Annotated in this window: 45 protein-coding genes, 4 tRNA genes and 1 pseudogene; 14 read left to right on the top strand and 36 right to left on the bottom strand. The window is 67.3% G+C overall.

The genetic code is table 11. From position 1 onward, the window contains the following. Window positions 1–216, bottom strand: a pseudogene (locus BM388_RS04185) (hypothetical protein); the annotation flags it as partial. A gap of 262 nt (window positions 217–478) precedes the next feature. Here BM388_RS04185 and BM388_RS04180 point away from each other — a divergent pair. Further along, window positions 479–898, top strand: a complete 420-nt coding sequence (locus BM388_RS04180) for an OsmC family protein (RefSeq protein WP_089847523.1) — start codon at window positions 479–481, stop codon at window positions 896–898. Between the two features lie 164 nt (window positions 899–1,062). On the opposite strand, the gene coq7 is transcribed toward BM388_RS04180, so the two are convergent. The 6 genes from coq7 to phaR all read right to left on the bottom strand — a co-directional run bounded on the left by coq7 (window position 1,063) and on the right by phaR (window position 5,333). Beyond that, window positions 1,063–1,707: a 2-polyprenyl-3-methyl-6-methoxy-1,4-benzoquinone monooxygenase gene (gene coq7, locus BM388_RS04175; protein WP_089847521.1), complete on the bottom strand. Its 645-nt coding sequence runs from the start codon at window positions 1,705–1,707 to the stop codon at window positions 1,063–1,065. Window positions 1,708–1,780: 73 nt separating this feature from the next. After that, window positions 1,781–2,125: a histidine triad nucleotide-binding protein gene (locus BM388_RS04170; protein WP_089847519.1), complete on the bottom strand. Its 345-nt coding sequence runs from the start codon at window positions 2,123–2,125 to the stop codon at window positions 1,781–1,783. Window positions 2,126–2,160: 35 nt separating this feature from the next. Continuing rightward, window positions 2,161–3,033 carry a phosphoribulokinase gene (locus BM388_RS04165; RefSeq protein ID WP_089847517.1) on the bottom strand — a complete coding sequence of 291 codons (873 nt, stop codon included), beginning with the start codon at window positions 3,031–3,033 and terminating at the stop codon, window positions 2,161–2,163. Beyond that, entirely contained in the window at window positions 3,033–3,467 is a 435-nt protein-coding gene (locus BM388_RS04160) for an acyl-CoA thioesterase (protein WP_089847515.1), read from the bottom strand. The genes BM388_RS04165 and BM388_RS04160 overlap by 1 nt, the downstream gene beginning before the upstream one ends. A gap of 38 nt (window positions 3,468–3,505) precedes the next feature. Continuing rightward, a complete protein-coding gene (gene purD / locus BM388_RS04155; RefSeq protein ID WP_089847513.1) occupies window positions 3,506–4,798 on the bottom strand; it encodes a phosphoribosylamine--glycine ligase in 1,293 nt (430 codons plus the stop codon). Between the two features lie 70 nt (window positions 4,799–4,868). Further along, window positions 4,869–5,333, bottom strand: a complete 465-nt coding sequence (phaR, locus tag BM388_RS04150) for a polyhydroxyalkanoate synthesis repressor PhaR (RefSeq protein WP_089847511.1) — start codon at window positions 5,331–5,333, stop codon at window positions 4,869–4,871. Window positions 5,334–5,445: 112 nt separating this feature from the next. Here phaR and BM388_RS04145 point away from each other — a divergent pair, with 112 nt between their 5' ends. Further along, complete coding sequence (locus BM388_RS04145; protein WP_089847509.1) at window positions 5,446–6,159, top strand: 16S rRNA (uracil(1498)-N(3))-methyltransferase; 714 nt, start codon at window positions 5,446–5,448, stop codon at window positions 6,157–6,159. 59 nt (window positions 6,160–6,218) lie between these two features. Here the strand turns inward: BM388_RS04145 and rloA3 are convergent, their stop codons facing one another. From rloA3 to BM388_RS04085, 12 genes are all read right to left on the bottom strand, one after another. Continuing rightward, window positions 6,219–6,773: a retropepsin-like aspartic peptidase RloA3 gene (gene rloA3 / locus BM388_RS04140; protein ID WP_089847507.1), complete on the bottom strand. Its 555-nt coding sequence runs from the start codon at window positions 6,771–6,773 to the stop codon at window positions 6,219–6,221. Window positions 6,774–6,793: 20 nt separating this feature from the next. Continuing rightward, a complete protein-coding gene (locus BM388_RS04135) occupies window positions 6,794–8,056 on the bottom strand; it encodes a lytic murein transglycosylase (RefSeq protein WP_425431903.1) in 1,263 nt (420 codons plus the stop codon). Window positions 8,057–8,137: 81 nt separating this feature from the next. Next, a complete protein-coding gene (locus tag BM388_RS04130; protein ID WP_089847503.1) occupies window positions 8,138–8,593 on the bottom strand; it encodes a DUF3429 domain-containing protein in 456 nt (151 codons plus the stop codon). 70 nt (window positions 8,594–8,663) lie between these two features. Beyond that, window positions 8,664–10,064, bottom strand: coding sequence for a DASH family cryptochrome (locus BM388_RS04125; RefSeq protein ID WP_089847501.1), 1,401 nt, complete (start codon window positions 10,062–10,064; stop codon window positions 8,664–8,666). Further along, the gene (locus BM388_RS04120) at window positions 10,061–10,213 is read right to left on the bottom strand and encodes a DUF2256 domain-containing protein (protein WP_089847499.1); all 153 of its coding nucleotides are present in this window, start codon (window positions 10,211–10,213) and stop codon (window positions 10,061–10,063) included. Before BM388_RS04120 ends, BM388_RS04125 begins: the two co-directional genes overlap by 4 nt. 209 nt (window positions 10,214–10,422) lie before the next feature. Continuing rightward, window positions 10,423–10,827, bottom strand: coding sequence for a monovalent cation/H(+) antiporter subunit G (gene mnhG / locus BM388_RS04115; protein WP_089847497.1), 405 nt, complete (start codon window positions 10,825–10,827; stop codon window positions 10,423–10,425). Beyond that, window positions 10,820–11,089, bottom strand: coding sequence for a monovalent cation/H+ antiporter complex subunit F (locus BM388_RS04110; protein ID WP_089847496.1), 270 nt, complete (start codon window positions 11,087–11,089; stop codon window positions 10,820–10,822). The genes mnhG and BM388_RS04110 overlap by 8 nt, the downstream gene beginning before the upstream one ends. A gap of 37 nt (window positions 11,090–11,126) precedes the next feature. Beyond that, entirely contained in the window at window positions 11,127–11,600 is a 474-nt protein-coding gene (locus tag BM388_RS04105) for a Na+/H+ antiporter subunit E (RefSeq protein WP_089847495.1), read from the bottom strand. After that, a complete protein-coding gene (locus BM388_RS04100) occupies window positions 11,597–13,129 on the bottom strand; it encodes a Na+/H+ antiporter subunit D (protein WP_089847493.1) in 1,533 nt (510 codons plus the stop codon). Before BM388_RS04100 ends, BM388_RS04105 begins: the two co-directional genes overlap by 4 nt. Beyond that, a complete protein-coding gene (locus BM388_RS04095; protein WP_089847490.1) occupies window positions 13,126–13,473 on the bottom strand; it encodes a Na+/H+ antiporter subunit C in 348 nt (115 codons plus the stop codon). The genes BM388_RS04100 and BM388_RS04095 overlap by 4 nt, the downstream gene beginning before the upstream one ends. A 9-nt stretch (window positions 13,474–13,482) precedes the next feature. Then, window positions 13,483–13,917, bottom strand: coding sequence for a Na+/H+ antiporter subunit B (locus tag BM388_RS04090; protein ID WP_089847488.1), 435 nt, complete (start codon window positions 13,915–13,917; stop codon window positions 13,483–13,485). Continuing rightward, complete coding sequence (locus BM388_RS04085; RefSeq protein WP_089847486.1) at window positions 13,910–16,240, bottom strand: putative monovalent cation/H+ antiporter subunit A; 2,331 nt, start codon at window positions 16,238–16,240, stop codon at window positions 13,910–13,912. Before BM388_RS04085 ends, BM388_RS04090 begins: the two co-directional genes overlap by 8 nt. 260 nt (window positions 16,241–16,500) lie before the next feature. Here BM388_RS04085 and BM388_RS04080 point away from each other — a divergent pair, with 260 nt between their 5' ends. From BM388_RS04080 to BM388_RS04055, 6 genes are read left to right on the top strand one after another with little or no spacing between them, the layout of a single operon-like run. After that, window positions 16,501–19,329 carry a monovalent cation/H+ antiporter subunit A gene (locus tag BM388_RS04080; protein WP_089847484.1) on the top strand — a complete coding sequence of 943 codons (2,829 nt, stop codon included), beginning with the start codon at window positions 16,501–16,503 and terminating at the stop codon, window positions 19,327–19,329. Next, window positions 19,329–19,667 carry a Na+/H+ antiporter subunit C gene (locus tag BM388_RS04075; protein WP_089847482.1) on the top strand — a complete coding sequence of 113 codons (339 nt, stop codon included), beginning with the start codon at window positions 19,329–19,331 and terminating at the stop codon, window positions 19,665–19,667. Before BM388_RS04080 ends, BM388_RS04075 begins: the two co-directional genes overlap by 1 nt. Next, a complete protein-coding gene (locus BM388_RS04070) occupies window positions 19,664–21,175 on the top strand; it encodes a monovalent cation/H+ antiporter subunit D (RefSeq protein WP_089847480.1) in 1,512 nt (503 codons plus the stop codon). Before BM388_RS04075 ends, BM388_RS04070 begins: the two co-directional genes overlap by 4 nt. Then, window positions 21,172–21,669, top strand: a complete 498-nt coding sequence (locus BM388_RS04065; RefSeq protein ID WP_089847478.1) for a Na+/H+ antiporter subunit E — start codon at window positions 21,172–21,174, stop codon at window positions 21,667–21,669. Before BM388_RS04070 ends, BM388_RS04065 begins: the two co-directional genes overlap by 4 nt. Beyond that, the gene (locus BM388_RS04060) at window positions 21,663–21,932 is read left to right on the top strand and encodes a K+/H+ antiporter subunit F (RefSeq protein WP_089847477.1); all 270 of its coding nucleotides are present in this window, start codon (window positions 21,663–21,665) and stop codon (window positions 21,930–21,932) included. The genes BM388_RS04065 and BM388_RS04060 overlap by 7 nt, the downstream gene beginning before the upstream one ends. A 21-nt stretch (window positions 21,933–21,953) precedes the next feature. Beyond that, entirely contained in the window at window positions 21,954–22,337 is a 384-nt protein-coding gene (locus BM388_RS04055) for a Na+/H+ antiporter subunit G (protein ID WP_089847475.1), read from the top strand. Between the two features lie 25 nt (window positions 22,338–22,362). Here BM388_RS04055 and hemH read toward each other — a convergent pair whose 3' ends face one another. Further along, the gene (gene hemH, locus BM388_RS04050; protein ID WP_089847473.1) at window positions 22,363–23,451 is read right to left on the bottom strand and encodes a ferrochelatase; all 1,089 of its coding nucleotides are present in this window, start codon (window positions 23,449–23,451) and stop codon (window positions 22,363–22,365) included. A gap of 144 nt (window positions 23,452–23,595) precedes the next feature. Here hemH and BM388_RS04045 point away from each other — a divergent pair, with 144 nt between their 5' ends. Beyond that, window positions 23,596–25,212, top strand: a complete 1,617-nt coding sequence (locus BM388_RS04045) for a cryptochrome/photolyase family protein (RefSeq protein ID WP_089847471.1) — start codon at window positions 23,596–23,598, stop codon at window positions 25,210–25,212. After that, a complete protein-coding gene (locus BM388_RS04040) occupies window positions 25,209–25,616 on the top strand; it encodes a thiol-disulfide oxidoreductase DCC family protein (protein WP_089847468.1) in 408 nt (135 codons plus the stop codon). The genes BM388_RS04045 and BM388_RS04040 overlap by 4 nt, the downstream gene beginning before the upstream one ends. 41 nt (window positions 25,617–25,657) lie before the next feature. On the opposite strand, the gene BM388_RS04035 is transcribed toward BM388_RS04040, so the two are convergent. The 9 genes from BM388_RS04035 to rnr form a co-directional block, all read right to left on the bottom strand. Next, window positions 25,658–25,960 (bottom strand): DUF6482 family protein, encoded by a 303-nt coding sequence (locus BM388_RS04035; RefSeq protein ID WP_089847466.1) that lies wholly within the window; start codon window positions 25,958–25,960, stop codon window positions 25,658–25,660. A 132-nt stretch (window positions 25,961–26,092) separates the two neighbouring features. After that, window positions 26,093–26,386 (bottom strand): hypothetical protein, encoded by a 294-nt coding sequence (locus BM388_RS04030; RefSeq protein WP_089847464.1) that lies wholly within the window; start codon window positions 26,384–26,386, stop codon window positions 26,093–26,095. Window positions 26,387–26,456: 70 nt separating this feature from the next. After that, window positions 26,457–27,845, bottom strand: a complete 1,389-nt coding sequence (gene dnaB, locus BM388_RS04025) for a replicative DNA helicase (RefSeq protein WP_089847462.1) — start codon at window positions 27,843–27,845, stop codon at window positions 26,457–26,459. 213 nt (window positions 27,846–28,058) lie between these two features. Further along, window positions 28,059–28,505 carry a 50S ribosomal protein L9 gene (gene rplI, locus BM388_RS04020; protein ID WP_089847460.1) on the bottom strand — a complete coding sequence of 149 codons (447 nt, stop codon included), beginning with the start codon at window positions 28,503–28,505 and terminating at the stop codon, window positions 28,059–28,061. Between the two features lie 16 nt (window positions 28,506–28,521). After that, window positions 28,522–29,373 carry a YybS family protein gene (locus tag BM388_RS04015; protein ID WP_089847458.1) on the bottom strand — a complete coding sequence of 284 codons (852 nt, stop codon included), beginning with the start codon at window positions 29,371–29,373 and terminating at the stop codon, window positions 28,522–28,524. 12 nt (window positions 29,374–29,385) lie between these two features. Beyond that, entirely contained in the window at window positions 29,386–29,613 is a 228-nt protein-coding gene (gene rpsR / locus BM388_RS04010; RefSeq protein WP_016853668.1) for a 30S ribosomal protein S18, read from the bottom strand. Window positions 29,614–29,646: 33 nt separating this feature from the next. Further along, complete coding sequence (gene rpsF, locus BM388_RS04005) at window positions 29,647–30,018, bottom strand: 30S ribosomal protein S6 (RefSeq protein WP_089847456.1); 372 nt, start codon at window positions 30,016–30,018, stop codon at window positions 29,647–29,649. A gap of 171 nt (window positions 30,019–30,189) precedes the next feature. Next, window positions 30,190–31,008: a 23S rRNA (guanosine(2251)-2'-O)-methyltransferase RlmB gene (rlmB, locus tag BM388_RS04000; RefSeq protein ID WP_089847454.1), complete on the bottom strand. Its 819-nt coding sequence runs from the start codon at window positions 31,006–31,008 to the stop codon at window positions 30,190–30,192. Next, window positions 31,008–33,392: a ribonuclease R gene (rnr, locus tag BM388_RS03995; RefSeq protein ID WP_089847452.1), complete on the bottom strand. Its 2,385-nt coding sequence runs from the start codon at window positions 33,390–33,392 to the stop codon at window positions 31,008–31,010. Before rnr ends, rlmB begins: the two co-directional genes overlap by 1 nt. A 236-nt stretch (window positions 33,393–33,628) precedes the next feature. Here rnr and BM388_RS03990 point away from each other — a divergent pair. From BM388_RS03990 to BM388_RS03980, 3 genes are all read left to right on the top strand, one after another. Further along, window positions 33,629–33,715, top strand: a tRNA-Leu gene (locus tag BM388_RS03990). Window positions 33,716–33,793: 78 nt separating this feature from the next. After that, window positions 33,794–33,880: transfer RNA gene (locus BM388_RS03985), tRNA-Leu, on the top strand. A 42-nt stretch (window positions 33,881–33,922) separates the two neighbouring features. Beyond that, window positions 33,923–34,009 (top strand) — tRNA-Leu (locus tag BM388_RS03980). 168 nt (window positions 34,010–34,177) lie between these two features. On the opposite strand, the gene BM388_RS03975 is transcribed toward BM388_RS03980, so the two are convergent. Both BM388_RS03975 and BM388_RS03970 read right to left on the bottom strand, forming a co-directional pair. After that, complete coding sequence (locus BM388_RS03975) at window positions 34,178–35,044, bottom strand: DNA/RNA non-specific endonuclease (RefSeq protein WP_089847450.1); 867 nt, start codon at window positions 35,042–35,044, stop codon at window positions 34,178–34,180. A gap of 54 nt (window positions 35,045–35,098) precedes the next feature. Beyond that, complete coding sequence (locus tag BM388_RS03970) at window positions 35,099–35,374, bottom strand: Lrp/AsnC family transcriptional regulator (RefSeq protein WP_089847448.1); 276 nt, start codon at window positions 35,372–35,374, stop codon at window positions 35,099–35,101. Window positions 35,375–35,814: 440 nt separating this feature from the next. Here BM388_RS03970 and BM388_RS03965 point away from each other — a divergent pair, with 440 nt between their 5' ends. Then, a complete protein-coding gene (locus BM388_RS03965; protein ID WP_089847446.1) occupies window positions 35,815–36,129 on the top strand; it encodes a high-potential iron-sulfur protein in 315 nt (104 codons plus the stop codon). Window positions 36,130–36,279: 150 nt separating this feature from the next. Here BM388_RS03965 and BM388_RS03960 read toward each other — a convergent pair whose 3' ends face one another. From BM388_RS03960 to BM388_RS03940, 5 genes are all read right to left on the bottom strand, one after another. After that, a complete protein-coding gene (locus tag BM388_RS03960) occupies window positions 36,280–37,830 on the bottom strand; it encodes a SpoVR family protein (RefSeq protein WP_089847444.1) in 1,551 nt (516 codons plus the stop codon). Window positions 37,831–37,849: 19 nt separating this feature from the next. Then, complete coding sequence (locus tag BM388_RS03955; RefSeq protein ID WP_089847442.1) at window positions 37,850–39,133, bottom strand: YeaH/YhbH family protein; 1,284 nt, start codon at window positions 39,131–39,133, stop codon at window positions 37,850–37,852. A gap of 15 nt (window positions 39,134–39,148) precedes the next feature. Further along, window positions 39,149–41,071, bottom strand: coding sequence for a PrkA family serine protein kinase (locus BM388_RS03950; protein ID WP_089847440.1), 1,923 nt, complete (start codon window positions 41,069–41,071; stop codon window positions 39,149–39,151). 323 nt (window positions 41,072–41,394) lie between these two features. Further along, the gene (locus BM388_RS03945) at window positions 41,395–43,407 is read right to left on the bottom strand and encodes an NADPH-dependent 2,4-dienoyl-CoA reductase (protein WP_089847438.1); all 2,013 of its coding nucleotides are present in this window, start codon (window positions 43,405–43,407) and stop codon (window positions 41,395–41,397) included. Between the two features lie 203 nt (window positions 43,408–43,610). Beyond that, window positions 43,611–43,687, bottom strand: a tRNA-Asp gene (locus BM388_RS03940). Window positions 43,688–43,689: the final 2 nt, after the last annotated feature.

Below are 43,689 nucleotides of genomic sequence, written 5' to 3'. Positions count from 1 at the left end.
CAGCTGGCGGATCAGCGTGTCGATGGCCGTGGGCTCATTGGCGATCTCACCACGAAACTCCGGCTCATGCCGTCCCGCCTCGGCGATGGATACCGCAATGCTGGCCTTATGCACATCCAGCCCGATATAGGCGGCATGGACGTCGCTGGCGGCGCTGAGCCGCTCGGCGGCAGTGCGCTCCACAACGACCTGCTGAGTTGCGTTAGACTGTGTCATGACCTGCCTCCCTCAATAGTGGCTCTGTGTTGTTGCCCAACCTCAACGTAACCCACGACGTTGAGGAGGGGCAGGTCAATCCATCATGTCTACGCCAAGGAAGGCGTCGGTAGCGCCCAGGGACGGGTTTACAGCGCCCCCTCGACGGTCCGGCGCTCCGGGGCCTGTCGCCGGAACCCGCGAACGAGGCTGAGCCGCCGCTCGTCAGCTGCTATGCTGCCGAGCCTGCAGTCACCGAACTCAACCGAAGGATGCCGACCCGATGAAAGCCAGCGTGAAATGGACCGATGGACGCCAATTCGTTGCCGAGAGCGGCAGCGGCCACAGCGTAGTCATCGACGGCCCGCCCGACCACGGCGGCCGCAACACCGGCGCGCGCCCCATGGAGATGCTGCTGATGGGCATGGGCGCCTGCACCTCCTTCGACGTCCTCAACATCCTCGAGAAGGCCCGGGCCGACGTGACCGACTGTGTGGCGAGCCTCGAGGCCGAACGCGCCGACGCCACGCCCAGCGTGTTCACGTCGATCCACGTGCACTTCACCGTCAGCGGCCGCGGCCTGAAGGAGAAGCAGGTGGCCCGCGCCGTGGAGCTCTCCGCCGAGAAGTACTGCAGCGCCTCCATCATGCTGGTCAAGGGCGGCGTGGAGATCACCCACTCCTTCACCATCGTCGAGGAGTAGGCGCTTACTGGAGCCTTTCGCCTCCGCGGCTATTCTGGCGACAGGTCTACGAGGGGGCGCTGTGAACTCTTCCTTGGGCGCTACCGATGCCATCCCTGGCATCGGACCCCCTCTACGACCTGTCCCCAGCGCCGCTTCCGTCGATATCCACTGATCAGGCTGGTTTAGACGCGATAGACGCTGGTGGTCATCACCTTGGACATCAGCTTCATGCCGAGCTTGACCGGTGCGGGGAAGCGGCTGCCTCCCGCCTCCAGGGCCAGCTGGGCGTGGTGTGCCTCGTCGATGGCCATCTGGCGCAGCACGGCGCGGGAGCGATGATCGCTCGCCGGCAGCTTGACCAGGTGCTCCTCCAGGTGATGACCGACCTGCTCCTCGGTGGCGGCCACGAAGCCCAGGCTCACCTGGTCACCGATGGCGCCCGCCGCGGCGCCCAGGCCGAAGGAGGCCGCGTAGAACAGCGGATTGAGCAGGCTCGGGCGGGCGTCGAGCTCCTGGAGCCGCTCGTCGCACCAGGCCAGGTGGTCGATCTCCTCCTGGGCGGCCTGCTCCATCTGGCCGCGAACCTCGGGCAACTTGGCGGTCATCCCCTGGCCCTGGTAGAGCGCCTGGGCGCACACCTCGCCGGTGTGGTTGATGCGCATCAGCCCCGCGGCGTGACGCTCCTCCTCCATGTTCATCGGCTCGTCGTGCACCGCCGGGGTCGCCGGCGAGACGCGCGAGGGAGTCGCCGCGTGGGGCACCAGGGTCCTCAGCACGGTATCGAACTGGTGGATCAGGTTGTCGGCACGGGATAGGGAGCGGGTCATGACGAAATCTCTCGAGAATGCACCTGATGCGTCGTACGCCGGGTCGCGCGCGGCCTCGGCCGCAGGGCGCCGGCTAGCCAGCCGGCCAGGTAAAGCGACGACCGCCCATCAGGTGCATGTGGATATGATAGACGGTCTGGCCGCCATGATCGTTGCAGTTCATCACCACCCGATAGCCGTCTTCGGCGAAGCCCTGCTCGGCCGCCAGTTTCGCGGCGGTGAACTGCAGACGCCCCACCAGCGCCAGGTCGCCCTCCTCCTCGATGTCGTTGAGGGTGGCGATGTGGCGCTTGGGCACGATCAGCATGTGGGTCGGCGCCTGGGGATTGATGTCGTTGAAGGCGAGCACGTGATCGTCTTCGTAGACGATATCGGCGGGAATCTCGCGCTCGATGATCTTGCAGAACAGGCAATCCATGGGCGGTTCTCCTTGCGTGAGGGTCGGTGTCGGCGTCAGCGAAAGCGCCGCTGGGCCAGCAGGTGGCGCACCAATGGGCCGAGGATCAGCTCCATGGCCAGCGACAGCCGCGAGCCCGGCACCACCAGGGTGTGCGGGCGGCTCATGAAGGCATCCTGGATCATCGCCAGCAGGTAGGGGAAGTCCACCGTCGCGGGATCGCGGAAGCGGATGACCACGAAGGACTCGGCGTCGGTGGGGATGTCCTGGACCTCGAAGGGGTTGGAGGTATCCACCGTGGGCACCCGCTGGAAGTTGATATGGGTGCGCGAGAACTGCGGCTGGATGTAGCGCACGTAGTCGTCCATGCGTCCCAGGATGGTGTCGATCACCGCCTCCTGGGAGTAGCCGCGGTGGCGCATGTCGCGATCGATCTTCTGGATCCACTCCAGGTTCATCGTCGGCGCGACCCCCACCAGCAGGTCGACGTGGCGGGCGATGTCAAGCTCGGCGGTCACGAGCCCCCCGTGCAGCCCCTCGTAGAACAGCAGGTCGGTGCCGCAGGGCAGCGACTGCCACTCGGTGAAGGTGCCGACCTGATAGCCGGCCTCGATCATCTGCTTGTCTTCGGCATGGATATAGTGGCGGAAGGAGCCGTTGCCGTGCTGGCCATACTCCCGGAACAGCGCCTCGAGCCGGTCGAGCAGGTTGGCCTCCACCGCGAAGTGGGAGAGCTCGTCCTTGCGATCGGGCTCGTCGAGAAGTATCTGCGCCAGCTCCTGGCGGGTATAGCGGTGAAAGGCATCGCCGTCGACGTAGGCGGCGTGCACGGCCTCCCGGGCGAACATCCGCTCGAAGGTGCGCTTCACCGTCGTAGTGCCGGCCCCGGAGGAGCCGGTGAGGGCGATGATCGGATACTCCCGCGACATCAGCGCGCTCCCGCCAGGGTATCGCGCAGGGCCCCGGGGATCGCCACCGGGCGGCCGGTGGCGGGGTCGATCAGCATCAGATTGATCCGGGCGGTGGCGACCGTGACGTCGTCGGCCTCGCGCAGGATGCGATGGTAGACGCCGATCGCCTTGCGCGCCGGCGCCGGGATGGCGGTCTCCACCGCCAGCGCATCGGGCCAGCGTGTCTCGGCCTGATACTGCACGGCGAGATCGGCCGCCACGCAGGGGAAGCCGCCGAGGTCCCACTCGTGGAGCCCTCGTGAGGCCAGCGCGGCGACGCGCGCCTCGTGCAGCAGCGAGATCAGCGCATCGTGGCCCAGGTGGCGACCGTAGTTCATGTCGGTGATGCGTACCGTCAGCGGATGACGGTGCATGACCTCATCGACGGGAAAGCTCAGTCGGACACGCTCCATGCTCGCTCCTGCATCGTGTTGTAGGGGATCGCTCGGGCTCAGGCGTCACCACGTTCACGGGCGATGGCCCGGTGGGCGATGTCGCGGCGGTAGAGCACCTCGGGCCAGCGGATCTCGGCGACGCCCCGGTAGGCCAGGTCACGCGCCGCCGCCACGTCGTCGCCCAGCGCCGTGACGCAGAGCACCCGGCCGCCGGCGGTGACCACCTGGCCGTCCCGCTCGGCCGTGCCGGCGTGGAAGACCTTGCAGCCGGTGGCCTCGGCGGCGCCGAGCCCCTCGATGGCATCGCCCTTGCGGTAGCTGCCCGGGTAGCCGCCGGCGGCCAGCACCACGCCCACCGCGGGGCGCGGTTCCCAATCGCAGGAAAGTCCCGCCAGCTCGCCGCGCGCGCCGGCCAGGCACAGCTCGGCCAGGTCGGAGCGCAGCCGCAGCATGATCGGCTGGGTCTCCGGGTCGCCGAAGCGGCAGTTGTACTCGATCACCTTGGGGTTGCCCTCGGCGTCGATCATCAGGCCGGCGTAGAGGAAGCCGGTGTAGGCGTGGCCTTCCTCGGCCATGCCCCGCACCGTGGGGCGGATCACCCGCGCCATGATGCGCTCGAAAACGCTGTCGGTGACCACCGGCGCCGGGGAGTAGGCGCCCATGCCGCCGGTGTTGGGGCCGGCATCGCCATCGAAGGCGCGCTTGTGGTCCTGACTGGTCGCCATGGGCAGGATGGTCTCGCCGTCGACCATGACGATGAAGCTCGCCTCCTCGCCCTGCAGGAACTCCTCGATCACCACCCGGGCACCGGCATCGCCGAAGGCGTTGGCCTCGAGCATGTCGCGCACCGCCGCCTCGGCCTCGGCGAGGGTCATCGCCACGATCACGCCCTTGCCGGCCGCCAGGCCGTCGGCCTTGATGACGATGGGCGCGCCCTTCTCGGCCAGGTACTCGAGGGCCGGCGCCACCGCGGTGAAGGTGCGATAGTCGGCGGAGGGGATGGCGTGACGGGCCAGGAAGTCCTTGGTGAACGCCTTGGAGCCCTCGAGCTGGGCCGCGCCGGCCGTGGGGCCGAAGATCGCCAGGCCCGCCTCGCGGAAGCGGTCGACCACGCCCTCGACCAGCGGCGCCTCGGGGCCGACGATGGTCAGCTCGACACCCTCCTCCCGGGCGAAGGCCACCAGGCCCGCCAGGTCGTCGACGCCGATCGCGACGTTGGTGAGCCCCGGCTCCAGGGCCGTGCCGGCATTGCCGGGGGCCACGAAGACCGTCTCCACTCGGGGTGACTGGGCGACCTTCCAGGCCAGGGCGTGTTCGCGGCCACCGCCGCCGATGATCAGGACCTTCATCCGCTTGACTACCTCAGAACCGTGCAAGAAACGTCGCGGCATTATGTCAGAAACCGACGCGCGGCGCCGCCTACGGCTTGCCCTTGCCCGAGTCGTCGTCGCTCGGGGTGCCGGCCTGGTTAATGGTCTTCTGCCAGAACTTCATGTTCTCCTCGGCCATCTCGCGCATCAGCTCCATGGGCGAGTGGCGCATGGCCTGCTGCCACTGATCCTGCATGCGGTGCTGCTGCTCGAGCATCAGTTTGGTGCCCTGCTCCAGATAGCGTGACAGGGGCAACGGCTGGGCCATGTCGTAGACCCGGATGAACTGCGCCAGCAGGTCGTTGGAGAACACCTGGGCGTCGCCGTCGGCCTGCTCCTGCTCGATGATGATCGACAGCAGGATGGTGCGGGTCAGGTCCTCGCCGCTCTTGGCATCCTCGACCCTGAAGGGCACCTCGTCGATGATCAGGCCGCGCAGATCCTCGAGGGTCACGTAGCGGCTCTGTTCGGTATCATAGAGCCTGCGGTTGGCATACTTGCGAATCACGCGCACGGCGCTGCTCCTTGTCCGATGAGGGCGGTTGCCCCCCGTAACGCTATTGTGCACCGCGACACCATCCATGCAAGGCATAGCCCCTATTCAGTCTCAAACACGGCGAGGCGCCATGAACCTGATCCTGCTCTCCCCCGAGGACGTCGAGAACCATCGCCTGGCCCGGGTTCGCGACCCGCGCCGCCTGGCGCACCTGCGCGAGGTCCATCGTGCTCACCCCGGGGACACCCTGACGCTGGGCATCGCGGGAGGGGCGCTGGGGCGCGGCGAGCTGCTGAGCCTCGACGACCACGAGGCGTGCTTCGATGTCTCCGCGCTGGATCAGCCGGCGCCGCCTTCGCTGCCGGTCCACCTGGTGCTCGCCCTGCCGCGTCCGCGAATGCTGGCGCGCAGCCTGGAGCACGTCACCGCCCTGGGCGTAAAGCAGATCACCCTGCTCAATACCCGTCGCGTGGAGAAGAGCTACTGGCAGTCGCCGGAGCTCGACGACGAGAAGATCCACCGCCACCTGGTGCTGGGCCTGGAGCAGGCCCGCGACACCCGGCTGCCCGAGGTGACACTGGCCAAGGGCTTTCGCCCCTTCGTCGAGGACAGGCTGCCGGGGCTGCTCGCGGGGCGGCGCGGCCTGGTGGCGCACCCGGGCATGCCCGACGACTGCCCCCGCGGGCTCGACGAGCCGGCGGTGCTGCTGGTGGGGCCGGAGGGCGGCTTCATTCCCTGGGAGGTGGAGCGACTGCTCGAGGCCGGCTGCCAGGGCATTCACCTGGGGCCGCGCATCCTGCGGGTGGAGACCGCGGTCACCGCGCTGCTCGCCCGGCTCTTCTGAGTCGAGTGTTGACGCGGCCGAGCCCGTCCGGGCCCGGCCGCGAGGGGGTAACAGCGGCGCTACTCTGCCTCGTCGGGATCGTGGGGCACGAAGGGGGCGTCGTCGTCGCAGTCGGGCTCGGTGAGGAAGGTCTCGCGCACGTCGAGCAGGCCGAGGTGGCCGATGGAGCGGCGCCCGAGCAGCAGCGGGTAGTTCATCTCCTCGCGATCACGCAGGCTGAACTGCTCCTCGTAGACGGTATCGCCCAGGCAGACGTTCATCAGCACCACCGGCCGCTCGTCCACGCCGCCGGCGCCACGCACCCGTAGGTCGCGGTAGAGCGGCAGCTCCATGCGCTCGGTGAAGGTCTCACCGCTGGCCTCGTCCTCGAGTTTCAGGCGAAAGCGCACCCAGTCGTCGCCCTCCTTCTCGAAGGTCTCGATATTGCGGGCGTCCAGCGACGAGGTCAGGGCGCCGCTGTCGAGCTTGGCCTTCACCTCGACGCCCCAGGGTTCCAGCGTCGCCTTCTCCACCCAGCCAAAGACACGATCGACATCGTCGTCGGCGAGCACCGCCGGCGCCGCGCTCGAGAGCAGGGCGGCCAGCAGCAGCGGGCGGTAACGGGTCGGGATCATGATCACCTCCGAAACGGTGCTCAGCGCCGCAGGCGCTGGAGCAGGGTGAGGGTCGCGAAGCCATCCGGCGTGACGCCGATGGCGCCCTGAAAGGCGCGCAGACCGCGCCGGGTATTGGGGCCCATGATGCCATCCGGCGCGCCCACCTCGAAGCCGCGCTCGTTGAGCAGGCGCTGCATCTCGCGCACCTGGCCGCGGCTCAGCGGCTGCTGCTCCCGGGGCCAGGCCTGCACCACGCCCTCGCGGCCGGCGATCTCGTCGGAGAGCACACCCACCGCCAGGGCATAGCTGGTGGCGTTGTTGTAGCGCAGGATCGCCCGGAAGTTGCGCCCCACCAGGAAGGCCGGGCCCTCGGCGCCGGCGGGCACGATCACCGAGGCGGCGCCGAACTCGGGCAGCGGCTCGCCGCTCAGGGTGCGCACGCCCTGCTCGGCCCACTCGGCGCTCGAGAGGCGATGAGAGAGCTCGGTACGGGCGTAGTCGAACCCCTCGGGGAGACGGACCTCGACGCCCCAGGGCTCACCCGCCTGCCAGCCGGCGCGGTCGAGATAGTGGGCGGTGGAGGCCATCACGTCGGGGATGCTGCCCCAGATATCGCGACGCCCGTCGCCATCGCCGTCCACGGCGTAGGCCACGAAGCTCGAGGGGATGAACTGGGTGTGCCCCATGGCGCCGGCCCAGGAGCCGATCATGCGCTCGGGCGAGATATCCCCCGCCTCGAGGATGCGCAGCGCCGCGAGCAGCTCGGTGCGGGCGAAGTCGCTCCGGCGGCCCTCGAAGGCCAGGGTGGCCAGCGCCTCGAGGGTCGAGAAGTCGCCGAAGTTGCCGCCGTAGTTGCTCTCGATGCCCCAGATGGCGACGATCACCTCGGCCGGCACCCCGTAGCGACGCTCCATCTCACGGGCCGTGTCGCGGTGCTCGGCCAGACGCGCCTGCCCGTTGCTGACCCGGGTCGACGACACGGCGCTGTCCAGGTACTGCCAGATCGGCCGCACGAACTCGGGCTGAGAACGGTCGAGTTCGATCACCCGCGGGCGGTAGCGCAGGCCGTCCAGCGCCTGCGCCAGGGTCGCCTCGGCGATACCCTCGGCCCTCGCCTCGCGCCGAAAGCGGGATAGCCAGCCCTGAAAGTTCGCCACCGCGGCCGGCGCCGTGTCCGCCGGCTGGGCGGTCTCGGCGACGGCCGCCGTGGTCGCCCCGTCAGGCGTCTGTGCCTGGGCCTCGCTGGGCGGGGCCGCCTGACAGCCGGCCAGCAGGGCCAATAGCAGAGGGGGGGTCAGCATCCGTTTCATCGTCGCTCCTGCAGGGCATTGTCCATTTAACCGGGCGATCATCGCCCAGAAGCGCCCGTCAGGAAAGCCCCTTCAGGCGCCGGTGAGCCGCCAGATCACCAGACCATGACAGGCCAGTACCACCAGGGTCAGGAGCGTACGCAGGGATTGATACCAGTCGGGCAGCTGCGCCCGACCGTCCCGGGAGCGCTCGTGGAAGCGCACCAGCAGAAAGCCCGCGACCAGCACCCAGGCGCCGGTGAGCGGATGCAGCAGCAGCGCCGGCCAGGCCAGCAGGCTCGGCACCATGGCAAGCAGCATGCGTGCGCGAAACGGCGCCTCGCCGGGACGCTCCCGGCACATGGCCACGCCCCACTGCACCCCGCCCAGGAAGGAGAGAATTACCGCGGCATAGGCGAGGAAGGCGCGGATGGCGACGACCTGCCAGGCGATTGGCGCAAGCCAGGTCGCCGCCGCCGTCGCGACGAACGGAAGCAGGCCGGCCAGGCCCAGCAGCCGGGGCAAGGTGGGCGTGGCGATACGGTTCATGGCGGCTCCTTATCCAGGAAGAGAGGGAATGGAAGCGGCGGCGGTGCTGGGGATCGGGCACACCCTCGGGCTAGTCATCCCGGGTCTCCTGGGGCAGCAGCCAATCGCGCCAGCCCGCCGCCTCCACCACGGGCGAGGCGAAGCGCCTGGGCGCCACCCGCCAGGGCTGATGCCGGGCCTGGCCGGGCGGCAGTTCGGCGAGCTCGGGCTGCCAGTGGGCGACGTAGTTGCCCGCGGGATCGTAGTCGCGCGCCTGCTTGAGCACGTTGAACCAGCGATCACGGGTGTCGCGCCCCACCCCGGCCACATAGCGCCAGTTGCCCCAGTTGCTGGCCACATCGTAATCGACCAGGCAGGCCTCGAACCAGGCCGCCCCCAGCCGCCAGTCGCCTTCCAGCTCGTTGATCAGGAAGCTCGCCACGTTCTGACGCGCGCGGTTGGAAAGCCAGCCGGTGGCAGAGAGCTCGCGCATCGCCGCATCCACGAAGGGCACCCCGGTACGCCCCTCGCACCAGGTGCGAAAGCCGTCGCCCGGCGCTGGCAGCCGACGGTCGCCATAAAGCGCCGAGCCCTCCTGACGCGCCGCCCAGTGGAAGTACTCGCGCCACAAGAGTTCGAACACGACCCAGTAGCTCGACTCGCTGGCCCCGTGCCGGGCCTCCCAGGCGCACACCGCATCGCGTACCTGACGCGCCGACAGGCAGCCGTGGGCGAGCCACGGCGAGAGCCGGGTGGAAAAATCAGCACCCACCAGGCCGTTGCGGGTCTGCTTGTAGCGGGCGATGGCCCCGCTCTGCCAGAGGTAGTGATCGAGGCGCGCCAGGCCCGCCGCCTCGCCGCCGGCAAAGGCGAACTCGCCGCGGGCGTCCGGCGCCCAGCCGGCCGCCTGGGCGCACACCTGACCCAGCGGCGGAAAGCCGCGCGGCGCGCCCTCGGGCCAGCCGGGCAGGGTCACCGGCGCCGGGGCGGCATCGGGAATCGCCCAGGCGCGCTCGACCCGGCGGCGAAATGCGGAAAAGCTCCCCGGCAGCTCGTCGAGCGCCGTGGGCAGCGAGGCCTCATCGAGCAGCATGCCGGTGTCATGACAGCTCAGCGCCACCCCCTCGCCCAGCCGCGTGGCCAGCTGCGCCACGGCCTGCTGCTCCTCCCAGCCGGGGTCGGCACGCACCCTCACCTCGTCGAGGGCGTACTCGTCGATCAGTCCCGCCATCACCTGGACGGGGTCTCCGATGCGCACCAGCAGGTCGCTGCCGCGCTTGAGCAGCTCGCCGCGCAGCTCGATCAGGCTCTCCCACAAAAAGCGCAGGCGAGCAGGCCCGATGCGCGGCGTCTCTAACCCGGGCGGCGGCTCGAGCCAGGCCTCATCCAGCGCAAACACACAGATCAGCGCCTCCGGGGGCGTGGCGAAGAAAAACAGCGAATTATCGGCCAGGCGCAGGTCGCCGCGCAGCCATATCAGGGTCCGGTTCATAGCACTCGCTCCTGGCGTCGAGCCTCGCGGCGACAGCGCCCGCTGCAGTGGCGAACCTCCTCCCAGCAGCGTGACCACTTGCGTCGCCAGGCGAAGGAGCGCGCACAGTGGGCGCAGACCTTGTGCGGGAGATGCGGCTTGCGATGCATGAGGCAGCCTCAAAGGTGGACATGACGCTTTAATAGTATAGCATTTGTACAAATAAAAACTCCGGCGGCCACCAGGACGGCGACGAGTCATTCAACGCGGCCGCTGCTCACGACCACTCCTCCAGGGGCCAACCCTCATGACCCAACGAGAAGGGGCCGCCCTAAGGCGGCCCCATCGGCGGTCGTTGCGCATGGGAGGAGCGCGAATGTCAGGAGGCGTCCGGCTCGTCGGGGGGGCGACGCTCGTGCTCTTCGGCCGGCGCGCCGCTCTTCAAGTCGCGGGTCAGGGGGTCGAAGTGGGGCTTGAGCTCGTCCTTGACGGTGCCCGCCCACAGCCGGGCACCGACGATATAGCCCGCCCGACCGATCACGTGGGCCGCCACCGGGGCGGTCATCATGATGAAGAGGATCACCCCGAAGGCGCGCGCCACCACCGCCACCTCGGCGAAGTGCAGCGCCACCGCCAGCATGATCAGGGCGGTGCCCAGGGTCGCCGCCTTGGTGGTGGCGTGCATGCGGGTGAGCAGGTCGGGCATGCGCAGCACCCCCAACGCCGCCAGGAACATGAAGAGCGCGCCGGCAAGGATCAGGCCGCCCTCGAGGGTCTCAATCATCGCGGGGTCCTCCGCGCTCCAGGAAACGGGCGAAGCCGATGGCGGCCATGAAGGCCATCAGCGCCATGACGATGGCCACGTCCAACAGGCTCGGCACGTCGGTGGCGATGGCGATCACCCCGATGATGCCGACGAGGATCGACGAGAAGAGCTCCAGGGCCACCACTCGATCCGGCAGGGTGGGGCCGCGGAACAGGCGAACGAAGGCCAGGCACAGCGCCAGGACCATCACCGCCAGGCTCACAAGGATCACGGGGGACACCGGATCACCTCCTATGTCGAATGGAAAAGGCTCGGCTCTAGTGGAACAGGGCCAGCGCCCGGCGCTCGAGCTCGGCCAGGCTGCGCCGCAGCGCCGGTTCGTCGTCCAGGAACATGGCATGGATGTAGAGCACGCGGCGGTCGTCGGAGACGTCGAGGCTCAGGGTGCCCGGCGTCAGCGAAATCAAGTTGGCGACCAGGGCGATCTCGAATTCGGTGGTGGCCCGCAGCGGCATGGCGATCACCCCCGGCTTCATGTACCAGGTCGGAGTGATGATATCGAAGGCGACCTTGAGGTTGGCCATCACCAGCTCCTTGAGGAAGAAACCGATGAAGCGGATCAGTCGCGGCAGGCGCTGGGCATTCCCGGTCAGCGCCGGCACCTGGGGCTGGATGAGCGCCAGCACCAGGTAGCCGAAGAGCAGCCCGGCCAGCAGGTTGCGGCCACTGAAATCGCCGGTGAGCACGATCCAGGCGAAGCCGAGCATCAGGTTCCAGGCGGCTCCGATCATGGCGTGCCCTCCCCCGCTGTGCCCGGCTCTATTCCTGATCCAAGAACCGCCTCGATGTAGCGCTCGGGCGCCAGCAGTTGGCCGGCCGAGGCCTCGGCCAGGGCGTAGATCGGTCCGGCGTTGAGTCCGATGAACAGGGTACACAGCGCCAGGCCCGCTACCGTCGCCGACATCAGCCACATCGCCCGCGGCTCGACCGCCGGCACGGCCTCGAGCTCCTCTTCCGGCGCCGCCTTCCAGAACACCTCGGCCCAGATCTTGATCATCGAATAGAGGGTGAGCAGCCCCACCAGCAGGGCGATGAAGGTCACCCCGTAGGCCTCGGCCTCGATGCCGGCGCGTATCACGATGAACTTGGCGAAGAAGCCCGACAGCGGTGGCATGCCGGCAAGCGACAGCGCCGGGATCAAAAACAGCACGGCAAGCCAGGGGTGGCTACGATAGAAGCCGCCCAGCGAAGCGAGCTGGTAGGTGCCGCGCAGCCGGTGGACGATGCCGCTGACCAGGAAGAGATTCGTCTTCACGATGATGTGATGAATGATGTAGAAGACCCCGCCGATGATCGCCAGCGGCGTGAACAGCGCCAGGCCCAGGATCATATAGCCGATCTGGCTGACGATGTGAAACGACAAAATGCGGCGGAACTCGAACTGCGCCGCCGCCCCGAGCACGCCGGAGAGCATGGTGAGGCCTGCGCCCCACAGCAGGATCTCATGGGTGTAGCCGGGGCTGTGGTGGAAGATCAGCGTGAACACCCGGTAGAGCGCATAGACCCCGACCTTGGTCAGCAGGCCGGCGAACAGCGCCGAGACTGCCACCGGCGGGGTGTGGTAGGAGGCCGGCAGCCAGAAGAACAGCGGGAAGGCCGCCGCCTTGATGCCGAAGGCCACCATGAACATCATCGCCAGGACATCGACCATGCCGTCGTCCTCGAGGGTCGCCAGGCGACGGGCGATGTCGGCCATGTTGAGCGTGCCGACCATGCCGTAGAGCAGCCCCACGGCGACCAGGAAGGTCACCGAGGAGACCAGGTTGAGGGTGACGTACTTGATCGCCCCCTCCATCTGCGCCTTCTCGCTACCCAGGATCAGCAGCGCGAAAGAGGCCACCAGCATCACCTCGAACCAGACGTAGAGGTTGAAGATATCGCCGGTGAGAAAAGCCCCGGCGACGCCGGCCAGCAGCAGGTGCATCAGCGGAAAATAGCCGTAGGCCTCGTGGCCGCGGCCTACCGTGGCCAGCGAGAAGAGCGCCACGGCGAGGCCGATGATGCCGGTGAGCACCACCATGATCGCGCCCAGCAGGTCGGCCACCAGGCTGATGCCGAAGGGTGCCGTCCAGCTCCCCATGTGCATCACCTGGATTCCGTCGCGCTGGACCGTGGCCAAGAGCCACAGGCCGGTCAGCAGCAGACCCGCGGTGCCGGCCACGGCGATGAAGCGCTGCATGCTCCGGGAACGCCAGAACAGCAACGACAAGGTGCCCGACAGCAGCGGGATGAGGATGGGCAGCGCGATCTGAGGCGTCACGTGTCGGTATCCCTCATCTTGTCCAGGTCATCGGCGCCCACGATCTCCCAGGCGCGGCGCACCAGCACCACGGCGAACGACAGCACCCCGAAGGCGATGACGATGGCCGTGAGCACCAGCGCCTGGGGCAGCGGGTCGGCCACCGGGCCCACCGGCGCCGAGAGGCCCTCGGGCACCAGCGGTGGGGCGCCGCGCACCATGCCCGCCGTGGCGAAGATCAGCAGGTTGGCGGCGTTGGAGATCAGCATCAGCCCGATCACCAGCTTGACGATGGAGCGGCGCAGCATCATGTAGACGGCGGCGGCGAAGAGAATGCCGATCGCGACGGCTATCAGGGGTTCCATGGCGCCTCCTCAGCGTTCGTCTTCATGCTGGTCGGTCTTGACCAGGGCGGTGATGGCCGTGAGCACCGAGCCCACGACCACCAGGTAGACCCCGACATCGAAGATCAGCACCGTCGAGGCCTTGAAGTCGATGATCGGGATGGTCCACCACTGGGCCGTGAAGAAGGGCTCGCCGACCCACCATGCGGGCAGCGTCGAGCCCACCCCGAGCAGCAGTCCCATGGCGACCAGGTCGCGGGGCGACACCGCAAGCATTCGGCTCAGGGGGCGACGCCCGAAGGCGAAGAGATAGAGCGCGAAGGCCGCCGCCGCCACCAGCCCGGCGATGAAGCCCCCGCCCGGCTCGTCGTGGCCGCGCAGCAGCAGGAACAGCGAAAAGAGCAGCTGCAGCGGCAGCAGTAGCCGCGCCGCGGCGTTGAGGATCAAGGTGCCCGATTTAGCCATCGTCGCTCTCCCTCGGCGGCGCGGGACGCGCGGTAGCGTGGTCCCGGGCATGAAAGCGCAGCATGGCATAGACGCCGGTGGCCGCCAGCGCCAGCACGAACATCTCGCCCAGGGTATCCAGCGCCCGGAAGTCGACCAGGATGACGTTGACGATGTTGTGGCCGTGACCGAGCGGCTGGCTGTTGGCGACCATGTAGTCTGAGATGCGCGGCAGGCGCTCCCCGGAGAGCACCGAGAGCATCAGCAGGGTGATCAGCCCGCCGGTGAGAGCGGCGACGGCGAGATCGCGCAGCCGCTCAAGCGGAGTGGAGAGGGTCGCGAATCGCGGCAGGCGAAACAGCACCAGCACCAGCAGGATGACCGTCAGGGTCTCCACCAGCAGCTGGGTGATCGCCAGATCCGGAGCGCTGAACAGCACGAAGGTCAAGGCGATCGAGAAGCCCATGGTGCCCAGCGCCGCCACCGCCGCCAGGCGCGAGCGCATCACGCAGGCGGCCACGGCCCCGGCGACCATCAGGCCGGCGACCACGGCCTCGTGGAGGTAGACATCCAGGTCGACGTCGAGCGTGAAGGTGTGGCGAAAGAACAGCGCATGGCCGACCAGGCCGACCAGCACCAGCAGGGTCATGGCCAGGTAGTTGCGAATGTGTCCGTTCTGCAGCAGCCGCGTCTGCCAGCCGGCAAAGGCCACCATGCCGGCCATCAGCGCCTCATAGCCGGCCTCGGGGCCGCGCGCCATGAGCGGCGCGAGGCACGCCAGCCGCGCCCGCAGGCGATCCCAGTAGCGGTAGGTCAGAAGGCCCAGCGCCAGGCTCAACAGCGACAGCGCCAGCGGCAGGTTGAGCCCGTGCCACAGCGCCAGGTGCACGCCGGACGCGGGCGCGCCGATGCCGGCCAGGGTGGCAGCCACCAGCGGGTCGAGCAGGCCCGGCGCCAGGCCGAAGACGAGCGACAGCGCGGCCAGCAGCGCGGGCCCCGCGAGCATCGCCGACGGCGCCTCGTGGGGCGAGGTCGGGGTCTCGCGCGGGGCGCCGAAGAAGGGACGCAGGGCGACGATGGCGGCGACGGCCAGGGTCAGGAAGGCGGCCGTGAAGGCGAGCAGCAGGATCAGCGGCCGCCAGGCCTCGGCGGCCAGCACCGAGGCGAGCATCGCCTCCTTGCCGACGAAGCCCAGCAGCGGCGGCAGCCCGGCCAGCGAGAGGGCCGCGGCACCCGCCACGGCGGCGGTGCGCGGCATCGCCCGACGCAGACCACCCATGGCGGTGACGTCCTTGGTGCCGGTCTCATGGTCGAGGATGCCGGCCACCATGAACAGCGCCCCCTTGTAGAGCGAGTGGGCCAGCAGGAAGACCACGAAGGCGGTGAGCGCCTGGGGGGTGCCGAGGCCGAGCAGCATGGTCAGGGTGCCCAGCGCCATCACCGTGGAGTAAGCCAGCAGCGTCTTGATGTTGGTGTGCCGGATCGCCAGAAAGGCGCCGGTGGCCATGGTCAGCGCGCCGACCAGCGACAGGGTGGTCACCCAGAGCTCGGTGCCGCCCAGCGCCGGATGAAGCCGCGCCAGCAGGTAGATGCCCGCCTTGACCATGGTCGCCGAGTGCAGGTAGGCCGAGACCGGCGTGGGGGCAGCCATGGCGTTGGGCAACCAGAAGTGGAAGGGGAACTGCGCCGACTTGGTGAAGGCGCCGATCAGCACGCAGAGCAGCAGCGGCGTGTAGAGCGCATGGTCGCGCAACGTCTCGCCGCGCTGCACGAGTTCGGCAAGCGACCAGCTGTCGCCGGCCACGGCGAGCATGACGAAGCCGGCAAGCAGCGCCAGCCCGCCGCCCACGGTGACGAAGAGCCCCTGCAGGGCCGCCTTGCGGGCCGCGGGATCGGTGTGATTGAAACCGATCAGCAGATAGGAGGTGATGCTGGTGAGCTCCCAGAACACGAACAGCGTGACCAGGTTGTCGGCGAGCACCAGGCCGAGCATCGACATCATGAAGGCGGTGATCACTACCAGGAAACGCGGCAGGTCGCGATGGCCGTGCAGGTACTCTCCGGAGTAGACCAGCACCAGGGCGCCGATGACCGTGATCAGCAGGGCAAATAGCCAAGATAGGCCGTCGATCAGGAAGGTCAGGGTGATATCGAGCCCCGGCACCCAAGCCCACTCCAGCAGCAGGACCTCGCCGGCGGCTATTACCGGCCACTGGCCGAGCAGCCAGGCGGCGATCGCGGCGGGCAGCAGGGCCATGACCCGCGGCGTCTGAGCCCCGAACCACTGGTGCAGCAGCGGAGCCAGGCTCGCCATCGCGAAGCCTCCCAGCACGGCAAGTTGCATCGGCCACCCTCCCTGTGACGAGGGAGCACGCGACGGCGGCGCCCCCTCGATGAGGTTCCCTACTCTAGAGAGACAAAGTGTTGAAAGGCAAGGAGGCAGCGGGAGAATTCGCTTTGCGTTAAAGTGGCAGGGAGCCAAACCATGGGGGGCCTTGACCCAGGGACGGGGGTGCGATCGAGCGTCGCTTGCCTCATCCTGTTCCCCGGGCGCGTGATTCAGACGCCCTCCCCGTTTCCGAACCCGCGCAGGATGACCGATCGATGACACTGCTGTGGATAGCCCTGCTGCCCCTGCTGGGGGTTCTGGTGCCCGCGTTCACCGCGCAACGCGGGCGACGCTTCTGCTCCCTGGCCACCGCTGCGCTGCCCGCGCTGGCGCTTGCGATGACCCTTGGCCAGCTGCCGACCCTGGCGGCCGGCGAGACGCTTCGCGTCGCCGTTGACTGGGTCCCCACCCTCGGCCTCGAGCTCGCCTTCCGGCTGGACGGCCTGTCGGTGCTGTTCAACCTGCTGATCATGGGCATCGGCCTGCTGATCCTGCTCTACGCGCACTACTACCTGTCGCCGGAGGAGCCCTTCGGTCGCTTCTACGCCTACCTGATCCTGTTCATGGCCTCCATGGTCGGCATCGTGATGGCCGACAACCTGCTGCTGCTGTGGCTTTTCTGGGAGCTGACCAGCCTCTCCTCCTTCCTGCTGATCGGCTTCTGGTCGCACCGGAGCGATGCCCGCAAGGGCGCGCGCATGGCGCTGACCGTGACCGGCGCCGGCGGCCTGGCACTGCTCGCCGGCCTGCTGCTGCTGGGCGACATGGTCGGCAGCTACGACATGCAGGTGGTACTCGAGAGCGGCAGCATGATCCTCGCCGACCCGCGCTACCCCTGGATGCTGGGGCTGGTGCTGCTCGGCGCCTTCACCAAGTCGGCGCAGTTTCCCTTCCAGTTCTGGCTGCCTCACGCCATGGCCGCCCCCACCCCGGTCTCGGCCTATCTGCACTCGGCGACCATGGTCAAGGCGGGCATCTTCCTGATGGCGCGCCTGCACCCGGCCATTGCCGGCAGTGAGCTGTGGACGGTGGTCGTCTCGCTCATCGGCATGGCGACGCTGCTCTACGGCGCCTGGTTCGCGCTGATGAAGACCGACCTCAAGGGCATCCTGGCCTTCTCCACGGTGAGCCACCTCGGCCTGATCACCGTGCTGCTGGGGATCGGCAGCCCCATGGCGGTGCTCGCCGCGCTCTTCCATATCCTCAACCACGCCACCTTCAAGGCGGCACTGTTCATGTGCGCGGGGATCATCGACCACGAGACCGGCACTCGCGAGCTCAAGCGGCTGGGCGGGCTCCGGCGCGCCATGCCGGTCACCGCCCTGCTGACCACCCTGGCCGGCGCCGCCATGGCCGGGGTGCCGCTGTTCAATGGTTTCCTCTCCAAGGAGATGTTCTTCACCGAGACCCTGGAAAGCCCGGTGCTCGGCGGGCTGAGCTGGCTGCTGCCGGTGCTCGCCACCCTGGGCGGCATCCTCTCGGTGGCCTACTCGCTGCGCCTGGTGCATGCGGTGTTCTTCAAGCCGGCCCGTGAGGCGCCGCCCAAGTCGCCCCACGAGCCGCCCTGGCTGATGCGCGCCCCGGTGGCGCTGCTGGTAATACTCTGCGTGCTCGTGGGGCTCGCCCCGGTGCTGGCCGAGGGCCTGCTGGGCCTGGCGCTCGCGCCGGTGCTCGGCGAGGCGATGAGCTTTCACCTGGCGATCTGGCACGGGTTCAACCTGCCGCTCGCCATGAGCGGGGTGGCGCTGGTCGCCGGCGTAGCGATGTACGCCCGACACTCCGACCTGCAGCGCTTCCTCAAGGGCTTTCGCCCGGTGGACGCGCGCCTGGTGTTCGAGGGCGCCGTGCAGCGGCTCACCGTCTGGTCCGAGACAACGCTGCGCGGCATCGACAACGGCTCCCAGCAGCGCTACGTGGGCCTGCTGCTACTGGCCTCCCTGGTGGTGGCGGGGTTCGGCCTCGCCGGCATGCCGCTGCTCACCGGCAGCCAGGGCAACCAGCCCGTCGACGGCGTACTGCTGGTGGGGGCCGGCCTGCTGATCTTCGGCGGCATCGCCACCGCTGCCACCCACCGCTACCGACTGATCTCGCTGCTGATGCTCTCGGTAGTGGGGCTGGTGGTGGCGCTGACCTTCGCGCGCTTCTCGGCGCCCGACCTGGCACTGACTCAGCTGTCGGTGGAGGTGGTGACCATGATCCTGCTGATGCTGGCGCTCTATTTCCTGCCCCAGCGCACCTCCCGGGAGACCTCGGCGGCGCGCAACGTCCGCGACATCGTGCTGGCCGGCACCCTGGGCATGGCGGTGGCCAGCCTCAACTACGCGGTGCTGACCCGCGACACCACCAGTATCTCGAGCTTCTTCCTGGAGAACAGCGTGTCGGGCGGCGGGGGCCACAACGTGGTCAACGTCATCCTCGTCGACTTCCGCGGCTTCGATACCCTGGGCGAGATCACCGTGCTGGCCCTGGCGGGGCTGGCCATCTTCAAGCTGCTGCGGCGCCTGCGCCTGTTCATGCCCCACAGCGATACCGAGGGCCGCCTGTGGTCGCCGGACCGCTACCCCTCGATCCTCACCTCGATCTCCATGGCCCTGCTGCCGCTGGCCCTGCTGGTCTCTGCGTTCATCTTCCTGCGCGGCCACAACATGCCCGGCGGCGGCTTTATCGCCGGGCTGGTCACCGCCGTGGCCATGATCCTGCTCTACATGGCCCGCGGCGTGGAGTGGGCCCAGGAGCGACTGCAGTTCGAATATCAGCCGGTGGCCATCGCCGGCGTCGGCATCGCAACCCTGACGGGGCTCGGCAGCTGGCTGTTCGGCGAGCCGTTCCTGACCTCGGCCTTCGGGCACTTCCACCTGCCGCTGATCGGCGACTTCGAGCTGGCCACCGCCATGCTCTTCGACCTGGGCGTCTACCTGGCGGTGGTCGGCGCCACCCTGATGATCCTGGCCAACCTGGGCAAGGTCACCACGCCTCACAGCCCGGCCAAGGGCGCCCCGGCCACCGACGAGAACCTGTCTCGTTCCAGCAAGGAGAAACACTGATGGAAAGCCTCTACGCCATCACCACCGGCGTACTGACCGCCTGCGGGCTCTACCTGACGCTGCGCGGCCGGACCTTCCCGGTCGTCGTCGGGCTGACCCTGCTCTCCTATGCGGTGAACCTCTTCCTGTTCTCCATGGGCGGGCTGACGACCGGCGGCGCGGCGATCATCGATGGCCAGTCCCATTTCGCCGACCCCCTGCCCCAGGCACTGGTGCTGACCGCCATCGTGATCGGCTTCGCCATGACGGCCTTCGTGGTCATCCTGGCCATGCGCGCCCGCAGCGAGCTGGGCAATGACCACGTCGACGGTCGCAAGCGAGAGGAGCCTCACCGGTGATGCAGCACCTGATCGTTCTTCCAGTCGTCCTGCCGCTGGTGGTGGGTCTGATCCTGCTGCGCACCCGACACGGCGCCATGCGCACCCACCGTACGGTGGGCGTCGCGGCCACCGCCCTGCTGGTCGTGGTGGCGATGGTCATGCTGGCCCGAGCCGCCGGCGGCGAGGTCACCTACTACGCGCTGGGCGGCTGGCAGCCGCCCTTCGGCATCGTGCTGGTGCTCGACCGCCTCTCGGCCCTGATGATCATGGTCACCTCGGTGCTGGCGCTGGGCTGCGTGATCTTCGCCTGCGCCGGCGACGACGAGCGCGGCAGCAACTTCCACGGCCTCTTCCAGCTGCAGCTAGTGGGCATCAACGGCGCCTTCCTGACCGGCGACCTGTTCAACCTCTTCGTGTTCTTCGAGGTGCTGCTGCTGGCCTCCTACGCGCTGCTGATCCACGGCGGCGGCAAGTCGCGGATCCAGTCGGCGGTGCACTACGTGGTGCTCAACCTGGTCGGCTCGTCGCTGTTCTTGATCAGCGTGGGCGTGCTGTATGGCGCCACCGGCACCCTCAACATGGCCGACATGGCCGTGCGTCTGACCGAGCTTCCCGCCGAACACAGGGGGCTGGTCACCGCGGGCGGCCTGATGCTGCTGGTGGTGTTCGGCCTCAAGGCCGCCATCCTGCCGCTCTACTTCTGGCTGCCACGGGCCTATGCCGCCGCCCCGGCGCCGGTCGCCGCGCTCTTCGCAATCATGACCAAGGTCGGCATCTACGCCATCCTGCGGGTCTACTCGCTGATCTTCGGCGAGCAGGCCGGGGTGCTGGAGGCCCTCGAGCGCCCCTGGGTGTGGTGGCTGTCGCTGGCGACCATGGTGATAGCCGGCATCGGCGTGCTGGCCGCCCGCGACCTGCGCCTGATGGTGGCCTACCTGGTGGTCATCTCGGTGGGCACGCTGCTGGCCGGCATCGGCATGGGCTCGCCGGAGGCCGTCTCCGCCCTGCTCTTCTACCTGGTGCACAGCACCCTGATCACCGGCGCGCTCTTCCTGCTGGCCGAGATGATCGGCCTGCAGCGGGGCAAGGCGGGCACGCGGCTGGTCAAGGGACGTCCGCTGCGCGATGGCCGCCTGCTGGCCGGGCTGTTCTTCGTCGGGGCGATCGCGGTGGCCGGCCTGCCGCCGCTGTCGGGCGCCATCGGCAAGGCCCTGCTGCTCGACGCCGCCGCGCCCTGGCAGCAGCCGTGGCTGTGGCCGATCCTGCTCGGCACGGGCCTGGTCACCCTCGTCGCCCTCTCCCGGGCCGGCTCGACGCTGTTCTGGCGCAGCCACGACGGCGAGGCCGGCGGCGAGGCACTCTTGCGCTCGCGCTGGCTGGGGGTCGGGTGGCTGCTTGCCGCCTCGCCGCTGCTGGTCGCCCTGGCGGGCCCGGTCAGCGACTATACCCGCGCCACCGCCGACCAGCTGGCCGACCCGGATGTCCTGGTGCGTGCCGTCCTGTCTGATGCCGGAGAGTCCCCATGATCACGCCTCGTCGCTGGCTCCCCCTACCCCTGCTGTCGATCCTGCTACTGGTCGTCTGGCTGCTGATGGCTCGCAGCATCGCGCCGGGACAGATCCTGCTGGGCGGAGTGCTGGCCCTGCTCATTCCGCTGGCCACCTACCGCTTCTGGGACGCCCAGCCCCACGTGGCGCGGCCCTGGCTGCTGCTGCGCTTCGTGGCGCGCGTGCTCGTCGACATCCTGATCGCCAACATCCAGGTGGCCTGGCTGATCATCAGCCCACGCCAGCGCATGCGCCCGGCCTTCGTCGAGTACCCGCTGATGCTGGAGGAGCGCTTCACCATCACCCTGCTGGCCAGCACCATCAGCCTCACCCCGGGCACGGTATCGGCCAACCTGCGCATGGACGGCAAGTCGCTGCTGATCCATACCCTCGACATGGAGGATGAGGACGCGCTGATCGAGACCATACGCGAGCGCTACGAGCGGCCGCTGAAGGAGATCTACGAATGCTAGACATCGCCCTGAAGATCAGCATCACCCTGATCCTGATGTCCATCCTGCTGAACGCCTACCGGCTGACGGTGGGGCCCGACATGCCCGACCGAATCCTGGCGCTGGACACCATGTACGTGAACTCCATCGCGCTGATCGTGCTGATGGGTCTGTGGCTGAACACCAAGACCTATTTCGAGGCCGCCCTGCTGATCGCCATGCTCGGCTTCATCAGCACGGTGGCGGTCTGCAAGTACATCCTGCGCGGTGACATCATCGAATAGGCCAGCAACGTCGGAGCCATCATGAACTTCTTCGTCATACTCGAGGGCGTCATCGCCTTCTTCCTGATCGCCGGGGGGCTCTTCGCCTTCATCGGCTCGCTGGGCATGGCCCACCTGCGCGACTTCTACATGCGCCTGCACGGGCCGACCAAGGCGACCACCCTGGGGATCGGCTGCATCCTGATCAGCTCGATGCTCTACTTCTCGACCACCCAGGGCGAACCCATCATCCAGGAGATGCTGATCACCCTGTTTTTGTTCATCACCGCACCGGTGAGCGCCCACCTGCTGGCCAAGACGGGCCTTCACCTCAAGCTCAAGCACGTGCCCAAGACCCTCGGCAAGCCCGTGGAGCTCTATCGCGAGGAGGTCGGCGAGAAGCCCGTCCCACACCCGGAGCGGTGACCGCAGCCACCGCGCCGGCGCGCCACTAGACCCAACCGCCAAGCTCGTTCTCGATCACCGAGAGCAGCGCGGCGATGTGATCGTCGCGAGCGTTCAGGCAGGGAATGTAGGTGAAGGTCTCGCCGCCGGCCTCGAGGAAGGCGTCGCGGATCTCCTCCTCGATCTCCTCGAGGGTCTCCACGCAGTCGGCCGAGAAGGCCGGCGAGACCACCGCGATGTGCTTCTTGCCCTGGCGGGCCAGCTCGGCGACGTGCTCCACGGTGGCCGGCCCCACCCACTCCTCGGGACCGAACTTCGACTGGAAGGCCGTCTGCACGGCCTGCTCGTCCCAGCCCAGGCGCTCGCGCAGCAGGCGCGTGGTCTTCTGGCACTGGCAGTGGTAGGGGTCGCCCTCCAGCAGGTAGCGCTTGGGCACGCCATGGTAGGAGGCCACCAGCACCTCCGGGGGCGTCTCGGCGGCCTCATAAGCCTCGCGTACCGAGCTCGCCAGGGCGTCGAGATAGGCGGGGTGTTCGAAGTAGGCCGGCACGGTGCGCAGCGACGGCTGCCACTTGAGCTTCATCAGGGTGCGAAAGGCCTGATCGTTGGCGGTGGCCGTGGTCGGCCCGGCGTACTGGGGGTAGAGCGGGAAGAAGAGTATTCGCTCACAGCCCTCGGCCTGCAGACGGCGCAGCACGCTATCGGTGGAGGGATTGCCGTAGCGCATGCAGAAATCCACCACCACCTTGTCGCCGTGGCGTTCAGTCAGCTCCTCGGCCACCTTGCGTGTCTGCTCCCGAGTGGTGGTCAGCAGCGGACTCTCGTTCTTCTCGGTGTTCCAGATCCCCCGATAGGCCTCGCCGGACTTGAACGGCCGGCGCGAGAGGATGATCAGCTGCAGCAGCGGCTGCCACTTCCAGTCGGGGTAGTCGACGACCCGCTTGTCGGAAAGAAACTCGCTCAGGTAGCGGCGCATCGACCAGTAGTCGGTGGCATCCGGCGTGCCGAGATTCGCCAGCACCACGCCCACCTTGCCCCGCGCAACGGCGGGATGATCGGCGGGAGCGTGGGGCGGGCGGTCCGCCCTGGGCTGGTCGTGGTCGGAGGCGGCGAGCGGCGTCTCGGAGGCGGCCATGGGGTCATCCTTGTGATAGCACTTGTGGAAGCACGGGTGAAGGGGATCGCGGTGTGCGATGCAGGGTAAAGCCTACCATCGACGGGCACCAACGCGGAATCGAGTTATACTATGGCAACCATTTGTACAACTCCTGGCTAACTCATGACCACACCGCTGATCCTGGTCCTCGGCGACCAGCTGAGCCATGACCTCGCCACCCTGCGCGACCTGCCGGACGAGGCAATCGTCGCCCTGTGCGAGGTAGGCACCGAGGCGAGCTACGTGCCCCACCACCCCCAGAAGATCGCGCTGATCTTCTCGGCCATGCGCCACTTCGCCGAGTCGCTACGCGAGCGCGGCCGCTTCGTGCACTACAGCGCCCTGGGAGACGACGACAACGCCCAGGACCTGATCCGTGAGGCCGAGCGGCTGGCCGCGCACTATGGCTGCGACGAGATTCGCGCGGTGCGCCCCGGTGAATGGCGGCTGTGGCAGGCGATGCGCGAGCGGGCCGAGGCCGAACTGCCCTGGCGGCTCGTCGAGGACGATCGCTTCTTCAGCACTCCCGAGGAATTCGACGCCTGGGCCCGGGGCCGCAAGGCGCCGCGCCAGGAGCACTTCTATCGTCTGATGCGCCGCCAGACCGGTCTCTTGATGGAAAACGGCGAGCCCGTCGGCGGCCAGTGGAACTTCGATCACGACAACCGCGAGCCGTTACCGGCCGATTTCTCGGTACCGAAGCCACCCCGTCATCGCCACGACGCCACCACCCGGGCGGTGCTCATGCTCGTGGCCGAGCGTTACGGCGAGCACTTCGGCAGCCTCGAGGGCTTCCACTGGCCGGTGACGCGGCGCCAGGCCCTGGTCGACATGCGCCATTTCATCGAGCACCTGCTGCCCGCCTTCGGGCGCTACCAGGATGCCATCAGCGACCGCGAACCATTCCTCTATCACTCTCGGCTCGCCGCGGCGCTCAACCTCGGGCTGCTCTCGCCCCGCGAGGTGTGCGAGGCCGTAGAGCGCGAATACTCCGAGGGGCGCGCCCCGCTGAATGCCGTCGAGGGCTTCATCCGCCAGGTGCTGGGCTGGCGGGAGTACGTGCGCGGGCTCTACTGGACGCGCATGCCCGACTACAAGCGCAGCAACACCCTGGGCGCCAGCCGCGGCCTGCCGAGCTTCTTCTGGAACGGCGAGACCGAGATGCGCTGCCTGCGACGCGCCATCGAGATGACCCGCGACCACGCCTATGCCCACCACATCCAGCGGCTGATGGTCACCGGCAACTTCGCGCTGCTCTGCGACGTAGCGCCCGAGGCGCTCTGCGACTGGTATCTGGCCGTCTACGCCGACGCCTGCGAGTGGGTGGAGCTGCCCAACACCCTGGGGATGGTGCTGCACGCCGACGGCGGGCTGATGGGCTCCAAGCCCTACTGCGCCTCGGGCAAGTACATCGATCGCATGTCGGATCACTGCCAACACTGCCGCTTCGACCCGAAAAAGGTCACGGGCCCCGACGCCTGCCCGTTCAACAGCCTCTACTGGGACTTCCTCGAGCGCCACGCCGAGACCCTCGGCGCCAATCCGCGCATGAAGCTGATCTACGGCAGCCTGTCGCGGATGAGCGATGACAAGCGCGCCACCATGCGTGAGCAGGCCGGCGCTTTTCTCGAACAGCTCGATGCCGCGCCCGCCTATGCACCCGCCGGGGAACACCGCGCGGGCTATGGCGATGCCGGCTCCCGCCACGCCCCCACCACCGCCAAGGAGACGACGCCATGAGCCGCCGCGCCACGCTCCTTGCCCGGGCCCCGGTGACCCTCTTTCACGACGGCCACTGCCCGCTGTGCCAGCGCGAGGTCGCCTGGCTATCGCGTCATCCGCGCCGTGAACGCGTCAAGCTGGTGGATATCCAGGCGCCGGACTTCGATGCCGAACGCCTCGACAGCAGCTTCGCGGCGATGATGGGGCGGCTGCACGTCCGCGACGAGGACGGACGCTGGTACGTGGGCATGGACGCCAGCCGCGCGCTCTATGCGGTGCTGGGCTATCGACGACTGGTCTGGCTGAGCACCCTGCCGGGGGTCGGCGGAATGATGGATGCGGGATACCGCTGGTTCGCCCGCCGTCGTCTGCGCCTGGGGCGCTGGCTACAACGGCGGGGCAAGGCTGGCTCGAGGGGCTGAGTCGAAGGACCGGCTCGAAAGGCCGGTCAGCAATCGCTGGCTCAGAAGACCAGCGGCATGCGCGAGGTCAAGGGGTCGTGGTAGTGCGTCTCGCGCCCGATGACCTCGTCGTGGGGCACCTGCTGCACGAGATAGGCACGGTGGATGCCGGCACGTCGGAGCTCGTTGTAGACATCGTCCAGCGAGCGGAACAGGATCGGCTTGCCGGCACGCGTCAGCATGTGGCGGCTTCCCTCCACATCCTCGAGTTCGACCTGGTAGAAGCGGCTGCCGGCGTGGCCGATCACGCGTATCTCGAAATTGTCGTGGTGAGCCACGAAGGCCTTCAACGCCTGGAAATCCATGGGCCATCCTCCTGATGTCCGGTCGGTAGTGTCGGAGTACACGCTCGGGACAGCCTGAGACATCCCGATGACGATCGCGTGTCGCCGATGTGTCCTTCCAGTGACCCTGGCCTCCCGGGCGAGGTTCCGGCGCTACTGATATTCGGAGGGATCGATGGCCTTGCCCAGGGAGTTGCGGTCGACCCACTTGCCGGCCTTGGTCTCCTTGTAGCGGAACACCACCTTGTCGCCGACCTTCACCGGCAGCTCGGAATCCTCGGTCTGATAGCTGTAGGCCTCGCCGTCCACCTGCAGGTAGTAGCGATAGAGATCGGGCATCCCCAGCCACTCCTTGAAGGGACCCTCACGCTCCATCGACTGGAGCTCGCCGCGCCCCTCGAGTTTCGGGATGCGCTGGCGATTGCCGCGTCGAAATCCGCCTGCCATGGTGTCTCCTTCCTGTGTGGTTCAAGGGAACGGCATTATACGGGGCCGCCGACGGGACTCAAGGACGCCGTCACTCGCCGAAGGCCTCGCGATAGCTGTCCGGCGCCAGGTCCTCGAAGCGAGTGTACTTGCCGATGAAGGCCATGTGCACCGTGCCGATGGGACCGTTACGCTGCTTGCCGATGATCACCTCGGCCAGCCCCTGATTGTCGGGGTTATCCGGATTGTAGACCTCGTCACGATAGACGAAGCCGATGATATCGGCGTCCTGCTCGATGGCGCCGGACTCGCGCAGGTCCGACATCACCGGGCGCTTGTTGGGACGCTGCTCCAGGGAGCGGTTGAGCTGGGAGAGCGCCACCACCGGGCAGCCGAACTCCTTGGCCAGCCCCTTGAGCGAGCGGGATATCTCAGATATCTCGCCGGTCCGGTTCTCCGAGAAGCCCGGAATCTGCATCAGCTGCAGATAGTCGATCATGATCAGTCCCAGGTTGCCCTGTTCGCGCACCACGCGGCGGATGCGCGAGCGCATCTCGCTGGGCGAGAGCGCCGCGGTGTCGTCGATGAACAACTGCTTGTCCTTGAGCAGGTTCACCGCCGAGGTCAGCCGCGGCCAGTCCTCGTCCTCGAGCTGGCCGGTGCGCACCCGGGTCTGGTCGATGCGACCCAGCGAGGAGAGCATGCGCAGCATCAGCGAGTCTGCGGGCATCTCCATGGAAAACACCATCACCGGCTTGTCGCTGGAGATCACCGCGTGCTCGACCAGGTTCATGGCGAAGGTGGTCTTGCCCATGGAGGGGCGCCCAGCAATGATCACCAGATCCGAGGGCTGCAGGCCCGAGGTCATCTCGTCGAGATCGCGAAAGCCGGTCGAGAGTCCGGTCATCTCGCCCTGCATGTTGAACAGCTCGTCGATGCGGTCGACCGCCTTGGTCAGAAGCTCGCTCATGCCGATGGGGCCACCCGACTTGGGACGCTCCTCGCTGATCTGGAAGACCAGCCGCTCAGCCTCGTCGACCAGCTCATCGGCGGGGCGCCCCTGGGGGCTGAAGGCGCCGTCGGCGATCTGGCTGGCCGCGCGGATCAGCTTGCGCAGGGTGGCGCGCTCGCGAACGATATCGGCATAGGCGCGGATATTGCTGGCCGAGGGCGTGTTGCGCGCCAGCTCGGCGAGGTAGGCCAGCCCCCCCACGGTATCCAGCTGGTCGCGCCCCTCCAGCGCCTCGGAGAGGGTCACCACGTCCAGCGGCCGTCCCGACTCGGCCAGGCTCGCCATGACGTTGAAGACCAGGCGATGCTCGTAGCGATGGAAGTCGTCCGCCACCAGGCGGTCGGCCACGTTGTCCCACGCCTGGTTGTCGAGCATCAGGCCACCGAGCACCGACTGCTCGGCCTCCACGGAGTGGGGCGGCACCTTGAGGGCGGCGGTTTCCCGATCGAGGGGAAGAGATTCGTTCATGGTACGCGGACCTTCAGGGGGGAGACGGGACCAACACATTCTACCCGATGGGCGGCGGCGACCCCATGCCCGGGCGTCGCCCGGCGCCTGCGCAGGGGACGAAACGCGACGACAGGCAGGGAACGAAAAACGGGGACGAAAAAAAGGGCGAGGATTCGCTCCTCGCCCCCTTGGTCACGGCACGCCCCGAAGCGCGTGCCGCTGGCCATGGCCTTACTCGGCCACTACCACCACGCGCACAGTGGCGTCGACTTCGGCATGCAGGCGCAGGTCGATGTCGTACTCGCCGGTCTGGCGGATCGGGCCTTGCGGCATGCGCACTTCGCTCTTGGCCACTTCGATCCCGGCGCTGGAGATGGCATCGGCCAGATCGCGCGGACCGATGGAACCGAACAGCTTGCCCTCGTCGCCGGCCTTGGAGACCAGAGAGAGTTCGATGTCGTTGAGCTGTTCGGCACGCGCCTCGGCGACGGCCTTGCGCTCGGCGGCCTCGGCCTCGAGCTCGGCACGCTGCGCCTGGAAGGCCTCGATGTTGTCCTTGGTGGCCGGAACGGCGAGACCGTAGGGCACCAGGTAGTTGCGGCCGTAACCGGGCTTGACGGTGACCTGGTCACCCAGACCGCCCAGCTTGCCAATCTTGTCGAGCAGAATGACGTCCATTCTCGTAAACCTCTTGTCAGTGGCTGCGGGCCAGTCGTCCACGGAAATCCGCGAACGTGTCGATGAAGGCCATGAGCAGCACAATGAGAATCATGGGCCAGGTGGTGATCAGCAGCACATAGAAGGCGACCAGCCACAGCCCGTTCATTCCCTTCAATCCGATAAAACCATGCACCAGCGCGATGCCGGCCACCAGCAGCGGTACCCAGGCCAGCATGCCCAGGGCCGGAAGCCCCAGCACGCCGCCGAGAATCCCGAGCAGCACCAGCAGGACGAGCTCGCGGGGCGCCAGGCGCAGCGCGTGGAACTCCTCGCGAAACCCGCCCGGGTTGTAGAGCCCGGCCTGCCAGCCCCGCGCCAGGGCCAGGCAGGCCACGGCGGCGAGCAGCACGATCAGCGCGGTCACGCCGCTGATCATCAGGCCGGCCAGCTGCTCGGTGTCCATGCCCTGAGCCGAGAGCTCGCTGAGCATCGCCGCGATGTCCGGCGAGCCCTGGCGCAGCTGCTCCAGCACGAAGGCGGCCCCGCCCGGCGGCAGGAAGATGCCCAGCTGGATCATGCCCGACCCGGCCAGGGTGCCGGCGATGATCGCCTCACTCCAGCTCAGACGGGCACGCAGCACCACCGCCATCAGCGTCACCAGCAGCACGCTGGCGAGCGGAATGACGTCTCCCTGGGTCCACCAGAGGCCGGCGGGTATCGCCGCGGCGAGAATCACCGGCAGCGAGGCGGCCATACCCTGGCGCAGCGTGACCAGGGCCACCACGGCGGCCCCCAGCCAGAACAGCCAGGGAATGGCGATGCCCGCGGCGGCTCCGAGAGCCGCGTAGGGCGTGCCGCGCATCATCCAGCGGGCGACGGGCAACATCACGCGCAGTGCTTACTGGTGGCTGTCGGTGTAGGGCAGCAGTGCCAGATAGCGTGCCCGCTTGATGGCGGTGGACAGCTGGCGCTGGTAACGGGCCTTGGTCCCGGTGATGCGGCTGGGAACGATCTTGCCGGTCTCGGTGATGTAGGCCTTGAGCGTGTCCAGATCCTTGTAGTCGATCTGCTTCACGCCTTCAGCGGTAAAGCGGCAGAACTTGCGGCGACGGAAAAAGCGTGCCATGGGAAGACTCCTTCAGAGGTGCGATGGGTGTGCTCAGGCGGATTCGGTGCTGCGCGGCTTCTCGTCGCGACGGACACGCTTCTCTTCCACCGGCTTCATCATCGGAGAGGCCTCGGTGACGGCTTCCTTGGCGCGAACCACCAGGCTGCGGATGATGGCATCGTTGAAGCGGAAGATGTTCTCGATTTCATCGAGAGTCTCACCGCTGCACTCGACGTTCATCAGCACGTAGTGAGCCTTGTGGATCTTGTTGATCGGGTAGGCCATGTGGCGACGGCCCCAATCTTCGAGGCGATGCACGGTGCCGCCGTTCTCGGTGACGAGGCCGGTGTAGCGCTCGACCATGGCCGGGACCTGTTCGCTCTGGTCCGGGTGGACCATGAAGACGATCTCGTAGTGACGCATGGGATCTCCTTGCGGTTTGGCAGCTTCCACAGTGGCAACCTCGGGTCGCTCAGGGGAAGCAAGGAGTGATTGTCAAAAGACGGGTTGTCAGAAGACAGGAATACCCACTCGCAAGGCGAGCGGGCGCAGGTATTCTAATGATCTGCGGCCCGACTGGCAAGGTGCGGCTGCTCAGCGGCTTTTGCCCTGTCGCTGGCGCACCGCCTCGAACAGGCAGATGCCGGTGGCCACCGAGACGTTGAGGCTGGAGACGCTGCCGGCCATGGGCAACTTGACCAGGGTATCGCAGCCCTCGCGGGTCAGTCGTCGCATGCCCTTGCCCTCGGCGCCCATCACCAGGGCTGCGGGGCCGGTGAAGTCGGCCTCATAGAGGCTCGCCTCGGCCTCGCCGGCGGTGCCGGTGATCCACACCCCCAACTCCTTCATCTTGGCCAGGGTCCGCGCCAGGTTGGTGACCTGATAGACCGGCATGCTCTCGGCGGCCCCGCAGGACACCTTGCGCACCGCGGCATTGAGCGGCGCCGCCTTGTCCTTGGGCACGATGACGCCGTGGACCCCGGCGGCATCGGCGCTGCGCAGGCAGGCGCCAAAGTTGTGCACGTCGGTGACGCCGTCGAGCACCAGCAGCAGCGGCGGCGCCGCATGCGGCCAGCCCTCGAGCCTGAGCCACAGCGAGGCCTCGCCCTCGAAGGCGAGCGGGGTGGCAAAGGCGATGATGCCCTGATGAGAAGCCCCCTGGGCGAGCTGGTCGAGCTCGTCACGGGGCCGTGACTGCAGGCGCGCGCCGCCCTGGCGCGCGGCCTCGACCAGATCGGCCAGGCGGGCCCCGGCGCTGCCCTCCTGCACCCAGACCTCACGGGGCGTCTCACCACGATCGAGCAGCGCCCGCACCGCGTGCACGCCGAACACGGCCTCGAGCCCGCCGGGCGTCGACGGCGCCCGACGCGGGGCGCCGCGAGAGGCGCGGGGTTTCCTGTGCCCTGCCGCCATCAGCCGCGGCCCTTCGACCGCCGCGGGCCGCGGCGACGCTTGCCGCCCTTGCCCGCCTTGTCGTCGGACCGGCTGCCCTTGTCGGCGCCGCCGCCGCCACCCGAGCCGCCGCGAGGCTTGCGCGGCTGGCGCTTGGGACGCGGCTTCTCGTCGGCCAGCTCGAAATCGATCTTGCGGTCGTCGAGGTCGACGCGGGCCACCTGCACGGAGACACCGTCGCCGAGGCGATAGCTGATCCCGCTGCGCTCGCCCTTGAGGCGATGCTTCTCGGGCTCGTAGTGGTAGTAGTCGGAGGGCAGCGAGGTGACGTGCACCAGCCCCTCGACGTACACCTCGTCGAGGCGCACGAAAATGCCGAACTGGGTCACCGAGGCGATGCTGCCGTCGTAGACCTCGCCGAGCTTGTCGGACATGAACTCGCACTTGAGCCAGTCCTCGACGTCGCGGGTGGCGTCATCGGCACGGCGCTCGGTCATCGAGCAGTGCTCACCGAGTTCGAGCATCTGCTCGAAGGTGTAGGGCGACCACTTGCTCGGCGGCTCGACCGCGGCGCCCTCGGCGCGCAGCACGGTATTGGTCTGGCGCGGCCCGCGAATCACCGAGCGGATGGCGCGGTGGACCAGCAGGTCCGGATAGCGGCGGATCGGCGAGGTAAAGTGCGCATAGGCCGGATAGGCCAGGCCGAAGTGGCCGTCGTTCTGCGGCGAATAGACCGCCCGGCTCATCGAGCGCAGCATCACGGTCTGGATCACGTCGGCGTCGTCGCGGCCCTTGATGGCCTCGGCCAGGTCGCGATAGTCCTGGGGACTCGGGTCGTCGCCGCCCGGCAGCGACAGGCCCAGCTCGTTGAGGAACAGGCGCAGCTTGTCGAGCCGCTCCGGCGAGGGCTTCTCGTGGATGCGGTAGAGCGCCGGCAGGTCGTGCTTGTCGAGGAAGCGCGCCGTGGCGACGTTGGCCGCCAGCATGCACTCCTCGATGATCTTGTGGGCGTCGTTACGACTGCGCGGCACGATCTTCTCGATCTTGCGCTCGTCGTTGAAGACGATCGCCGTCTCGGTGGTCTCGAAGTCGAGGGCACCGCGCTCCACGCGGGCCTCGCGCAGCAGCTGGTAGAGCGAGTGCAGGTTCTTCAGTGACGGCACCAGCTCGCTGTACTCCTCGCGCAGGGCTTCGCCCTGCTCGCCCTCGTCGTCGAGGATGGAGGCGACCTTGTTATAGGTCAGGCGCGCGTGAGACTGGAAGACCGCCTCGTAGAAGCGGTAGCGGCTGATCGCCCCGCTCTGGGAGATGTTCATCTCGCAGACCAGCGCCAGGCGATCGACGGCCGGGTTCAGCGAGCAGAGCCCGTTGGAGAGCAGCTCCGGCAGCATCGGCACCACCTGCCCCGGGAAGTAGACCGAATTGCCGCGGGTGATGGCCTCCTGATCCAGGGCGCTGCCCGGACGCACGTAGTGGGAGACGTCGGCGATGGCCACCAGCAGCTTCCAGCTGCCCGACTTGGTCTTCCAGGCGCAGACGGCGTCATCGAAGTCCTTGGCGGTCTCGTCATCGATGGTCACCAGCGGCACGTGACGCAGGTCGATGCGGTTCCCCTTGTCTGCCTCATCCACCTCGGCCGACATGCCGGCAATCTGATCGTTGACCTCGGGCGGAAACTCGGCGGGAATCTCGTAGCTGCGGATGGCGATGTCGATCTCCATGCCGGGATCCATGCGCTCGCCAAGCACCTCGATCACTTCGCCCACCGGCTGCACCCGGGTCTCGGGCTGCTGGGTGATCTTCGCGGAGATCACCTGGCCATCCTGCGCGCCACCACAGGCGCTGTGGGGGATGATGATCTCCTGGGTGATGCGCGGGTTCTCGGGAATCAACACCCCGAATTCCGGCGTGTTGGCCCGATAGACGCCGACGATCTCCTGGGTGTTGCGCGCCAGCACCTCGACGATGGTCGCCTCGTCGCGCCCACGGCGATCGCGGCCGCTGACGCGCACCAGCACGTGGTCGCCGTGGAAGACGCGACGCATCTGGCGGGGCGGCATGACCAGATCCGGTTTCTTGCCGTCATCGCGCAGCAGGAAGCCGAAGCCGTCACGATGCCCAAGTACCTTGCCCTTGATCAGATCGAGCTTGTCGATCAGCGCATAGGCGTTGCGCCGATTGCGCAGCACCTGCCCATCGCGCTCCATCGCCGCCAGGCGACGCCGCACCGCCTCCTGGAGGTCCTCGTCCTCGAGACCCAGCTGTTGACTCATCGCCTCGTGGGTCAGCGGCTTGCCGGCCTCTTCGAGACGCGCCAGCAGGTATTCTCGGCTGGGTGCAGGCTTGTCGTACTTGTGAGCTTCGCGTTTCGCGTGCGGATCGTCGCTGAGCGTCCAGTGGGTCATGCGGAAGGCATCCTTGGCGGCATCATGGGCAGCGTGATCAAAAGAGCGCCGGGACGGCGTCCGGCGCGTGGCATCTGGCGTTTCGTGTAGTTTGTCATGCGCGCAGTATAGCGCTGGCGCCCCCATCACCCAACCATGGTGGCGCCACGAACTCCCGGCCGGCTACAAAAAAACCGGCTTTTCCATCGCTCTCCCGCTTGCATCACCGAATGAATCCGGTACCATACGCCTCGCTTGCCCAGATGGCGGAATTGGTAGACGCGCTAGCTTCAGGTGCTAGTGTCCTAACGGACGTGGAGGTTCAAGTCCTCTTCTGGGCACCATCGATATCCCGTCGATCTTCGATCGGATATCCGGGAGTTCACTCCCACGCTCTTTGTCAGCTCGAGTCATTCGTGTTCGCCCAGGTGGCGGAATTGGTAGACGCGCTAGCTTCAGGTGCTAGTATCCTTACGGATGTGGAGGTTCAAGTCCTCTCCTGGGCACCATCGCTCCATGCGATGCGCCCGAACACGACGACAGCATGATGCGCCCAGGTGGCGGAATTGGTAGACGCGCTAGCTTCAGGTGCTAGTATCCTTACGGATGTGGAGGTTCAAGTCCTCTCCTGGGCACCACTTCTCGCGTCATGCAGACGAGCCTTACATCGATGCCCTACAGGAAACCGCGACACTGGATCGCGGTTTTTTTGTGCCTGTCTTTCCCGTGCCTGTCTTTGATGCCACCTCATCCGGCGCCACCCTGACGCCCTGCCCGGGATGATGACCATCGGGATCGTCGGCCGCTCAGAAGCGCCCGGGCAGCCTGGCCACCGCCTCGAGCCCCCAGCCGGCGGTATCGACCCGCGCCTCTAACGCCTCGGCCGACGCCGGCGCGAGTTGCGGCAGGAAGTCCAGGCCGGTGCGCGCCTCCACCTCGTCGATGCTCACCAGGAAGTCGTCCAGCGGCTCGTCGCCCGAGACACGCTGCGGCATGATGAAAGCCAGCGCACGGGGCTCATCGCCCGGCACCACCAGGATCTTATAGAAGGCCTGGGGCACCTCCACCAGGCCGACGCGATTGAGCACGTTATCCTGGAAACGCGCGGGGAAGATCGGGCCGGTAATCACCTGCAGGGCGGCGAAGCGTGGTACGAAGTGATCCATCACCACCTCCTCGAGCCGCTGCCAGAGGCGTCGATTGAGCTCGGGCCGCTGGGGCGACATGTTGCTCATCAGGAAGGTATCGCGCTGGGCCCCGCGGCCATGCACCGCCGCGATGGCGTAGTTGGGCGCGAGATGCCCGCGATCGTAGCCGCTGCCGAAGTAGCTCTCCGTGGAGATCGGCCAGAGCGCGCGCCAGTCGCGGCGAAAGCCGGGGCGAGGCCCGGAGGAGGGATCGTCGACACGCTGCAGCAGGTAGCTGACCCACAGCGGATTGACGCGCACATCGGACCAGCCCACCAGGAAGCCGTCGTTGCGTAGCACGCGGTGGAAGGTCAGCGGCGTCAGATCCTCCCAGGTCGTCACCCCCTGCCAGCTCAGGCCATCGCGAAGCTCACGTTCCTGAAAATGCCAGAGCCCCGTGGCAACCGCCAGGAAGAGGGCCGTGATAGCGAAGCGACGCACCCGATGCCGCCAGCGATGGGCGATACGCCCCCGACGTGCTGCCATATTCGAACCACCCTTCTTTTCGCCCACTCCGTGGCCTTGTGACTCGCGGGCTCATCACCAACCCAGCGAGAACATGGTCTCCAGGTCGTGGCGGGAGTGCACCTGCATGGCGTTGAGGGTTTCGGTGTCGCGGATGCCTTCGACGGCATTAAGCCGCCCGGTAACCAGCTCAGCCAGGCTCTCGAAGTCGCGAGTCCGCGCGATGGCCACCAGGTCGTAGCGCCCACAGGTGGAGTAGACCTCGCTGACACCCTCGACCTCGGCCAGCCGCTCGGCCACGGCCTTGACCTGGCCCTTGTCGGCATTGATCAGAATCACGGCATTCTGCATCGCACTTCTCCCTGTCAAAGGCGCTATCGCGCACGTCATGTACCGGTCGGACGGCAGGCCACCGCCGCTGGCGCGAGTATAGCAGCGCCGTCGCGGGCGCTGCACCGGCAGCTTGGCGACCGCCGGCTATCGGCGCGCAAGTGCCTGACCACGTGACGGATTGCCGCAGTGACCGTGCGCGATTCGCGATGCCTCATTCAGTTGACTATCATGGGTCGGGCGAACTCCGCTGGCGAATGCCTGTCGGATCAAAGGTGGCGCGGCACGCCACCGTCGCGACTGGCGCGACATGCAAGGCCCGAACCGCCAGAGTCGGGAAGCAAGACATAGACAGACAAGACATAGAATAGCCGTCGCTCGAAACCAGAAGCGATCAATAAGCGCGGGCACCAAGCATGCCCCGCCACGATTCATCCCTACCGTGATGACAAGGAGAGACCATGGCCGATCGCAATCGTCGTGACTTCATGCGTAACAGCCTGCTGGGCCTCGCTGCCCTGCCCCTGGGTGCCGGCATCCTGTCCAAGAGCGCCTTCGCACAGGAACTGCCCGCCCTGGACCCCAGCGCCGAACAGGCCAAGGCCCTGAACTACGTCAAGGTCGCCAGTGAGGCCAGCGACCACCCCGCCTACGAAGAAGGCGAACTGTGCGAAAACTGCATGTTCTACCAGGCGGATAGCCAGGGCTGTCAGCTTTTCCCCCAGAACAGTGTCGAGCCCGGTGGCTGGTGCCAGTCCTGGACGGCCCAGGCCTGAGTCGACGTCGCACGCCGACACACAAGACCCGCGCCACGGCGCGGGTCTTTTCATTTCAGGGCCTGTCACCAGGCCGTTCGTTTCAGGCGATTTTCCAGGGCTGCTCGTTCCCGGACAGCGGCTCCTTCTAGGGCAGCCGCCCGAGCACCGTCACTCGCGCCGCTCCTCCTCGGCCAGGGGCCAGTGGTAGCGGCGCACCACCTCGTCGTTTTCCACCGATTCCAGCCGCACCGGGAAGCCCCATAGCTGGTGGAGGTGACGGATGACCGGGTAGACGCTGCGCGCCAGCGGCCGACGACCGTCCTGAACGTGACGCAGGGTCAGCGAGCGGTCGCCGCGGATATCCGCCGCGTAGACCTGGATGTTGGGCTCGCGCACCGCCAGGGCGTACTGGACGGACAGGGAGTCGCGTAGGCGTCGATAGCCGCGCTCGTCGTGGATCGCCGCCACCTCGAGCATCTCCTCCTGATCGTCGTCGACCACCATGAACAGCTTGAGGTCGCGCATCACCTTGGGTGAGAGGAACTGCTGGATGAAGGACTCGTCCTTGAAGTTGCGCATCGCGAATTCCAGGGTCTCGCGCCAGTCACTGCCGGCGGTATCGGGGAACCATTCGCGATCCTCCTGGGTTGGGGCCTCGCAGATGCGCTTGAGGTCGGTGAAGATGGCGAAGCCCAGCGCGTAAGGGTTGATGCCGCTGAAGTAGGGGCTGTCGAAGGCCGGCTGCTGCACCACCGAGGTGTGGGACTGCAGGAACTCCAGCATCAGCCCCTCGTCCACCAGGCCTTCTTCGTAGAGACGATTCATCAGGGTGTAGTGCCAGAAGCAGGCCCAGCCTTCGTTCATCACCTGAGTCTGACGCTGGGGGTAGAAGTACTGAGCCAGCTTGCGCACGATGCGCACCACCTCGCGCTGCCAGGGGGCCAGCAGTGGCGCGTTCTTCTCGATGAAGTAAAGCAGGTTCTCCTGGGGCTCGGGCGGATAGCGTCCACCACCGTGCAGGCCCAGCGGATCTTCTTCATCGACCATGCCGGCCAGGGCATCGCCGCGCGGCCTCCCGGGAATGGTGCGCCACAGCATGTTGACCTGCGCCTGGAGGTGCTCCTCGCGCTCCGTCTGGCGGCGCGACTCCTCCTCCGCGGAGACCGGCGAGGGCCGCTTGTAGCGATCGACCCCGTAGTTCTGCAGGGCGTGGCAGGCATCCAGCAGCTGCTCGACCGCCTCAACGCCGTGGCGTTCCTCGCACTCGCTGATGTACTTCCGGGCAAACACCAGGTAGTCGACGATGGAGGGAGCGTCCGTCCAGGTGCGAAACAGGTAGTTGCCCTTGAAGAAGGAGTTGTGGCCATAGCAGGCGTGCGCCATGACCAGCACCTGCATCATCAGGGTGTTCTCCTCCATCAGGTAGGCGATGCAGGGATCGGAATTGATGACCAGCTCGTAGGCCAGGCCCATCTGGCCGCGGCGATAGGCCTGCTCAACGGCCAGGAACTGCTTGCCGAAGGACCAGTGGTGGTAACCCACCGGCATACCCACGCTGGCGTAGGCATCCATCATCTGCTCGGTGGTGATGACCTCGATCTGGTTGGGGTAGGTGTCCAGGCGATACTCGTCGGCCAGGCGAGCGATCTCGTGCTCGAAGGCGTCGAGGATCTCGAAGTTCCAGTCGGAGCCGGTGGCGATGGGCTGACGTCGGGTCATGCTGCCTCCTCAGGCCGCCTCAGGGGGCGACTCGGCGCTTGAACAGCTCGCGGAAGACCGGATAGATATCACCGGCCTCGACGATCTGGCGCATTGCGAAGCGCTTGTCATACTCGGCCTCCACGCGCTCATACTCCTCCCACAGCGCCTGATGGGCATGGGGCGTGATCTCCACGTAGGTGAAGTACTGGAGCCTCGGCATCAGGCGCTCGACCAGCAGCTTGCGGCAGGCGACGGAGTCGTCGTCCCAGTTGTCCCCGTCGGAGGCCTGCGCCACATAGAGGTTCCACTGCCCGGCGGGATAGCGCGCCTCGATGATCTCATCGACCAGGGTCAGGGCGCTGGAGACGATGGTGCCGCCGGTCTCCCGCGAGTAGAAGAACTCCTCCTCGTCGACCTCCTTGGCCGCGGTGTGATGGCGCACGAAGACCAGCTCGACCTTCTCGTAGTTGCGTTCCAGGAACAGGTAGAGCAACAGATAGAAGCGCTTGGCGATGTCCTTGTGGGCCTGAGTCATCGAGCCCGAAACGTCCATCACGCAGAACATCACCGCCTTGCTCGACGGCTGGGGCTGATCGATCAGGTTGTTGTAGCGCAGGTCGTAGGTATCGATGAAGGGCACCGCCTCGAGGCGCTTCTCCAGCCGCTCGATCTCCTCCTTGAGCTCACTGATACGGGCCGGATTGCGCAGCACCGGATCCTTGCGCTCCTCCTCGGCCAGCGCCTCCACGGCTTCGCGCAGGGCCCGACGAATCGGCGCGCGCATGGCGATGCGCCGCGCCTGGGCCTCTCGCATAGAGCGCACGATGTTGATGCGCGCCGGCGTCCCGTCCCGGGAGACCCCCGCTCGCACCTGACGCACCTCGTCGAGGTCCACCAGGTTCTTGCGCTCCAGATGGGGGAGCTCGAGGCCGTCGAAGACGAAGTCGAGAAACTCCTCCCGCGACAGGGTGAAGGCGAACTCGTCCACCCCCTCGCCTTGGTTGGAGGCACTCCCCTCTCCCGAGCCGTCGCCGCCGCCTCCGCCGCCGGGGCGACGCAGCCGATCCCCCTCGACGAACTCCTTGTTGCCGGGGGCGACGATGGCGCGCTCACCCCCCGGACCATGCTGGAAGACCGGCTCGGAAATGTCCCGCGCCGGGATCGAGACCTTCTCGCCCCGCTCCATGTCAGTGATCGAGCGGCGGTTCACCGCCTCCTCGACCGACCGCTTGATGCGGGTACGATAGCGGTCGAGGAAGCGCTGTCGATTGACCGCGCTCTTGTGCTTGGCATTGGCTCGTCGATCGATGAAATAGGTCATGGCGACCTCCTCGCCCTACTGCGACTTGCGCACCCGCAGGTACCACTCGGAGAGCAGCCGCACCTGCTTCTCGGTGTAGCCACGGTCGACCATCCGCGCCACGAAATCCTCGTGCTTCTTCTGGTCCGAGGTCGAGGCCTTGGCATTGAAGGAGATCACCGGCAGGAGCTCCTCGGTGTTGGCGAACATCTTGTGCTCGATCACCCCCCGGAGCTTCTCGTAGGACTGCCAGCTGGGGTTCATGCCGTTGTTCTGGGCCCGGGCCCGCAGCACGAAGTTGACCACCTCGTGACGGAAGTCCTTGGGATTGGAGATACCGGCCGGCTTCTCGATCTTCTCCAGCTCCTCGTTCAAGGCCTGACGATCGAGGAACTCACCGGTCTCGGGATCACGGTACTCCTGGTCCTGGATCCAGAAGTCGGCATAGGTGACGTAGCGATCGAAGATGTTCTGGCCGTACTCGGAGTAGGACTCGAGGTAGGCGGTCTGGATCTCCTTGCCGATGAAGTCGACGTAGCGCGGGGCCAGGAACTCCTTGATGAAGCGCAGATAGCGCTCGAAGGTCTCGCGGGGTAACTGTTCCTGTTCCAGGCGCTGCTCGAGCACGTAGAGCAGGTGTACCGGGTTGGCCGCCACCTCGTGATTGTCGAAGTTGAACACCTTGGAGAGGATCTTGAAGGCGAAGCGCGTGGACAGCCCCTCCATGCCCTCGTCGACACCGGCACTGTCGCGATACTCCTGGATCGACTTGGCCTTGGGGTCGGTGTCCTTGAGGTTCTCGCCGTCGTAGACCCGCATCTTGGAGTAGATGCTGGAGTTCTCGGGCTCCTTGAGTCGCGAGAGCACCGTGAACTGGGCCAGCATGCGCAGGGTATCCGGGGCACAGGGCGCCTCGTTGAGCGACGAGTGCTCGAGCAGCTTCTTGTAGATGTTGATCTCTTCGGTGACCCGCAGGCAGTAGGGCACCTTGACCATGTAGACCCGGTCGAGGAAGGCCTCGTTGTTGCGGTTGTTGCGGAAGGTCTGCCACTCGCTCTCGTTGGAGTGAGCGAGCACCACCCCGTCGAAGGGTATCGCCCCCATGCCCTCGGTGGGGTTGTAGTTGCCCTCCTGGGTCGCCGTCAGCAGCGGATGCAGCACCTTGATCGGCGCCTTGAACATCTCGACGAACTCCATCAGCCCCTGGTTGGCGCGGCACAGGCCGCCGGAGAAGCTGTAGGCGTCCGGGTCATCCTGGGAATAGAGCTCGAGCTGGCGGATATCCACCTTGCCGACCAGCGAGGAGATGTCCTGATTGTTCTCGTCGCCAGGCTCGGTCTTGGAGATGGCGATCTGGTTGAGCCGCGAGGGGTAGAGGCGCACCACCCGGAACTGGGAAATATCGCCGCCGCGCTCCTTGAGTCGCTTGGCGGCCCAGGGCGACATCACGCTCCTCAGGTAGCGCTGGGGAATGCCGTACTCCTTCTCCAGCAGCTCACCGTCTTCCTCGGGGGAGAACAGCCCCAGCGGCGATTCATAGACCGGGGAGTCCTTGATGGCATAGAAGGGCACCTTCTCCATCAGCAGCTTGAGGCGCTCCGCCAGCGACGACTTGCCGCCGCCCACCGGCCCCAGCAGATAGAGGATCTGCTTGCGCTCCTCGAGCCCCTGGGCGGCGTGGCGGAAGTAGGCGACGATCTGCTCGATGGCCTCCTCCATGCCGTAGAATTCGGCGAAGGCCGGGTAGCGGCGAATCACCTTGTTGGAGAAGATGCGCGACAGTCGCGAATCCTTGGCGGTGTCGATCACCTCCGGTGCGCCGATGGCCTCCAGCATCCGCTCGGCGGCAGTGGCGTAGGCCACCGGTTCTCGGCGACAGAGTTCCAGGTACTCCTGCAGGCTCATCTCTTCCTGCTGGACGCGAGAGAAGCGGCTCTGCACATGGTCGAAGATGCTCATCGATGCCTCCTTAAAGCCCGATTCCCCGGCCACGACGACGTGGTGATAAAAAGCCGGGTAGGGTCTCATCAGCGTAGTCAGCATCAGCGGATAACGGTTTAGCCCACCAATCAACGCTCCCGAGCCCTCATCCCTGAGAGCCCGGGAACGTCCGTCGGTTCATGAAGATCGTCGAGAGATTAAACGCTGCAACGACGCTGGCCGCCGGAGACACCGGCGGCCAGCGGACAGGGAGAGACGCTCAGGGCCGATCGCGGGCGGGGCGAGAGGAACGAGGCGAAGCGTGGCCGAGCGGCCCACCAGGACGGGTGCCGCTCGGCGCCTCAGAGGCCCGCGGCGAGACGAGTGCCCTGGGCGATGGCCCGCCGGGCATCGAGCTCGGCGGCCTCGTCGGCTCCGCCGATCACGTGCACGGCCACCCCGGCGGCGCGCAGCGGCTGGAGCAGCTCCCGCACCGGCTCCTGACCGGCACACACCACCACGGTATCAACCTCGAGCCGGCGCGGCTCGCCCCCGACGCGCAGCGCCAGGCCGTCATCGTCGATGCCGACGTACTCGCAGTCGGCGATCATCTCGACCCCGCGATGGCGAAGCGAGGCGCGATGGACCCAGCCGGTGGTCTTGCCGAGCCCCTTGCCGGGCCGCGAGGCCCGGCGCTGCAGCAGGAAGACCCGGCGCGGGGTCGCGGGCGGTCGCGCCGCCTTGAGTCCGCCGGGCTGGGCCAGGTCGAGATCCACGCCCCATTCGTCGCACCAGGCCGAGACATCCAGGGAGGAGTGACCGGCATGCGTCAGCAGCTCCGCCACGTCGAAGCCGATGCCGCCGGCGCCGATGATCGCGACCCGCGCCCCGACCCGCTCGGGATGGGTGATGGCCTCGGGGTAGCTCATCACCATGGCGTGATCGATGCCCGGCAGCGCGAGCCGGCGAGGGCGCACGCCGGTGGCCAGGACCACCGCGTCGAAGGCGCGCAACTCCTCGACCCCGGCCTCGACGTTCAGCCGCACCTCCACGTCATGCTTGTCGAGCATCACCCGGTAGTAGCGCAGGGTCTCGTCGAACTCCTCCTTGCCGGGGATGCGCCGCGCATGATTGAACTGGCCGCCCAGTTCGCTGGCGCGCTCGAAAAGAGTGACCGCATGCCCCCGCTCGGCGGCGGTCACGGCCGCGGCGAGCCCCGCCGGGCCGCCGCCCACCACGGCGACGCACCTCGAGCGCTCGGTCGGCGTGACGACCAGCTCGGTCTCATGACAGGCGCGTGGATTGACCAGGCAGGAGGTGAGCCGACCCAGGAAAACCTGGTCCAGGCAGGCCTGGTTGCAGGCGATGCAGGTATTGATCTCGTCGTCGCGCCCGGCGGCGGCCTTGCTCACCCAGGCCGGATCGGCCAGGAAGGGGCGCGCCATGGAGACCATATCGGCATGCCCCTCGGCCAGCACCCGCTCAGCCACATCGGGCATGTTGATGCGGTTGGTGGTGATCAGTGGCACGCCGAGTGCTTCGCGCATGCGCCGCGTCACCTCGGTGAAGGCGGCGCGCGGCACGCTGGTGACGATGGTCGGCACTCGCGCCTCATGCCAGCCGATGCCGGTATTGATCAGGTCGGCGCCGGCGGCCTCGATCGCGCGCCCGAGTGCCAGGACCTCCTCGCGGCTGCTGCCCTCCTCCACCAGATCGATCATCGACAGGCGAAAGATCAGCAGGAACTCATCGCCCACCGCGTCGCGGATGCGCCGCACGATCTCGACGGCGAAACGGATGCGGCGCTCGAAGCTGCCGCCCCAGGCGTCGTCTCGATGGTTGGTGCGTGGACAGATGAACTGATTGATGAGATAGCCCTCAGAGCCCATCACCTCGACCCCGTCATAGCCGGCCTGGCGTGCCAGCGTGGCGCAGCGCACGTAGGCCTCGATGCGCGCCTCCACCTCGTCGCTCGTGAGCTCACGCGGCGTGAAAGGGGTGATCGGCGACTGGATCGGCGACGGTGCCACCAACTCCGGGGTATAGGCATAGCGGCCGGCATGCAGGATCTGCAGACAGATGCGCCCACCGGCCTCGTGCACGCCCTCGACCACGCGACGATGCTCCGCCACCTGCTCGGGCTGTTCGAGGGTCGCGGCGCCCTGGAAGACGGCGCCCTCGGCGAGCGGTGCGATGCCGCCGGTGACGATCAGCCCCACTCCCTCCCGGGCCCGCTCGGCATAGAAGGCCGCCAGCCGCTCGAAGCCCCCGGGGGCCTCCTCGAGGTTGGTGTGCATCGAGCCCATCAGCACCCGATTGGGAAGCGTCAGGTGGCCGACCCGCAGGGGGCGGAACAGCTGGGGGTAAGCACTCACGGCAGGATCCTCATGGTCGAAACGGCGACGATTTCAAACAACTGTATGATAGTCGCGGCGCAGGACGCAAAGATTCATCGCACATGCGTTCGAAAAGTAGGCGAACAGCCGAGGGAAAATCAGGATAGAGCAGGCTCAGGAGGGCGTGAAACGAAACAGCCCCGAGACCAAGAGGTATCGGGGCTGAAGAATTCGTGTGCAGATGGCGGACCGGACGGGACTCGAACCCGCGACCTCCGGCGTGACAGGCCGGCATTCTAACCAACTGAACTACCGGTCCGC

Origin of the sequence: Halomonas saccharevitans, assembly GCF_900116405.1 — a bacterium.
Taxonomy (GTDB): Bacteria; Pseudomonadota; Gammaproteobacteria; order Pseudomonadales; family Halomonadaceae; genus Halomonas; species Halomonas saccharevitans.
Note: the sequence above shows the minus strand (reverse complement) of the source record. Positions and strands in the feature narration are given on the sequence as shown.

Excerpts from the sequence above, each read along its gene's own strand:
- BM388_RS04180 (WP_089847523.1), top strand. The coding sequence starts at position 479 with ATGAAAGCCAGCGTGAAATGGACCGATGGACGCCAATTCGTTGCCGAG.
- coq7 (WP_089847521.1), bottom strand. The coding sequence starts at position 1,707 with ATGACCCGCTCCCTATCCCGTGCCGACAACCTGATCCACCAGTTCGAT.
- BM388_RS04170 (WP_089847519.1), bottom strand. The coding sequence starts at position 2,125 with ATGGATTGCCTGTTCTGCAAGATCATCGAGCGCGAGATTCCCGCCGAT.
- BM388_RS04165 (WP_089847517.1), bottom strand. The coding sequence starts at position 3,033 with ATGTCGCGGGAGTATCCGATCATCGCCCTCACCGGCTCCTCCGGGGCC.
- BM388_RS04160 (WP_089847515.1), bottom strand. The coding sequence starts at position 3,467 with ATGGAGCGTGTCCGACTGAGCTTTCCCGTCGATGAGGTCATGCACCGT.
- purD (WP_089847513.1), bottom strand. The coding sequence starts at position 4,798 with ATGAAGGTCCTGATCATCGGCGGCGGTGGCCGCGAACACGCCCTGGCC.
- BM388_RS04145 (WP_089847509.1), top strand. The coding sequence starts at position 5,446 with ATGAACCTGATCCTGCTCTCCCCCGAGGACGTCGAGAACCATCGCCTG.
- rloA3 (WP_089847507.1), bottom strand. The coding sequence starts at position 6,773 with ATGATCCCGACCCGTTACCGCCCGCTGCTGCTGGCCGCCCTGCTCTCG.
- BM388_RS04135 (WP_425431903.1), bottom strand. The coding sequence starts at position 8,056 with ATGCTGACCCCCCCTCTGCTATTGGCCCTGCTGGCCGGCTGTCAGGCG.
- BM388_RS04130 (WP_089847503.1), bottom strand. The coding sequence starts at position 8,593 with ATGAACCGTATCGCCACGCCCACCTTGCCCCGGCTGCTGGGCCTGGCC.
- BM388_RS04125 (WP_089847501.1), bottom strand. The coding sequence starts at position 10,064 with ATGAACCGGACCCTGATATGGCTGCGCGGCGACCTGCGCCTGGCCGAT.
- BM388_RS04120 (WP_089847499.1), bottom strand. The coding sequence starts at position 10,213 with ATGCATCGCAAGCCGCATCTCCCGCACAAGGTCTGCGCCCACTGTGCG.
- mnhG (WP_089847497.1), bottom strand. The coding sequence starts at position 10,827 with ATGATTGAGACCCTCGAGGGCGGCCTGATCCTTGCCGGCGCGCTCTTC.
- BM388_RS04105 (WP_089847495.1), bottom strand. The coding sequence starts at position 11,600 with ATGATCGGAGCCGCCTGGAACCTGATGCTCGGCTTCGCCTGGATCGTG.
- BM388_RS04095 (WP_089847490.1), bottom strand. The coding sequence starts at position 13,473 with ATGGAACCCCTGATAGCCGTCGCGATCGGCATTCTCTTCGCCGCCGCC.
- BM388_RS04090 (WP_089847488.1), bottom strand. The coding sequence starts at position 13,917 with ATGGCTAAATCGGGCACCTTGATCCTCAACGCCGCGGCGCGGCTACTG.
- BM388_RS04085 (WP_089847486.1), bottom strand. The coding sequence starts at position 16,240 with ATGCAACTTGCCGTGCTGGGAGGCTTCGCGATGGCGAGCCTGGCTCCG.
- BM388_RS04080 (WP_089847484.1), top strand. The coding sequence starts at position 16,501 with ATGACACTGCTGTGGATAGCCCTGCTGCCCCTGCTGGGGGTTCTGGTG.
- BM388_RS04075 (WP_089847482.1), top strand. The coding sequence starts at position 19,329 with ATGGAAAGCCTCTACGCCATCACCACCGGCGTACTGACCGCCTGCGGG.
- BM388_RS04065 (WP_089847478.1), top strand. The coding sequence starts at position 21,172 with ATGATCACGCCTCGTCGCTGGCTCCCCCTACCCCTGCTGTCGATCCTG.
- BM388_RS04060 (WP_089847477.1), top strand. The coding sequence starts at position 21,663 with ATGCTAGACATCGCCCTGAAGATCAGCATCACCCTGATCCTGATGTCC.
- BM388_RS04055 (WP_089847475.1), top strand. The coding sequence starts at position 21,954 with ATGAACTTCTTCGTCATACTCGAGGGCGTCATCGCCTTCTTCCTGATC.
- hemH (WP_089847473.1), bottom strand. The coding sequence starts at position 23,451 with ATGGCCGCCTCCGAGACGCCGCTCGCCGCCTCCGACCACGACCAGCCC.
- BM388_RS04045 (WP_089847471.1), top strand. The coding sequence starts at position 23,596 with ATGACCACACCGCTGATCCTGGTCCTCGGCGACCAGCTGAGCCATGAC.
- BM388_RS04040 (WP_089847468.1), top strand. The coding sequence starts at position 25,209 with ATGAGCCGCCGCGCCACGCTCCTTGCCCGGGCCCCGGTGACCCTCTTT.
- BM388_RS04035 (WP_089847466.1), bottom strand. The coding sequence starts at position 25,960 with ATGGATTTCCAGGCGTTGAAGGCCTTCGTGGCTCACCACGACAATTTC.
- BM388_RS04030 (WP_089847464.1), bottom strand. The coding sequence starts at position 26,386 with ATGGCAGGCGGATTTCGACGCGGCAATCGCCAGCGCATCCCGAAACTC.
- dnaB (WP_089847462.1), bottom strand. The coding sequence starts at position 27,845 with ATGAACGAATCTCTTCCCCTCGATCGGGAAACCGCCGCCCTCAAGGTG.
- rplI (WP_089847460.1), bottom strand. The coding sequence starts at position 28,505 with ATGGACGTCATTCTGCTCGACAAGATTGGCAAGCTGGGCGGTCTGGGT.
- BM388_RS04015 (WP_089847458.1), bottom strand. The coding sequence starts at position 29,373 with ATGTTGCCCGTCGCCCGCTGGATGATGCGCGGCACGCCCTACGCGGCT.
- rpsR (WP_016853668.1), bottom strand. The coding sequence starts at position 29,613 with ATGGCACGCTTTTTCCGTCGCCGCAAGTTCTGCCGCTTTACCGCTGAA.
- rpsF (WP_089847456.1), bottom strand. The coding sequence starts at position 30,018 with ATGCGTCACTACGAGATCGTCTTCATGGTCCACCCGGACCAGAGCGAA.
- rlmB (WP_089847454.1), bottom strand. The coding sequence starts at position 31,008 with ATGGCGGCAGGGCACAGGAAACCCCGCGCCTCTCGCGGCGCCCCGCGT.
- rnr (WP_089847452.1), bottom strand. The coding sequence starts at position 33,392 with ATGACCCACTGGACGCTCAGCGACGATCCGCACGCGAAACGCGAAGCT.
- BM388_RS03975 (WP_089847450.1), bottom strand. The coding sequence starts at position 35,044 with ATGGCAGCACGTCGGGGGCGTATCGCCCATCGCTGGCGGCATCGGGTG.
- BM388_RS03970 (WP_089847448.1), bottom strand. The coding sequence starts at position 35,374 with ATGCAGAATGCCGTGATTCTGATCAATGCCGACAAGGGCCAGGTCAAG.
- BM388_RS03965 (WP_089847446.1), top strand. The coding sequence starts at position 35,815 with ATGGCCGATCGCAATCGTCGTGACTTCATGCGTAACAGCCTGCTGGGC.
- BM388_RS03960 (WP_089847444.1), bottom strand. The coding sequence starts at position 37,830 with ATGACCCGACGTCAGCCCATCGCCACCGGCTCCGACTGGAACTTCGAG.
- BM388_RS03955 (WP_089847442.1), bottom strand. The coding sequence starts at position 39,133 with ATGACCTATTTCATCGATCGACGAGCCAATGCCAAGCACAAGAGCGCG.
- BM388_RS03950 (WP_089847440.1), bottom strand. The coding sequence starts at position 41,071 with ATGAGCATCTTCGACCATGTGCAGAGCCGCTTCTCTCGCGTCCAGCAG.